Here is a 57,437-nt window from a genome sequence, read left to right on the forward strand (position 1 = left end):
AGACGTCTGATCGGGAGCGACACGTGACATCCATAGCCCTCGGACCGGGGTACCGCGAGAAGGTCCTGGACGACCTCGGCGGGACGGAGTTCGACGTCCTGGTGATCGGCGGCGGCATCGTCGGCGTCGGCACCGCGCTGGACGCCGTCTCGCGGGGCCTGTCGGTCGCGCTGGTGGAGGCCCGCGACTGGGCGTCGGGCACGTCCAGCCGGTCCAGCAAGCTCATCCACGGCGGCCTGCGCTACCTGGAGCAGCGCGACTTCGGGCTGGTGCGCGAGGCGCTGCGCGAACGCGGCCTGCTGCTCAGCCGCCTCGCCCCGCACCTGGTGCGCCCGGTGCGGTTCCTGTACCCGCTGCGCAACCGCATCTGGGAACGCGCCTACGTCGGCGCGGGGGTGACCCTGTACGACACGATGGGCGGCGCGCGCATACTGCCCTGGCACAGGCAGCTGTCGCGGCGCGCGGCACTGCGCCAGGCCCCCGCGCTACGGCACGACGCGCTGGTCGGGGCCGTGCAGTACTACGACGCCCAGGTCGACGACGCCCGCTACACGATGATGGTGGCCCGCACCGCGGCCCTGTACGGCGCGCGTGTGGCCACCCGTACCGAGGTGACGGGCTTCCTGCGCGAGGGCGTACGTGTCACCGGGGCCGCCGTCCGCGATCTGGAGAGCGGCCGGGAGATCGCCGTACGCGCCCGCAGGGTCGTCAACACCACCGGGGTGTGGACGGACGGCGCGCAGAAGATGACCGGCGCGCGCGCCGCGTTCACCGTGCAGGCGTCCAAGGGCGTGCACATCGTCGTGCCCCGCGACCGCATCCCCATGGACACGGGCCTCATCACCCGCACGGAGAAGAGCGTCCTGTTCGTCATCCCCTGGGGACGGCACTGGATCGTCGGCACCACCGACACGCCCTGGGAGAAGGGCCCGGACGAGCCCGTCGCCGACCGCGCCGACGTCGACTACCTCCTGGAGCAGGCCAACACCTGGCTGCGCGTCCCGCTGACGCACGACGACATCGAGGGCGTGTACGCGGGGCTGCGGCCGCTGCTGTCGGGCGACACCGACGACACGACCCGGCTGTCGCGCGAGCACACCGTGGCCGAGCCGGTGCCCGGCCTGGTGGTGGTCGCGGGCGGCAAGTTCACCACCTACCGGGTGATGGCCGAGGACGCGGTGGACGCGGCCGTGCGTGGCCTGGAGGAGAACGTGCCCGCGTCGGTCACCGAACGCCTGCCGATCATGGGCGCCGAGGGGTTCGAGGTGCTGTGGAACGACCGCCGCAGGCTCGCCGCCGCGTCCGGGCTGCACGTGGCGCGCGTCGAGCACCTGCTGCGGCGGTACGGGTCGTGCGTGCGGGAGGTCCTCGACCTGGTCGCGGCGGACCCCGCGCTCGGCGAGCCGATCCCGGGCGCGGCCGACTACCTCAAGGCCGAGGCGGTCTACGCGGTGTCGCACGAGGGCGCGCTGCACCTGGAGGACGTGCTGGCCCGCCGCACCCGCATCTCGATCGAGGAGTGGGACGGCGGGGAGGCGGCGGCGCGTCCCGTCGCCGAGCTGATCGCGCCGTTCCTCGGGTGGAGCGAGGACGACGTCGCCGACGAGGTCGACCGTCACGTGCGGCGGGTCCGCGCGGAGAGAGGCGAGACGGCGGCCCCGCTGCCGCAGCCCAGCCCCTCCCGTCCGTCCCCGGCCTCGGCCGCCTGAACCGGAGCGACGGCGCGCGTCGCGGCCACGGTGAGCACACCCCGCCGCGACGCGCGCCGTCCTCTCGGCGCGGTCACCGCAGCGTCACGGTGAACCGCTTGGGCGAACCGTAGTTGCCCGCCGCGTCGATCGCCCGGTACTCGATGGTGTGCCTGCCGCGCGGCAGTTTCCCGTAGACGAGGTGGTCGATCGTCGTGCCGTCCGGCGTGAACAGGAACGGCGCGTTGGAGTCGGTCGGCCATCCGAAATAGGTGAACCAGCCGTCCCTGTCGACCCGGAACTCGCCCACGACATAACCGTCCTGGTCGTCCTTCGGGGTCAGCCGCAACGTGAAACGGTCGTCGAAGGTGTAGTGCTCGCCCCGCTTGGCGGCGGGCCGGGAGACCTCGTAGCCGGTGACGGGCGGCGTGGCGTCGACGGTCCACGTGCGCGTCGTCTCACCGGCCGTGGCCGTCACCCGGTGCGTGCCGGGACGCAGCCGGAACCGCTTGAGGTCCAGGTCGCGGTCGGCGCGCACGGGACGGCCGTCGACCGTCCAGCGGACCTTCACCGGACGCTTGGCCGGGTGCGTGGTCTCGGCGTAGACGACGCTCCGCGCGCCGACCGGCACGTTCGCCGGGGTGCTGTCGGCGAGGCCGTCGGGCGTGCCGTCCGGCGGCGTGGTGAGCGAGGTGTCCACCGTCCACGTGCGGGTGCGCGTCAGCGAGTCGCGCACCGCCGGGTCGCGGACGAACCCGGTGGGGTCGGAGACCGTCACCGTCACCGAGTGCGTGCCGGGACGCAGGCGCAGGCGGCGAAGGTCCAGGTCGTGGCCGCCCTCCCGCACCGTGCGGCCGTCGACCGTCCACGTCACGCGCAGGGCGTGGCTCACCGGGTGCATGGTCTCCACCCACAGCACCCGGTCGGCGCCCACGGGACGGTCGGCGGGCGTGGCGTCCTGCAGCAGGCTGACCTTCTGCGAGACGGCCTGCGTCATCCGCTCGCGGCCCACCTGGTCGAAGTAGTAGCCCAGCGTCTTCATGATCGAGTGCTCGCTGGGCCGCCACACGCCCCTGGTGAAGTACAGCCCGCCCTCGTACCGGCCGATCGTGCCGCCCGACTCGCTGCGCTCGCCCAGCCAGCGCCACCACTTGGCGCGCCGCGTCCGCATCTGCTCCTCGGTCAGCAGCGTGTGGTGCAGCGAGGCCGGCTCCGCGCCGGTGTAGGTGCCGCCGGGCTCGCCGCGCTGGTAGTAGTCGTACTCGTCCTGCAGCCCGCCCAGCGAGTGCCCGAGCTCATGCGGGCTGATCAGCGCGGACATGGCGTTGCCGCCGGACGCGGTGGCGTACGCGCCGCCCGCCCCGCCGTAGGTGCGGCTGTTGCCCAGCGCCAGGATCTGCCGGTTGGACGAGCCCGTCCCGGCGACCATGTCCGCGTACCGGGTGGCCGCCGCCTGGTCGAGGGTGAGCAGCCGCTGCGGCCCCTGTGGCCGGCACCCGCCCCAGAACGCCATCCTCAGCGGCGTCTCCCTGCGCGGGGACGCCAGGTCGGGATCGCAGCTCACGCCCGACTCGCCGGAGGGGATCTCGACCCGGTACACGTTGACGTAGCTGCGGTAGGACTTGAACGGCTCGATGCTCCACAGCACGTTCAGATGCTTGTCGACGTCGGCGCGGAACGTCGCCATGTCCGCCTCGGTGTAGCCGTCCCCGAGGACGATCAGGTTGAACCGCTTTCCGGGCTCACCGGTGACCTGCACCGGCACGACGGTCGCGGCACCCGGCGCCGCGGCGGCCGCCGCCCATCCGGGCACGGCGACCCCCGACAGCGACACGGCCGACGACAGGACGAGGGCACGCAGGGGTGTGATTCGCACCCGAAGACAGTGACATCCCGCCCACGGCCGTGGACAGGCCCATCTTTGCCGAAAAACCGGGCGTCAGGTGCCCGCGACCGCCGACGGGTCGGGCTGCTCCACCCCGCGGCTGCTGATCAGGAACCGCACCAGCGAGGTCAGCACCTGCTTGGCCGAGTCGCGGCTGCGCGCGTCGCAGAGCAGCACCGGGATGCGCGGCGACAGGTCCAGCGCGTCGCGGATCTCCTCCACGGTGTAGTCGTAGCCGTCGTCGAACCGGTTGACCGCGATGATGAACGGCAGCCCGCGCTGTTCGAAGTAGTCCACCGCCGGGAAGCTGTCGGCCAGCCGACGGGTGTCGGCCAGCACCACCGCGCCCAGCGCGCCGTGCGACAGCTCGTCCCACATGAACCAGAACCGGTCCTGCCCGGGCGTGCCGAAGATGTAGAGGATCAGCCCGTCGCGCAGGGTGATGCGGCCGAAGTCCATGGCGACCGTGGTGGTCGTCTTCCGGTCCACGCCGCTGGTGTCGTCGACGCCGACACTGCGCTCGGTGAGCAGTTCCTCGGTCTGCAGCGGCCGGATCTCGCTGACGGCGCCGACGAACGTTGTCTTGCCGACCCCGAACCCCCCGGCGACCAGGATCTTGACCGCGAGGGGCATGTCGGCGGCGGCGTCAGAGCGCCTCGAGTCCATGGAGTACTTCCCTGAGCAGTTCCTCGGTGACGGTCTGGTGCTCCTGCTGGGGGCGCCGGACCACGATGAAGCGATGGCTGAGCAGGTCGCCGAGCAGCACCCGCACCACGACCAGGGGCAGCCCGAGCTGCCCGGAGATCTCGGCGACCGAGCGCGGCCGCACGCACAGTTCCAGGATGGACATGTGCTCCGGGCCCAGCCCCGGCGTGGCGTAGGCGGGGGTCGAGACGGTCGCGATGATCGCGATCATCTCGAAGTCCTCGCCCTGGGTGGTGGGCCGCGCCCGCCCGCGGGTCAGCGCGTAGGCCCGCACCAGAGGACCCGCCTCCTCGTCGAGCCACTCGGTGCTTTCGTGATCGTCCCGCCCGATCATCGTCCGTCACGACTCCTCACCGGGGCCCGCGGTCTCCGACCGGCCGCGTCTGGTGCCCCGCTGGATCGCCGACATCATGGCACGGGCGGCCTCGGGGGACCGCTCCGGACGGACGCGCCCCTGGTCGGGGGGCGGCGCGGCCGGCGGCGCCGTCTCCTCGCGCAACTGCGGCGCGAGGTTGGCCTGCCGGACCCGCTTGGGCAGGGAGGGCCTGCCGCCCTTGGCGCGCCGCCGCGGCGGCGGCTCCTTCCGCGGCTCCTTCCGCGGTTCCTTCTGCGCCTCGGGCCGCGTCTCGGGCGGCAGTTCCGGCCACGCGTCCGGCGGCGGCGCCGCCGGGGACTGCGGCTCCGGCGCGGGAGCGGCCGGTGCCCCGACCGTGGGCAGCGGCCCGGTCAGCGGGTCGTTCAGCGGATCCTCGAACGGAGCCGGAGGCGCCCCGGGAGCCCCTGGAGCCCCGGGAGCCACGGGAGCGGGCGGGACGGTGCGCGCGTGCCGCGGCGGCTGCTCGCGCCCGGGGACGTCCCGCGGCGGCTGCGCGTTGTCGGGCGTGGGCCGCGGCGGCGGCCCGTCCAGGCTCGGCTGCTCGCCGCCGAGGGGGCCGACGCCCCCGACCGCGCCGACGGCGCCGCCCGCCGTGAGCGCCGGGCGCTCCCGGTGGCCGCGCACGACGCCCGCGGTGACCAGGGCGTCCTCGGCGCGGCGGGTCAGCGCGAACGGCGCGTCGCCCGCCGGGGTGCCCTGGCCCTCGTGCACGACGATCTCCTCGGGCAGCAGCACGATCGCGGTCATGCCGCCGAACGGGGAGGTGCGCAGCGTCACCTTGATGCCGTGCCGCTGGGCCAGCCGCCCGACCACGAACAGGCCGAGCTGGGTGCTGTTGGACAGGTCGAACTCCGGCGGGTTGGCCAGCCGCTCGTTGGCCTCGGCCAGCTCCGGGGGCTTCATGCTCAGCCCGCGGTCCTCGATCTCCAGCGAGAACCCGTGCGCCACCACCTGCCCGGTCACGCTGACCGTGGTGTGCGGCGGGGAGAAGATCGTGGCGTTCTCGATCAGCTCGGCCAGCAGGTGGATGAGGTCGGCCACGGCCGCGCCGGCGACCGACGCGCGCGGCATCGGCGACACCTGGACCCGGGTGTAGTCCTCGACCTCCGACGCGGCGGCGCGGGCCACGTCGATCACCGCGACCGGGTTGCGCCAGCCGCGGCCGGGCGCCTGCCCGGACAGGATGATCAGACCCTCGGCGTGCCGGCGCATGCGGGTGGCCAGGTGGTCGACCCGGAACAGGTCCTCCAGGTCGTCGGGGTCGGAGATGCGCCGCTCCATCGCGTCCAGCAGCTTCAGCTGCCGGTGCAGCAGGCTCTGGCTGCGCCGGGCCAGGTTGACGAAGACCTGGCTGATGCCCTGGCGCAGCCCCGCCTCCTCGACGGCGCCCTGGATCGCGGTGCGCCGTGCGGCGTTGAACGCCTGGCCCACCTGGTCGATCTCGGGGGTGCCGAACGACAGCGGCGGCGCCTCGGCGGCCACGTCGACCTTCTCACCGCGCCGCAGCCGCGCGATCACGCCGGGCAGCCGCTCGTCGGCCAAGTCCTGCGCCTCGCGCCGCAGCCCGGCCAGGTCGCGCAGCACCGAACGCGCCACCCACACGGCCAGCAGGACCGAGGCGACCACCGCGACCAGGCCCAGGGCGCCCGCCAGCGCGACCCGCATCAGGATCGCGTCGGCGATCGGCTCGGCGCGCCGCTCGGCCTCGGCGGTCATCGACAGCTCCAGGCCGCGCAGGCGGGTCAGGTTGGAGTTGGTGGTGATCTTCCACGAGATCGGGGCGTCGGCGGCGCGCAGGCCGCGGATCGAGTCGACGTAGCGGTCCTCGAGCGCCCGGAGCCGGGCGTACTCGGGGGTCGCGGTGACGCGCTGGTAGTAGGTGCGTTCGGACGGCCGCAGCTCCTGGGCGGCCATCTCGTACATGGTGCGCTGGGCGCCGACCAGCTTGACGAACTCGGAGTGTTCGGCCCGGTTCATCCGGCCCGCGGCCAGGGCGCCGGCGAGCAGCGCGTCCTCCTGCGCCAGCACCTCGTGGGCGCGGGCCAGCGCGACCTGGTTACGGGCGTCCAGCGCGACCTCGGGGTTGTCCAGGGTGGACAGCGAGCCGCGCAGCGTCCCGATGCGCTCCAGGATCTGGGTGTACTCGGAGAAGGCGCGGGTGCGGTCGAGGCGCACGTTGTCGATGGCGCCACGGCGGGCGGGCAGGCCGTCCAGGCCGCTGATGATCTCGCGGGCCAGGCGGCGCGCCGTCGCGGGCGCGGCCTGCTGGGCGTCCTGGTCGCCGGCCAGCCGGCGGAACACCTCGGCCTGCCGGTCGGTGATGAGCCGCACGCCTTCCATCGCGGCACGGTCGGACGGCGTCCTGCTGCCCAGGAACACCAGGGTGGCGCGGCGCTCGGCCTGCAGCGCACTGCCCAGGGCGCCCGACGGGTACTCGAAGTGGTCCTGAACACTCTCGATCTTGCGAAGGTTCAGGCCCTCGCCCAGGGTGACGCTGGCGGCGAAAGTCCACAGCGCTCCCAGCGACACCAGCGACACCAGCACCAGCAGGACGACCTTGAAGCGGACCGTCCGGAAACGTCCGGTTCCTGCTCTGCGCCGCCGGTGGCCGGTGGACGACGGTTCCGCTCGACGGTCGGATTCACGCACGACGAAGCTCTCGGTTAGGGGACGGCCACTGATCGCAGCAGAGGGTACTACCGCGAAGCGTGATTTGGGGCCAGAAGTGACATGAACTATGAATCCGCCGGAATCCCCCTTGTGAGACGGTCCGAGACCCCTAGAATCACCCGATCGTGATCTATGTGAGCCCGCCTCCGGGTCCCCAGGCAAGGCGTCCGGCGTCCCCCGCGCCCTCGCTCCAGCCCCGTGACCAGGCCGAACGTCCGACCGCTGCGCGGGCGAGGCATGGGGCGCGGGTGAGACGGCCGCTACGGCGGCTGGCGGCCGTGGCGACGGCCGCCGTGCTGACCGCCGCAACCGCCGGCGCGTGCAGCGGCTCGTCCGGCGACGAGCGGTCCGGCGGACTGCCGCAGGTGCAGATGCAGCAGGCGATCGGCGCCACCGAGGGCCGCGTCAACCTGGTGGTGTGGGCCGGGTACGCCGAGGACGGCTCCAGCGACCCGCGCGTCGACTGGGTCACGCCGTTCACCAGGGCCACCGGCTGCAAGGTCAACGCGAAGGTGGCCGACACCTCCGACGCGATGGTCGCGCTGATGAAGACCGGCCAGTACGACGGGGTGTCGGCGTCCGGCGACGCGAGCCTGCGCCTGGTGTACGGCGGCGACGTCGCGCCGGTCAACACCGGGCTGCTCACCAACTGGGACGACATCGCCCCGTACCTGAAGAATCAGCCGTACAACTCGGTGAACGGGCAGATGTACGGCGTGCCGCACGGCTACGGTGCCAACGTGCTGATGTACCGCACCGACAAGTTCTCCGAGCCGCCCACCTCGTGGGGGGTGGTGTGGGAGGACAACTCCCCGGCGGGCACCAACCTCACCGCCTACGACTCGCCGATCTACATCGCCGACGCCGCGCTGTACCTCAAGGCCAAGCGGCCCGACCTGAAGATCACCGATCCGTACGAGCTGGACGAGAAGCAGTTCAACGCCGCGGTGGAGCTGCTGCGCAAGCAGCGCTCCAAGGTCAGCAGCTACTGGCACAGCTACATGGACCTGGTCCAGTCGTACCGGGTCGGCGACACCCACGCGGGCACCGCCTGGCAGGTGATCGCCAACCTGGCCCGCGACCAGAGGGTGCCGGTCGGCACCACCATCCCCGCCGAGGGCTCCACCGGCTGGTCGGACACCTGGATGATCTCGTCCAAGGCGCAGCACCCGAACTGCATGTACCGGTGGATGAACTGGATCACCACGGCCAAGGTGCAGGCCCAGGTCGGCCAGTGGTTCGGACAGGCCCCGGCCAACCCCAAGGCGTGCCGCTACACCGCCAAGGGCTTCTGCAACGACTACCGCGTCGGCGACGCCGAGTTCTACCGCAAGATCGCGTTCTGGAAGACCCCCGTCGCCAACTGCGGCGACGGACGAGAGTGCGTCGACTACGACCGCTGGGCGCAGGCCTGGACCGAGATCAAGGGCTAGGTACCGCCTGACGAACCCCCCGAACCATCGAACCCCCGCTCACAGTCCCTTCCCCGAGAAGACATCGAAGGAGATGCTTCGCTCGTGAAGTTCAGCTACGCCATGCTCCCCGACTACCCGCTGAACGAGTCCCTCGCCTCCATCAAGCTGGCGGACGAGCTGGGCTTCTACGCCTGCTACGCCGCCGACGAGCCCTGGCACAAGGACCTGTGGCTGCTGTTCGCGGCCGCCGCCGCCCAGACCTCGCAGATCCGCATGGGCCCGTCGGTGTCGGCCGTCACCCTGCGCGAGCCCACCCTCATCGCCCAGGCCGCCGCCACCCTCGACGAGCTGACCGGCGGCCGCGCCGAGGTCGTGCTGGGCAGCGGCAACTTCGGCGTGCTGGCCCAGTACAAGATCGACTGGACCCGGACCAAGCCGCTCACCCGGGTCAAGGAGGCCGTGCAGGTCGTCCGCACCCTGCTGGACGAGGGCACGATCACCCGCGACGGGGAGTTCTACTCCTACGACGGCCTGTTCACCTTCGCCCGTCCCGTCCAGGAACACCTGCCGGTGAAGATCGGCGCGATGCGCGGGCCCAAGTCGTTCGAGGCGGCCGGTGAGCTGTCCGACGGCGTGCACCACGCGCTCAGCTACTCGCGCGAGGCGTACGAGTACGCGGTCAAGCACTTCCGGATCGGCGCCGAGCGCGCCGGCAAGGACGCCTCAACCCTGGACATCGGCGCCTGGGTGGTGTTCGCCGTCGGCCGCGACTCCGAGGCCGCCAAGCAGGCCGCGCGCAGCATGGTCGGCCTGTACGCCTCGGCCATGCCCGCCGAGCAGCTGGAGCGCAACGGCGTCAGCCCCGCCGACGTGGCCCCGATCATCGAGGCGATCGGCGCGGGCGACCTGGCCAAGGGCATCGAGCTGACCACCCCGGAGATCACCGAGAAGCTGTCCATCGCGGGCACCCCGGAGGAGGTGCTGGAGAAGATCCAGCGCGACATCGCCCCGACCGGCGTCAACCACATGATCTGCGCCATCACCGACTCGGCGCTGGTCAAGTCGTTCACCGGCCGCGACGTCGAGAACGTCGCCGACGTGGACACCCAGCTGCGGCTGATCGCCGACGAGATCATGCCCGCGTTCAAGTGACGCGCTGACAACGGGCCGGGCACCCTCACCAGGGGTGCCCGGCCCTACGCGTGCCCGCACCCGCCGGCGGCCGGCCAGGTCGTCGGCGGGTGCGGCCCATATAGCAGGCAAATCATGCGAAAGGGGATTCGGGTATTAAATAACAGGCTAAACGTGACGTTAGTCATAAAGGCGGTCAATTCGGAAGGTAAAGCGAGTCCCATGCCGTTCTCCAGTCCTTGGTGTCCCCGACCAAGGAGCGAACGACGTGGACATGCCGGCGATGCTGCGCTCACTGCGCCATCACAACTACCGGCTCTGGGCCGTCGCGGACCTCATCTCCGTCACCGGGACGTGGATGCAGGTGCTCGCGCTGAACTGGCTGATCCTGACCCTCACCCACTCGGCGACCAGCGTCGGCATGGGACTGGTCCTGCAGGCCCTGCCGACCATGCTGCTCGGGCCGTGGGGCGGCGTCATCGCCGACCGGCTGCCCGCCCGCCGCGTCGTGCTGGCCGGGCAGATCGCCCAGGCGGGCCTGTCCACCCTGCTGGCCGTGCTGGCGGCCGGGCCGCCGGGCGCCATCTCCGGCCTGTACGCGATCTCGTTCGTCTCCGGCATGGTCACCGCGCTGACCAGCCCGGCGCTGGGCCGCTTCGGCGGTGAGGTGGTCGGCCCGGACGACCTGTCCAACGGCCTGGCCCTGGGCTCGCTGCTCAGCTCGGGCGCCCGCATCCTCGGCATGAGCCTGGCCGGGGTCGTCATCCCGCTGGCGGGCGTGCCCGGCGCGTTCGCCGCCAACGCCGCCAGCTTCGGCGCCGTGATCGTCGCGCTGCTGCTGATGCGCACCCGCGAGCTGCACGTCCTGCCGCCCGGCGCGCCGTCCGAACGCGGCGTCGCCGCGGGATTTCGGCACGTCCTGCGCACCCCGTGGATGCTGGTGACGCTGTTCCTGGCGTTCATGCTGGGCAGCCTCGGCCGCAACTACCAGGTGACCATGGCCGCCATGAGCCAGGGCCCGCTGCACGGCGGCGCCGCCGGGTACGGGGCGCTGTCGGTGGCGTTCGCGGTCGGCACCGTCCTCGGCGGCGCGTACGCGGCGGCCCGTGCCCGCCTGCCGCTGCGCCTGCTGCTGGTGACGGCGTTCCTGTGCTCGATCGGCCAGCTGCTCAGCGGCGCCGCGCCCAACCTGGCGACCTTCGGCGCGCTGATGCTGCCCGTCGCCGCCTCCGCCGTGCTGATCGACACCACCGTCAGCACCCGCGTCCAGCTGGACAACCCGGGCCACCTGCGCGGCCGCGTCATCGCCGCCCAGGGCATGGTCGGCGCCGCGTCCGGCGCGGTCGGCGGCCCGCTGCTCGGCTACCTGTGCGACACGCTCGGCCCCCGCGCCGCCCTCATGCTCGCCGGGACCGCCTGCGCCCTGGCCACCGTCGCCGCCGCCTGGGCCCTGGCCCGCCTGCGCGCCGGCCGCGGGCTGCTGCCGCGTCTCGCCGCCGTCCCCGCGCCGGAGTCCGCGGCCCCCTGACCTGGTCCGCCGCCGAAATCAGGGGCGGGTGGCCAGGGTCTGCCAGTGGGCGCGGGCTGGGTGCTGCCAGGTGGTGTGGCGGTCGTCGAACAGATGGCGGGCGCGGCGGCCGATCCAGCCGGGGGGCAGCAGCTCGTCGGGGAGCTGGGGGTCCAGGAAGGGGAAGCGGCGCCACTCGTGGACGAGCCGGACCTGGGCGAACAGCGTCTCGCCGCCCGGCTCGGGGCGCAGGCCGGAGAACTCGTCCAGGAACGCGGCGTAGCGGGAGTCGACCTCGGCCAGGTCCCAGGCGCGTTCGACCAGCTCGGCCTCGGAGCCGATGCCCGCGAACGGGCCGGTGAACGAGAACGCCGACGCCTCCAGGCCGAGGTCGCCGACGATCTGCTTGACCTCGGCCTCCCGTTCGGGGTGCGGGCTGACCCACAGCCCCGCGGTGGGGTTGCCGAAACCCGCCCAGGCGAGCCGGGTGTGCAGCTGGTGGCGCAGCCGCCGGCGCGTCTCGGGGACCGAGACCATGACGATCAGCCAGCGGCCGTCCCAGGCGCGGCGGTCGGCGCCGAAGGAGTAGATGCGCTGCGCGCCCTCGGTGAGCAGGCGGCGGCCGGGCGGGGTGAGGTCCCAGCGCACGCGGCGGCCGTCGCGTGCCGAGACGATCCAGCCGTCGGCGGCGGTGCGGTTGACGGCCTGCCGCGCCGACTTCTCCTCCACGCCCAGGCCCGCCAGGACGCGCAGCAGCGTCGAGGTCCACACCGGCTCGCCGGACGGCAGCACGAACTCGCCGAGCACGGTGAGCAGCAGCGAGCGCGCACTGGTCCCGCCGACGTTGTGCCGGCGGGACAGCACCGGCTCCGTCGTGGCCATCCAGCCTCCCTCGATCGGGTGCGGGGTCGGGTGCGGCCCCAAGTATCCCAGCCCCCAACGTGCTACACAGTATTGACGTAACTGCAGAATTACGTCAAAGATGAGAGTGAGGGAGAACACACTCGAAGGAGGCGCCGACATGTCCGTCACCGCGGCGGCCGAGCCGGGCACCGAACACGACCCGCCGCGGGTCTCGTTCGACGCCCACCCCGCCGGCTACCGGCACCTGGCCCTGGAGATCGACGGGGAGATCGCCCGGATCGTGCTGCGCGTCGACGAGCACGGCGGCCTGGTCCCCGGCTACGAGCTCAAGCTGAACTCCTACGACCTGGGCGTGGACATCGAGCTGTACGACGCCGTCCAGCGGCTGCGCTTCGAGCATCCCGAGGTGCGCGCCGTGGTGCTCACCGGGGGGCTGGAGAAGGTGTTCTGCGCGGGCGCCAACATCCGGATGCTCGCCCGCTCCGGCCACCCGTGGAAGGTCAACTTCTGCAAGTTCACCAACGAGACCCGCAACGGCATCGAGGACGCCACGGCCAACTCCGGCCAGACCTACATCGCGGCCGTCAACGGCACGGCGGCGGGCGGCGGGTACGAGCTGGCGCTGGCCTGCGACCGCATCATCCTGGTCGACGACGGGTCCACGGCGGTGTCCCTGCCGGAGGTTCCGCTGCTGGCCGTGCTGCCCGGCACCGGCGGGCTGACCCGGGTGGTCGACAAGCGCGGCGTCCGCCGCGACCTGGCCGACGTGTTCGCCACCCGGGCCGAGGGCGTGCGCGGGGCCACCGCCGTCGACTGGGGGCTGGTGGACGAGGCCGTCCCGCGCAGCCGGTTCGAGGAGACGGTGCGGCGACGCGCCGAGGAGGCGGCGGCCCGCTCGTCCCGGCCCGGGGACGCCGAAGGCATCACCCTGACCCCGCTGGAACGCACGGAGACCGCCGACGCGATCACCTACCGGTACGTGACGGCCGAACTCGACCGCGCCGCCGGGCTGGCCACCCTCACCGTGCGCGGCCCGGACACCGGACCGCCCGCCGGCCTCGCCGGGATCCACGCGCAGGGCGCCGCCTTCTGGCCGCTGGCGTTCACCCGGGAACTGGATGACCTCATCCTGCGGCTGCGCACCAACGAGCTGGAGATCGGCACCTGGGTGATCAAGACCGTGGGCGACGCCGACCGCGTCCTCGCCCACGACGCGCTGCTGGCCGAGCACGCCGGCGACTGGCTGGTCAACGAGATCCGCCACTACACCAAGCGCACCTTCAAGCGCCTGGACGTCACCAGCCGCAGCCTGATCGCGCTGATCGAGCCCGGGAGCTGCTTCGCCGGGACGCTGCTGGAGCTGGCCCTGGCCTGCGACCGCTCCTACATGCTCGACGGCGTCTTCGAGGATGAGGACCCCGACGCCGACCCCGCCGTGATCGTCCTCGGCGACGCCAACTTCGGCGCCTACCCCATGGGCAACGGCCTGACCCGCCTCCAGTCGCGTTTCCACGGCACCCCGGGAAAGGCCGAGAGCCTGCGCGGCGAGGCGGGCGCGCGCGTCGACGCGGTGAAAGCGGCCGCCCTGGGGCTTGTGACCTTCGCCTTCGACGACATCGACTGGGAGGACGAGGTCCGTATCGCCCTGGAGGAACGCGCGTCGCTCAGCCCCGACGCGCTGACCGGAATGGAGGCCAACCACCGGTTCGCCGGTCCCGAGACCCTGGAGACCAAGATCTTCGGCCGGCTGTCGGCCTGGCAGAACTGGATCTTCCAGCGCCCCAACGCCGCCGGACCCGACGGTGCGCTGCGCAGCTACGGAACCGGCCGCAAGGCCGTCCTCGACCGGAAGCGGGTGTGACCCATGAGCACGAGCGTCGACTACACCGAGCGGATCCCCAACAACGTCGACCTGTCCGGCGACCGGCGGCTCCAGCGGGCGCTGGAGTCCTGGCAGCCCAAGTTCCTGCGCTGGTGGGGCGAGATGGGTCCGGCGCTGCCGACCAGGGACGTCTACCTGCGCACCGCCGTGTCCGTCGGCCGCGAGGGCTGGGCCCACTTCGGGCACGTCCCGCTGCCGGAGTACCGGTGGGGGATCTTCCTGGCCGAACGCGACCCCGACCGGCGCATCGCCTTCGGCGAGCACAAGGGCGAGCCGGTCTGGCAGCAGGTGCCCGGCGAGTACCGCGCGGACCTGCAGCGGCTGATCGTCGTGCAGGGCGACACCGAGCCCGCGTCCGTCGAGCAGCAGCGGCACCTGGGCATGACCGCGCCCAGCCTGTACGACCTGCGCAACCTGTTCCAGGTGAACGTGGAGGAGGGCCGTCACCTGTGGGCGATGGTCTACCTGCTGCACGCCTACTTCGGCCGCACCGGGCGGGAGGAGGCCGAGGCGCTGCTGCGGCGCAACTCCGGCAGCGACGACTCCCCGCGCATCCTCGGCGCGTTCAACGAGGAGACGCCCGACTGGCTGGCGTTCTACATGTTCACCTACTTCACCGACCGGGACGGCAAGTACCAGCTCGGCACGCTCAAGGAGAGCGCGTTCGACCCGCTGTCGCGCACCTGCGCGTTCATGCTCAAGGAGGAGGCCCACCACATGTTCGTGGGCACCACCGGCGTGGACCGGGTGGTGGAGCGCACCGCGCAGCTCATGCGCGAGCACGACACCGACGACGTGCGCCCGTACGGCGGCATCCCGCTCGAGATCGTCCAGAAGTACGTCAACTTCCACTACAGCGTCTCGCTGGACCTGTTCGGCTCGGAGACCTCCACCAACGTCGCCAACTACTTCACCGGCGGGCTCAAGGGACGCTGGCAGGAGGAGCGCCGCAAGGACGACCACCTGCTGACCGAGGACGTCGCGGCCGTCGCCCAGGTCCGCGACGGACGCGTCGTGGAGGTCGAGACGCCCGCGCTGGTCGCGCTCAACCACGACCTGCGCTGCGAGTACGTCGCCGACTGCCAGAGCGGCATGAACCGGTGGAACCGCATCCTGGAGAACGCGGGCGTCGACCTGCGGCTACGCCTGCCGCACGTCGGGTTCAACCGGCACGTCGGCGCGTTCGCCGGGCACCACCTCTCCCCGGACGGGCGGCTGATGAGCGCCGAGGACTGGGCGGCCCGGCGGGACGACTGGCTGCCCACCGAGGAGGACAAGGCGTACGTGCGGTCGCTGATGCGTCCCGTGTACGAACCCGGCAAGATCGCGAGCTGGGTCGCACCGCCCCGCTCCGGCATCAACGGACAGCCCTTCGAGTACGAGTACGTCCACCTCTCCTGACCGCGCGGACGCTGGAGCCGACCATGCCCGAGTCCATGCCCCGAACCGGTCCCGCACCCTTCAACGCCTGCCGCTACCTGGTGGACCGGCAGGTCGAGCTCGGCCACGGCGACCGGATCGCCGTCGCCGGGCCGGGCGGCGCCCTCACCTACGCCCGGCTCGCCGCCCTCGTCCGGCGCGCCGCCGCCGGGCTGCGCGCCGCCGGGGTCCGGCCCGAGGAACGGCTGGTGCTGTTCGCCGCCGACGGCCCCGAACTGCTCGTCGCGCTGCTGGCGGGGATGCGGATCGGCGCCGTCCCCGTGCCCGTGTCGACCATGTACCACGGGGACGAGCTGGCCGCGCTGCTGCGCGACTCGCGCGCCCGCACGCTGCTGGTGTCGCCGCAGTTCGCCGACGCCGCCGCCGAGGCCCTGCCGATGGCGCCCGAGGTGACGTCCGTGGTGCTGACCGACGGCGCGAAGCCGGACGTTCCGCCCGGCGTGCGGCCCATCGACTGGGACGAGCTGCTCGCCGGCGGCGAAGGCCACGACACCGCCCCCTACGACACCTGGGACGAGTCCCCGGCGTTCTGGCTCTACACCTCCGGCACCACCGGCACGCCCAAGGCGGCCATGCACCGGCACGCGAGCGTGCGGCACGTCGCCGAGACCTACGCCGCCCAGGTGCTGGGCATCACCCCCGACGACCGCTGCTTCTCCGTCGCCAAGCTGTTCTTCGCCTACGGGCTGGGCAACTCGGGTTTCTTCCCGTTGTCGGCGGGGGCCACGACCATCCTCGACCCGGCCCGTCCCACACCGGCCTCCGTGGCCGAGCGGGTGCGCGAGAACGAGCCCACGCTGTTCTTCGCCGTCCCCACCTTCTACGCCGCGCTGCTCGCCTCCGACCTGCCGTCCGACACGTTCGCCTCGGTACGGCTGGCGGTGTCGGCGGGGGAGGCGCTCCCGGCCGACCTGTACCGGCGGTTCACCGAACGGTTCGGCGTGGAGATCCTCGACGGCATCGGCTCGACCGAGGCGCTGCACATCTTCCTGTCCAACCGTCCCGGCCGGGTACGGCCCGGCACGTCCGGCATGCCCGTCCCCGGCTACGAGGTGCGGGTCGTCGACGAGCACGGCGCCGACGTGCCGCCCGGCGTGCCCGGCGACCTGCTGGTGCGCGGCCCCTCCCTCACCACCGGCTACTGGTGCCGCACCGGCGTCACCCGCCGCGCCTTCCACGGCGAGTGGCTGCGCACCGGCGACAAGTACGTGGTGGACGACGACGGCTACCACACCTGCCTCGGCCGCTCCAACGACATGATCAAGGCGGGCGGGATCTGGGTGTCGCCCGCCGAGGTCGAGCAGGTGCTCGCCCGGCACCCGTCGGTCGCCGAGGTCGTGGTGGTGGCGGTGCCCGACGAGAACGGCCTGGACAAGCCCGTGGCCTGCGTCGTCCCGGCCCCCGGCGCCACGGTGGACCCGGACGAGCTGATCGCCCTGTGCCGGGAGCGGCTGGCGGCGTTCAAACGCCCCCGCCACGTGCTGCTGGTCGACGTTATCCCCAAGACCGCCACCGGCAAGCTGCGCCGCTTCGCCGTCCGCGAGACGGCCCGCGAACGCCTCGCGGGCGCCTCCGCCGCGCCGCGGCCCGCCGACGTTGTACCCGCCGCCGACGAGGGAATAGTCGCCACCTAGCCTACGGATACGGCCCACCTACAGGAGGACGGATGCTGGACGGCCGGCTGCTCGTCGACGCGCATGTGCACGCCGCGCGCCTGCCCACGCTGAGCCCCGCGTGGCGGCGTTGGGCCGAGGAGTTCGGCCGCGCCAACCCCTGGCCCGACCTCTACGACGACGACGGAACCCCCATCCCGGAACGGTTCGACGCGCACTTCGCAGCCGAGGGCGTGGACGCGGCGCTGCTGTTCAGCGAGTACAGCCCCAAGGCCACCGGCACCCAGCCGATCGAGGACGTGCTGCCGCTGGTCAAGCACAACCCGCGCCGCTTCCGCGCCGTCGCCAACGTCAACCCGCACCTGCACTACCCGATCGACGCGGAGCTGTCCCGGCAACTGGACCTGGGCGCGATCGCCTTGAAGCTGCACCCGGTGCACGGCGGTTTCAGCCCGTCCGACAACGCCCTCTACCCGGCGTACCACGTGTGCCGCGAGGCGGGCATCCCCGTCATCGTGCACTGCGGGACGAGCACGTTCCTGGGCGCGTCCAACAAGTTCGCCGACCCGATATTGCTGGACGACGTGCTCCGCGACTTCCCCGACCTGACCATCGTCCTGGCTCACGGCGGCCGCGGCTGGTGGTACGACGCCGCCGCGTTCCTGGCCCTGTCCCGCGACAACGTCTGGATCGAGCTGTCCGGCCTGCCGCCGCGCAGGCTCCCCGAGTACTACGCCCGCCACGACCTGTCCCGCCTGGCCCGCAAGTTCATCTTCGGCACCGACTGGCCCGGCATGCCCGGCGTCGCCCGCAACGCCCGCGCCATCGCCGCCCTCAACCTGGACGACGAGACCATCTCCCTCATCCACGGCCGCAACGCCGTGAACGTCTACCCGGCCCTACGCAACCTCCTGGCCTGAGTTGGCGGAGTTGCTTCCGTTCGCGGCAAACCGGATGAACATGATCTGCGTCCTATTGGCAGCCATTTCAGGCTGATCATCGGCGTGGGCCGGGACGGACGGAGAGATCATGGCAGGGTCGAAGACTGGGGGCGGGCGGCGGATGTCGCGGGGTGGGGCGATCGCGCTGGCGGTCGTGCTGGCCGTGGTCGGGCTTCCGCTGCTGAAGGGGCTGCTCGGCAGCTTCGAGCGCACCGGCGGCGGTGAGGTCGCCGTCGTCCGCAACGGCGGGTTCTTCGACGACAACAAGATCCGCCAGGTCGTGGACCCCGCGTCCAGCCGGACCTGGACCGGCTGGTGGTCGAAGATCCACCGGTACCCGGCGCAGCAGCGGTTCTACACCATCACCGCCAAGGCCGGCGACAGCGACCAGCGCAACGTCGACGTCGTCACCGTGCCCAGCAGCGACGGCGTCAACATGGGCATCGAGGGCGTGCTGTACTTCACCCTCAACCTCGACCACGACGCGCTGCGCAAGTTCGACGACAAGTTCGGCACCCGCAAGTTCCGCGGCCCCGACGGCAAGAGCCACTTCGCCTGGGAAGGCGACGAGGGCTGGTCGGCGTTCCTGCACCAGATCGTCCGGCCGGTCATCGACAACGACCTGCGCACGCAGATCAACAGCTTCCGGTGCGCCGAGCTGGTGTCGTCCTGCGCGCTCGTGCAGAACACCGGTACGACCGCCGCCAAGCGGCCGAACGCGGGCCTGCCGCAGGCGCAGAGCAACAACGCCAACATCGCCAAGGTGCAGACCGCGATCAACACCAGCCTGGCCACCGACCTGGAGAACACCCTCGGCGGCAAGTTCCTCACCAACCTGCACTTCAACCTGGTCCGGGTGACGCTGCCCGCCCGCGTGCAGGAGGCGGTGGACCGCGCGCAGGCGGCGTTCGCGCAGGTCAGCGAGGCGCAGGCCAAGGTGGCGTCGGCGCAGGCCGAGGCGCAGGCCAACAAGGCCCGGCAGGACGGGTACAACAAGTGCCCGACGTGCGCGCGGATCGAGGAGCTCAAGGCGCTGCCGCAGGGCATCACCGTGTACGCGCCGGGCAACCCCAACGGCTCCCTGTACGGGACGGGCCGCCGCTGATCGACGTCACCGGGAGGCGACCGTGCGGATTCTGCTCATCCTGGGCGCGCTGGTGCTGCTCGCGGCCATCGTGCTGCTGCTCTGGTACGGCGTGACGGGCGGGCGGCCCAGGGCGGCGACGCCGCCGCGGTGGGAGCCCCACACCGAGACCGACGGCGGCGTCACCGTCGTCGTGGTGCGCAGGGTGTCCCGCTCCGGGGACCAGGTCACCGAACTGGGACGCCAGGTCGTCGCGGAGATCCCCGACGCGGATCCGGACTGGGAGAGCCGCTACCACGAGGCGATGGCGACGGCGCGGTCCCGGGTGGCCGCGTTGGAGATCGAGTCGGACTGACCGCCCGGCCCCGGCCGTCGCGCAGGAGTGACGGCCGGCGCCGGACGGGTTCGGCACATTCCACCGTTGCCGGGGCGACCGGACGGTTTCGACAATGGCCGTCGATCTTCCAGGGAGGGTGCGCGATGCGCGTGGCGTGGGTCTCGGCGGTCGTCGTCGCTGCGGTGACGTGGGCGGGGGCCGTCCCGGCCCACGGTGAGACGGCGACGGTCGAGGAGCAGCGGCTCGCCAGGGCGGTGCCGCAGGAGATCCTCCGGCTCAGCGGATTCGACGACGTGACGGCGAAGTTCACCCGTGCGCTGCGCGACGTCCGCACCTACGGCGAGGCCGAACGGGTCGTCGCCCGCCATGGGGAGCGGTTGTGGCGGCGCGCGGTCGACCGGGCGCAGGGCCGCGGGCCCGCCGACGGCCTCGCCCGCGAGGACGACCGGCCCCTGTACTGGGCGCGGCTGGGCATGACGCGCGAGCTGCGGAACTGGCAGCCGTCCTTCGCGTTGCCCGGCAACGCCCGGAACCGGCTGATCGACCGGCTGGAGACCGCGTCCCGCGGCGAGGACTCGATCCGCTTCCCCAAGGGCGTGCGGAAGATCCTGGTCACGGGGTTCGACCCGTTCACGCTCGACCGCGACACCCGCATCGGCAACCCCTCGGGGGCGTCCGCGCTGGCGTTGGACGGCACGCTGATCCGGACGGCGGCGGGCCCCGCGCGGATCGAGACTGCGGTGTTCCCGGTGCGGTGGCGGGACTTCGCCGACGGCACGGTCGAGCGGACGCTGCGTCCCCACCTGCCGCGCGTCGACATGTTCACGACCGTCAGCCAGGGCCGCGTCGGGCGTTTCGACGTCGAACGCTACAACGGCGCCTGGCGCGGCGGATCGCCGGACAACGAGAACGTCTCCAAGCTGGAGATGATCCCCGTCAAGGGGACGCAGCCGCAGTGGACGACCACGACGCTGCCGTACAAGGCCATCACCGCGGCCCGGACGGGACGTTTCCCGGTCTACGACAACACGCAGGTGACCGAGATCCCGGCCGGCGGCACCACACCCGTCGTGCGGCCCGACGGCCCCACCGAAGGGTCCACCGCACGGGCCGGAGGCGGCGGCAACTACCTGTCCAACGAGATCGCCTACCGCGCCACGCTGCTGCGCGACCGTCTCGGCCTCGACACTCCGGGCGGGCATCTGCACACGCCGGTGCTGGAGTTCGGGCAGAACGAGGCCGTGACCGACCCGACGTTCGAGCAGAACCGCCGCGACATCATCACCCAGGTCCGCACGGTGCTTCGCGTGGCCGCCGACGCGTCCTTCTGATTAATCCGTTGCCGGGTGGTCGTCCGCGGCGACTTCGCCACGGGCGCGGCGGAGGCGGGCGGACCCCTCACCCCGCACGAACGCGACATCGCGCGCCGGGCCGATCCAATGCGTGTCAACCGGCGACGCCCAAAGCGGTCATCATCAGCGGCCAGTACCGGTGCATCTCCGACTGCCAGGTCGCCCAGTCGTGCCAGCCGTTGCCGTAGATGTGCGACGTCACCGGGATGCCGAGGGCGCGCAGACGGTCGATGAAGTCCCGGGACGTCACCCCGGTGAGCACCTCCTGGGACTGGACGATGAGCCGCTCCCATGGAGCCGGGTCGTCGTACTCGCCGGGCAGCCCCGTGGTGCCGGACGACACGTACAGCCCGGTGCCGCGCAGATTCGCCGCGAGTTCGTACGGGTCGTGCGCCCGCCAGTTGGCGTCGTCGATCCCGGGGACGCCCCACACGCGCAGCGGGTCGCCGGTGTCGGTGAAGAACGCCTGGGTGAACATGACCGCCGTGGGAACGCCGGGCCTGGTCATGTGCTGGATGCCGCTGGAGGCCGCCGCGTAGCGGAACATGCCCGGATGGCGGGCCGCGTAGGTCGTCGCGCCCGTCGCGCCGGACGAGATGCCCATCGCCGCGCGCGTCGTGCCGGCCCGGTAGTTGCGTTCCATGAGCTGGAGGACCTCCTGGGTGTGGAAGGTCTCCCATCTGGGCGTGCCGCCCCTGCCGTAGTTCCACCAGTCGGTGAACGCCCCGTCCGCGCACTCGGGCATGACCACCATCACGTCATGGCGCGCCGACAGTTCTTCGATGTCGGTGCTGCGCGTCCAGGACACGTAGGTGTCGCGGCCGCCGTGGTAGGCGTAGACGACCGGCCAGGTGCGCGCGGCGTCCCGCGACCACCCGTCCGGGACGAGCACCCGCACCTTGACCGACTGGCCCAGGGCGGGCGACGACACGGTCAGGTCGTAGGTGCGTTCGTCCAGCTGTTCCTCGGCGGTGACGGTGGCGCCGTCGTCCGCCGGAACGGCCGCGGGCGCCCCGGCGGGAGCGGCGGCGGACGCGGGCGGTGCCGGGGCGGCCGCCACGGTCGTGGCCGTGCCGACCGTCACGGCCGAGACCGCCGTGAGGAGAAGGAACCGGGCAGTGCGCATGCTGGTCTCCGGAAGCCGTGGAACTGGCGGTGCGACCCTAGGACGGATCGGCGCGGCTGCCATCGCCCGCGGATGACAACGTCGGCGCGGGTTCTTGTCAGCGGGCCGACTGGCGGCGGTCGCGTCGCACATGCCTCCCGCCGGTACGCGGACGGCGCCCGTCCGGACACTCACCCAACTGAGGAGCCGGCGCGCGGAGTTTGACATCGGCCGTATTACGGCCCGGTAACCACAGGCGGATGATCTGCACAGCCGAGCTGGTCTCGCATCGGGGCGGACGCGCCTCCGGCTCCGCCCCGAGCCCCCGCGAAAGGGACCGACATGCGACTGCGATCGATCATGCTGCTGACCGCGGCCGGGTTCACGGCGGACGCGCTGTGGCGACGGTCGAGGGCCTCGAAGCTGACACCGTTGACACCGCCGCCGGCCGTGCCGTCCGGTGACGAGGCCCCCTCCGACGTTTCCGACGGCCACCGCTTCGTCACGGCCGAGGGGGTGCGCCTGGACGACGCCATCCGCCGGGCCGCCGCCGCCCACGCCCGGAGCCGCGGGCTGCGGGTGCTCGACCTCGTGCCGTCCGGGCTGGACAGCCTCCGCGCGCTGGAGCTGGCACGGCGCGTCGATCCCGCCACCTACCGGTGGTCGCGCCTGGCGGTCGGCGGGGGAGGCGCGCACGCCGTGCTCGTCGACTCCGACGTGGCGGAGCGGGCCGGGATCTCCCGTTTCGAGGGGCTGAGCCCCGCGGAGATGGACGAGCTGATCGCCCGCCTCAAGTGCTACGCCCCCACCGCGACCGACCTGTGCGTGGTCCCCGGCATCACGCCGGCCGGCTGCCCGGCCGCCGACCGCCGCCGGATCCTGCGCCGCCGCTGGCCCAGCGACCTGCCCGTCTACCTCACCGGCAACATCCTCGGGCTCGGCGCGCTGGGCGCCGCGCTGGCGCGCTGCCTGACGGGACGCGGCGACTCCGCGAGGTGGGACGCGGCGGCCGCGCTCGTGGTGCTCGCCGCGGCGTGCGCCCAGCCGTACCTGGCGACCGCCGGAACCCCGCTGCGCCCCCACGACCGGCGTCGTTTCGCGCTGTCCCGTCCGGTCGCCGCGCCCTTCCGGTGGCTGCGCGTCGCCGCTCAACGCGAGGACCCCGACTCGCAGCTGCCCGCCCTGCGTGCCGAGTACGCCGCCGACCTGGCGCAGGGCGTCGACCGGTTCTTCGAGGAGCGCCGCGCCGACTGCCCCTGGTGCGGTGGCGGCGACCTGCGTCACCTGCTGACCAGCGGCGACCGTCAGCACCACCGGCCGGGCAGGTTCGTCCTGGAGCGCTGCGGGACCTGCGGGCACGTCTTCCAGAACCCCCGGCTCAACGTCACCGGCCTGGACTTCTACTACCGGGACTTCTACGACGGCTCCGGCGGCCCGGAGGTCGAACGCGGGTTCCGCCTGGCGGGCCCGCACTACCGGGACCGCGCCAGGATGCTGCGCGGCCACGCCGAACCCAGGGCGTGGCTGGACGTCGGCGCGGGGCACGGCCACTTCTGCAACGCCGCCCGCGACGTCTGGCCGGACACCCGCTTCGACGGGCTCGACATGGGCGTGTCCATCCAGGAGGCCGAGCGGCGCGGCTGGGTCGACCACGCCTACCTGGGCCTGTTCCCCGACCTGGCCGACAAGCTCGCCGGCGAGTACGACGTGGTGAGCATGCACCACTACCTGGAGCACACCGTCGACCCGCACGCGGAGCTGGACGCGGCCGCCCGGGTGCTGGCGCCCGGCGGGCACCTGCTGATCGAGGTCCCCGACCCCGAGTGGCCCCTGGGACGGCTGGCGGGCAGCTGGTGGCACGCCTGGTTCCAGCCCCAGCACCTGCACTTCGTCACGGTCGGCAATCTCGTCCGGGGCCTGGAGGAGCGCGGCTTCCGGGCGGTCGCCGTCGAACGCGGCCCCGCGCACCAGCCGGTCGAGCTGCTGATGATCGTGATGCTGCTGGCGCACCGGATCGTCCCGGACCCAGGCAAGCCCTGGCGCGACCCGCGCGCCCGGCGGCTGCGCGGGGCGGCGCGGACCGCCGTGTACGTGGCGGCGGGCCCGCTGATGTTCGCCGCCGCCGTGACCGACCAGTTGCTGCTGCCCGTCATCCGGCGCGGAAACCGGTCGAACGCCTACAGGGTGCTCGCCCGGCGAGTGGCCGACGACGCCCGGCCGGAGTGAAGGCGCGGCCGTCCCCGCACCGTGGCGGGGAGGGCCGCCGTGCCCTGTGTCAGTCCGTGGTCGCCGGGCGCCAGGGGGACTTGGGGTCCGTGGGGCGGGGGGAGGCGCTGACGCGCAACGCGTAGCCGGGGGTGCCGGGCCTGTCGGGAAGCGGGCCGAGGTAGGTGTGACCGGTCAGGTGGCACCAGGCGGCCAGGTCCACGGGCGCGGCCGGGTCGGACGCCAGCAGGTGCACGATCGTCCCCGCCGGAAGGGCGGCGAGCCGGCCGCGCAGCTGGAGCAGCAGCCGGGTGCACGACTGGTCGCCGCCGTCGATCACCACGGGCTCGGACGCGGGGGGCTCGAAGGTGCCGGGCTCGGGGGTGGACGTGCTCATGGCGCCGGCCGCACCCGGGCGATGCCGGTGTCCTCGGGCATCGGGAGGCCCTCCCGTCATGGCGTTGGACCGTTCTGCCCCGACTGTAGCCGCGTCACGCCCCGTGATCATGTCTTTTCGGTCACATCAGGCGTTTGGGGTGCCGCTCGGCGGGGACTCCGACGCCATGACCGAGACCGGCGAGCGCCCCCGCGTGGGTTTCTTCACCGACACGTCGGTGTGCATCGGGTGCAAGGCGTGCGAGGTCGCGTGCAAGGAGTGGAACGCCGTCCCCGAGGACGGGCTGCTGCTGACGGGGATGTCGTACGACAACACCCAGGGCCTGGGGGCCGACACGTGGCGGCACGTGGCGTTCATCGAGCAGCGCAAGCCGGTGGACGTGTTCGAGGCGGCGGGGCAGGCGGACGCGGGGTCCGAGCTGCAGGTCGAGGCGGGGTCCGAGTTGCAGGCCGGCGCGGGGACCGGGATGCGCTGGCTCATGGCGTCGGACGTGTGCAAGCACTGCACGCACGCGGCATGCCTGGACGTGTGCCCCACCGGGTCGTTGTTCCGTACGGAGTTCGGCACGGTCGTCGTCCAGGAGGACATCTGCAACGGCTGCGGCTACTGCATCCCCGCCTGCCCCTACGGGGTCATCGACCAGCGCAAGGGCGACGGACGCGCCTGGAAGTGCACGATGTGCTACGACCGCCTGGGCGTCGGCATGGAACCGGCCTGCGCCAAGGCGTGCCCCACCGACTCCATCCAGTTCGGCCCGCTGGACGAGCTGCGTGAACGCGCCGAGTCCAGGGTGCAGGCCCTGCACGACGCCGGCCAGCCCGAGGCCCGCCTGTACGGGGAGGACCCGGACGACGGCGTCGGCGGTGCCGGCGCGTTCTTCCTGCTCATGGACGAGCCCGAGGTGTACGGGCTGCCGCCCGACCCGGTGGTGACCACCCGGGACCTGCCGTCGATGTGGCGGCACGCCGCCGTGGCGGCGGTGGCGATGGCGGCGGGAGTGGCAGCCTGCTTCGTGCGGGCGGGCCGGAGGTCGCGATGACGCAGGCGGAAGGCACGGAACGCAGGGGACGCAGGCGCGGCAAAAGGCGGCGCGGCGAACAGGCCATGGTGCCGGAGGCGCACTTCACCTCCTACTACGGCATGCCGGTGCTGAACAAGCCCGTGTGGAAGCCGCTCGACATCGCCGGATACCTGTTCCTCGGCGGCCTGGCCGGGGGCTCCTCGCTGCTCGCCGCAGGCGCCCACGCCACAGGGCAGCGCGCGCTTGCCCGCACGGCCAAGGTGGGGGCGCTCGGCGCCATCTCCCTGTCGCTGGTCGCGCTCATCCACGACCTGGGGCGGCCCGCGCGTTTCCTCAACATGCTGCGCGTGGCCAAGCCGACCTCCCCGATGAGCATGGGGTCGTGGCTGCTGTTCGGCTACGGGCCGCTGGCCGGGGCGGCCGCCGTGACGGAGGTGACGGGACGGTTCCCGCGCCTGGGCTCGCTGGCCACGGCGGGCGCGGCCGTCCTGGGCCCCGGCGTCACCACCTACACGGCGGTGCTCGTGTGCGACACCGCCGTGCCGTCGTGGCACGAGGGGTACCGGCAGATGCCGTTCCTGTTCGCCGGGTCCGGCGCCGCGGCCGCGGCGGGCCTCGGCCTGATCTTCGCCCCCGCCGAGCCCGCACGGCGCGCCGGCGTCCTCGGCGCCGCCGCGGAACTCGGGGTGACGCAGGTGATGAAGCGGCGCATGGGGCTGGCGGCCGAGCCCCTGGAGCAGGGCAGGGCGGGGCGACTCATGCGCGCCTCCGAGGCGCTGACGGCGGCGGGCGCGGGGCTGGCCGTGCTGTCGGGCGCCGTCAGGTCCAGGGCGTTGTCGGCGGCGGCGGGCGCCGCGCTGATCGCCGGATCGGCGACGCTGCGCTTCGGCGTCTTCCACGCGGGCGTCGCGTCCGCGCAGGACCCCAAGTACACCGTCGTCCCGCAACGGGAACGCCTGGAAAGCCGGGGGTTTTCGTCCGCCCGGCAGGGGTAACAGGCAGCAGACCGACGAAAGGACGGAAAAGGGCTGACATGGGCGTCCGCACATGGATCGAGTCCTGGCCGGTCTACCGGCAGCTCACCGGCGACGACCCGCTGGGACGCGGCGCAGCGGCCAAGAGCCGCCGCAGCGAACGGCTCGACCCCCGCGTGAACACCGCCGACCGCGTGGTCAAGTCGGTGTGCCCGTACTGCGCGGTCGGCTGCGGGCAGAACGTCTACGTCCAGGACGACAAGGTCACCCAGATCGAGGGCGACCCCGACTCGCCGGTCTCACGCGGCCGCCTGTGCCCCAAGGGCTCGGCCAGCCTCCAGCTCACCACCGGCTCGGCCCGCGAGCACAAGGTGCTGTACCGGCGCCCCTACGGCACCGACTGGGAGCACCTGGACCTCGACACCGCCATGGACATGATCGCCGACCGGGTGATCGAGGCGCGCCGCGCCGGCTGGCAGTGGGAGGTCGACGGCAAGCGGGTGCGGCGGACGCTGGGCGTGGCCAGCCTCGGCGGCGCCACGCTCGACAACGAGGAGAACTACCTCATCAAGAAGCTGTTCACCGCCCTGGGCGCGATACAGATCGAGAACCAGGCGCGCGTTTGACACTCCTCCACCGTTCCCAGTCTGGGAACCTCGTTCGGACGCGGCGGCGCCACCACATTCCAGCAGGACCTGGCGAACGCCGACTGCATCGTCATCCAGGGCTCGAACATGGCCGAGTGCCATCCGGTCGGGTTCCAGTGGGTGATGGAGGCCAAGGCGCGCGGCGCCAAGGTCGTCCACATCGACCCGCGGTTCACCCGCACCAGCGCCATGGCCGACGTGCACGTGCCGCTGCGCGCGGGCAGCGACATCGCCTTCCTCGGCGGCATCATCAACCACGTCCTGCGGAACGACGCGTACTTCCGTGACTACGTCGTCGCCTACACCAACGCGTCGGTCATCCTGCGCGAGGACTTCCGCGACACCGAGGACCTGGACGGCCTGTTCTCCGGCTTCGACCCCGACAGCCGCAGCTACGACAACGCCACCTGGCAGTACGAGGGCCTGGAGATGCAGGCGGCCGCGGGGCAGCGCGACCAGGAGTACGACAGGCGCACGCAGGGCGGAGTCAAGCCCGAGGTCGCCGAGGCGGCGCGCGGCGAGGCGGCCGGATCCGGCGGCCCCTCCATCGCCGAGGGCCACCCCGAACGGGACCCGACGCTGCGGCATCCCCGCTGCGTCTTCCAGCTGCTCAAGCGGCACTACGCCCGCTACACCCCCGAGATGGTCGAGCGCGTGTGCGGCGTCCCGCAGGACGTCTTCCGCACCGTCTGCGACCTGATCATCAGCAACTCCGGCCGCGACCGCACCACCGCGTTCGCCTACGCGGTCGGGTGGACGCAGCACACGGTCGGCGTCCAGTACATCCGGGCGGCGGCGATCCTGCAGCTCCTGCTCGGCAACATCGGACGCCCCGGCGGCGGCATCCTGGCGCTGCGCGGGCACGCCTCCATCCAGGGCTCCACCGACATCCCCACCCTGTTCAACCTGCTGCCCGGCTACATCCCCATGCCGCACGCGCATGCGCACGAGGACCTCGACACCTACGTGCAGGCGGAGGCGGCGCGGAAGGGCTTCTGGGGCAACATGCGCGCCTACCTGGTCAGCCTGCTCAAGGCGTACTGGGGGGACGCGGCGACCGCCGACAACGACTACTGCTTCGACTACCTGCCCCGCCTGACCGGCTCCCACAGCACCTACGAAACGGTCATGGCCCAGCTCGACGGCGTCTGCAAGGGCTATTTCCTCATGGGGGAGAACCCCGCCGTCGGATCCGCCAACGCCAAGATGCAGCGGCTGGGCATGGCCAACCTCGACTGGCTGGTCGTGCGCGACTTCTCACTGATCGAGTCGGCCACCTGGTGGAAGGACGGCCCGGAGATCGAGACCGGCGAGCTGCGCACCGAGGACATCGCCACCGAGGTGTTCTTCCTGCCCGCCGCCGCGCACACCGAGAAGGACGGCAGCTTCACCAACACCCAGCGCATGCTGCAGTGGCACCACGCCGCCGTCGAACCGCCGGGCGAGACGCGCAGCGACCTGTGGTTCACCTACCACCTCGGCCGCCTCATCCGGGCCAAGCTCGCCGGGTCCACCGACGAGATGGACCGTCCCGTCCTCGACCTGACCTGGGACTACCCGGTCAAGGGGGAGATCGCCGAACCCGACGCCGAGGCCGTCCTCGCCGAGGTCAACGGCCGTGCCGCCGACGGCCGTCCGCTCAGCGCCTACACCCAGCTCAAGGACGACGGCTCCACGTCCTGCGGCTGCTGGATCTACTGCGGCGTCTACGCCGACGGCGTCAACCAGGCCGCCCGCCGCAAGCCCGGCCGCGACCAGAACTGGGTCGCCCCCGAATGGGGCTGGGCGTGGCCGGCCAACCGCCGCATCCTCTACAACCGCGCGTCCGCCGACCCGGACGGCAGGCCGTGGAGCGAACGCAAGGCCCTCGTCTGGTGGGACGCCTCCCAGGGCCGCTGGACGGGCCACGACGTGCCCGACTTCGTCCCCGACAAGGCCCCCGACTACAAGCCCCCGGAGGACGCGCGCGCCGCCGACGCGCTCGCGGGCAACGACCCGTTCATCATGCAGGCCGACGGTAAGGCGTGGCTGTACGTCCCCAGCGGACTCGTGGACGGCCCCCTGCCCGCCCACTACGAACCCCAGGACTCGCCGTTCACCAACCCGTTCTACGGGCAGCAGCGCAACCCCGTACGGCACCTGCCGCCCCCGCACCCCGACAACCGCTACCAGCCCGTCGGGTCGGAGGTGTATCCGTACGTGGCCACCACGTACCGGCTCACCGAACACCACACGGCCGGAGGAATGTCGCGCTGGCAGCCGTACCTCGCCGAACTCCAGCCCGAGTTCTTCTGCGAGGTGTCCCCGGAGCTGGCACGGGAACGCGGCCTGGAACACCTGGGCTGGGCCACCATCATCTCCGCCCGCAACGTGATCGAGGCGCGCGTCCTCGTCACCGAACGCATGACGCCGCTGACGGTGAACGGCCGGACCCTGCACCAGATCGGCCTGCCCTACCACTGGGGCCCGAACGGCTACAGCACCGGCGACGCCGCCAACGAACTGATTCACATGGCGCTCGACCCCAACACCCACATCCAGGAGACCAAGGCCATCACCTGCGACATCCGCCCGGGCCGTCGCCCGCGCGGCCCGCAGGCCGTGGCCCTGGTCCGCTCCTACCGAGAACGCGCCGGCATCACCGACACCACCGGCACCGAGGTGTGACGCGCTACCGGATGACCAGCGTGTGCTCCCGCCGGGGGACCAGCTCGCCGATCACGGGCGCGCCGGGGATCTCGCCCGCGACGAGCAGGCCGCCCGACGTCTGCGCGTCCGCCAGCAACAGCCGCGTCTCCTCGTCGATGTTCCCGAAATCGGTGTGCGGGTCGACCCACGCCAGATTGCGCCGCGTGCCACCGCTGACGAACCCGTCCCGCACCGCCTGCCACGCGCCGTCCAGATACGGGACGGCCGCGGTGTCGACGACGGCCGTGACGTTCGACGCCCGCGCCAGCTTGTAGAGGTGCCCCAGCAGCCCGAACCCGGTCACGTCCGTGGCGCACTCGACCCCCGCCTTGAGCGCGGCCTCCGAGGCGTCCCTGTTGAGCGTGACCATCGTCCGCACGGCCTCCGCGAACACCTCACCCGTCGCCTTGTGCCGGTTGTTGAGCACCCCGACGCCGAGCGGCTTGGTCAACGACAGCGGCAGCCCGGCGCGCCCCCGGTCGTTGCGCAGCAGCCGTCCGGGGTCGGCGATGCCCGTGACCGCCATCCCGTACTTGGGTTCGGCGTCGTCCACGCTGTGGCCGCCGCCGACATGGCAGCCGGCCTCCGCCGCGACGTCCAGCCCCCCGCGCAGCACCTCCCGCGCCAGGTCGAACGACAGCACGTCCCGCGGCCACGCCAGCAGGTTCACCGCCACCAGGGGACGCCCGCCCACCGCGTACACGTCCGACAGCGCGTTCGCCGCGGCGATCCGCCCCCAGTCGTAGGGGTCGTCCACCACGGGCGTGAAGAAGTCCGCCGTCGCAACCACGGCCGGGCCGTCGTCCGGAACCCGCACCACGGCCGCGTCGTCGCCGGTCTCCAGGCCGATGAGCACCTCCGCGCCGGACGCGCTGGGCGCGACGGCCAGCCCCGCCACCACGTCCTCCAGTTCGCCGGGCGGGATCTTGCACGCGCACCCGCCGCCCCGCGCGTACTGCGTGAGCCGGATGGTACCTTCGGTCGTCGTCATCGCTCCCTCTTCTCGGTGTGATGGCCGTCAGCCCGGGTATGCGCCGGTGCTGGAGGCGTCTGGGTGCCTGGTGGCCCCCCCGACCTTCAAAGTCGCGGTGTCCGAGGTTCTCGGACAGGCGGGTTCGATTCCCGTCCGCCTCCGCCATGAACCTTTCCCGCACGGGAGACGACCGCACGCGCCGGATCGCGGCGCGACGGATCACCTATGCCCCCTACGGCGCGACGCGACTCCTGCGAAACGACGCGAGCACCGCGTAGTGGACATGAAAGCGCCTTCTGCCGCCCCGCGCCGGGGTACCCCATGATCGGTATCGCCTTCGACCCTATGGGCCGAGGAGCCACCTGCCGTGCGACGGTGTTGTTGACAGATTCGCAGAATCTGTCAAAGTGATAATCGTGGCGGTCAACGAACACGAACGCGAGCGCGCGATCCTCGACGCGGCGGCCGAACTGCTGCTGCGGCTCGGCTACAACAAGCTGACGATGGGCGACGTCGCCGACGCGGCGGCCCTGCACCGCGGCCTGGTCTACGTGCGCTTCAAGAGCAAGGACGAGCTGGTCGAGGCGGTCATGCTGCGCGAGCTGAACCGCTACGCGGACGCCTGGCGCGAGCAGCTGGAGAACGACCCGCGCGGCGGCGACGTCGCCAGCGTCTACCGGGCGATGGCGCACGCGCTCAAGACGCTTCCGCTGGCCGCTGCGATCATCGCCAGGGACCCGGAGGTCTTCGGCAAGTACCTCCGCAAGCCGTCGAACGTCTTCCAGCGGCGGCCGGACACCGGCAGCACCCGCGAGTTCCTGCGGGTCATGCGGGACGCGGGCGCCATCCGCCGCGACGCCGACATCCGGGCCGTGGCGTACATCCTCGACGCCCTCACCCCGGCCCTGCGGCGTACGTTCTCCCGGGCGGTCCCCGTGGACGCCGACGAGCCCTCCACCGACGAACTGGTCGAGGCGCTGGCGGACATGCTCGAACGTGCCCTGCCCCCGGCGGACGGCGGCGACCTGGCGGCGGGCAAGGCGCTCCTGCTCGGCGCGCTGGAACAGGCCCGCTCCGACATCACCACCGAGCCGGCCCCGCAGAAAGGACGGCCATCATGAGCACTCCCGACGACCCCCTCGTCCTGCCCTTGGACGACCCCCGCGCCACCCTGGAGCAGGCCGGAGGCAAGGGCGCGTCCCTGGCGCGCATGGCCGCCAAGGGCCTGCCGGTGCCCCCGGGCTTCCACGTCACGACCGCCGCCTACCGGCGCTTCGTCGCGGTGCACGACCTGCGGGAACGCATTCTCCAGGCCGTCTCGGCGGCCGTCCCCGACCGTCCCGAGACCTGCGACGCCGCCGCCGAGAAGATCGCCGCCCTGTGCGCCGAGCAGCCGGTGCCGGACGACGTGGCGCGGGCGGTCGGCGCCGCCTACGCCCGGCTGGGCGAGGCGGTGGCCGTCCGCTCGTCGGCGACCGCCGAGGACCTGCCGGAGATGTCCTTCGCCGGGCAGCAGGAGACCTACCTCAACATCCGCGGCGAGTCCGCCCTGATCGACGCGGTGAAGCGCTGCTGGGGCTCGCTGTGGACGGCCCGGGCGATCGGTTACCGCGCGCGTCACGGGATCGACCCGGACGATGTCAGCCTGGCCGTCGTCGTGCAGGAACTCGTCCCGGCGGACGCGGCCGGGGTGCTGTTCACGGCGAACCCCCTGACCGGTGCCCGCGACGAGGTGATGGTGAACGCGGCGTGGGGACTGGGCGAGGCGATCGTCAGCGGTCAGGTCACTCCGGACACGCTCGTCGTCAAGAAGGCCGTGGGGTCGATCGTCCAGGAAGACGTCAGTGACAAGCAGGTCATGACGGTCCGGACCGCCGGCGGTACGCACGAGGAGCCGGTGCCCGAGGAGCTGCGCCACCGACCGGTCCTGCGCCCGCAGGACGCGGCCGAGCTGGCGCTGCTCGCGGTCGGCATCGAGGAGCTGTACGGGCAGCCCATGGACATCGAATGGGCTCGTCACGACGACCGCGTGTACATCCTCCAGGCACGTCCGATCACCGCCCTGCCCGAACCCGCGAACGACTGGACGCCGCCCGACCCCGGAGGCAAGTACGTGCGGGGCAGCGTCATGGAACTGCTGCCCGAGCCGCTGTCCCCGCTGTTCGCCACGCTCGGCATTCCCGCGTGGGCGCGGGCCACGCGGGCGTACTACGAGAGCATCCGGCTTCCCAACTTCGACGAGCCGATCGCGGTCATCAACGGCTACGGCTACTACAACGTCAACTACACCCCCGGCCTGCTGGCCCGGATGGCACTGGCCCAGCCGCGGTTCCTCGCCGTCACCCTGCCTCAGGGGCTGCGGACCGCACCGCGGCGCTGGCGGACGGCGCACGCGTCCTACGCCGCCGTCATCGAGCGCCGGCGCGCCGTCGACACGACGTCCGCGTCGGCGGCCGAGCTGCTGGCCGCCGTTCGCGAGATCGTCGACGAGGCGGCGCGCTACTACCTGGCGATCCAGAGCGGCGTGCTGCCCGCGGCGTACATCAGCGAGTCGCTGTTCACCAAGGCCTACAGGCTCGTCGCCCGCCGCGACGACCGGCCCGCGCTGACGTTCCTGCTGGGCTTCGACAGCAAGCCCGTACGCGCCGAGAAGTCCCTGTACGACCTGGCGCGCTGGGCACGCGAACGACACCTCGCGCTGCCGGAGCTCCTCGAGGACGACGAGTTCCAGCGCCGGTTCGCCGCCCACCTCACCGAGTTCGGCGACACCGTCTACGACCTCGACTTCGCCAAACCGCTCCCCGCCGAGGACACGGCTCCCCTCCTGCAGACCCTGCGGTTCTTCCTCACCGACGAGGCCCCCGACCCCCACGCACGCCAGCGCGCGGCCCAGGAGGCACGCGAGAACGCCATGCGTGGTCTCCAGGAACGCCACGGCCTGCGAGCGTCGTTGGCCCGGCGCCTGCTGCGCTGGGCACAGACGGTCGCGCCGCTACGCGAGGACGCCCTGGCCGACGTGGGCATGGGCTGGCCGACGGTTCGACGTGCGTTGCACGAGATCGGCCGCCGCCTCGTCACCGCCGGCGCGCTCGCCGACGAAGACGACGTGTTCTGGCTCCGGAACGACGAACTCCAAGAGGCCGTCGCGGCCCTGGACTCCGGCCGGGCCCCGGCCGACCACCGCACGCACGTCACCGAACGAAGGGCCACCTGGAAGGCGCAGCGCCGGGTGCCGCCACCGCACGCGCTGCCGGTCGAGGGCGGCACGAAGATCCTGGGCATCGACTTCTCCCGGCTCATGCCCGGGCACGGCGACGGGGAGTCCGAGCACGTCATCAAGGGCGTGCCCGGCGGCCCCGGCCGGGTGACCGCGCCCGCGCGCGTCATCCACGGCCCCGACGAGTTCCACCGGATGCGCCAGGGCGACGTCCTGGTCACCAGGATCACCACGCCCGCGTGGACGTCGCTGTTCGCGCTCGCCTCCGCGATCGTCACGGACGTCGGCGGACCGCTCAGCCACAGTTCGATCGTGGCCCGCGAGTACCGCATCCCCGCCATCCTCGGCACCGGCGCGGCGACCGAGCGCCTGCGCGACGGCGAGCCCATCACCGTCGACGGCGACGCCGGAACCGTGACGCTGGAGGTCCGATGATCATTCCGTTGTGGCAGGAACCGCACGAGGCGTCCCACGGCCAGGAGACCGTCGTCCCGGAGATCGGGGGCGCCAAGGACGTCCGGCTGGTCCGCAACGTCACCGTGCCGTCCCTCACCGTCCACGCGCCCGCCCCCTCGACGGCGACCGGCACCGGCGTGATCGTGTGCCCCGGCGGCAGCTTCGCCACCCTCACCCACGGCACGGGCACGGCCGTCGCCACCCGGCTCGCCGAACACGGCCTGACCGCGTTCGTCCTCCGATACCGCCTTCTCCCCACCCCCGAGGACGACGACGAATTCCTGCACAGCTGGTCCACGGCCGTGAGCATGGAGGCCCTGGAAGCACAGTCACGCATCGCCAAGGCCGACGCCCTGGACGCGGTCCGCGTCGTCCGCGAACAGTCGTCCACCTGGGACATCGATCGCATCGGCATCATGGGCTTCTCCGCGGGCGGCCTGCTCACCGTCCACGCCGCAACCGGCTACTCCCCGGAAAGCCGCCCCGATTTCGCCGTCCCCGTCTACGCCGCCGTCTTCGACGACTACACCGTCCCGGCGGACGCCCCTCCTCTGTTCCTCGCGTTCGCCAGCGACGACGAGGGGCCCAACGTCGTCGAGTCCAACCTCTCCCTCTACAGCGCCTGGCGAGCAGCGGGCCGCTCCGTGGAAATGCACGTCTACGCCGAGGGCGGCCACAGCTTCGGCTGGCGACTCCGCGGCCTCCCCTGCGACACCTGGCTCGACCGCTGCCTCGACTGGCTCCACTCCCAACGCCCCGGTCGTCCCACCGCGCCCTGAACGGGCCGGGCGGCTGTCGCAGATGGGCGTCGTGAGCTTCGCGGGCGGCGGCGGGTGACATTCGGCCCTCGGCTTCTCCGCCTGGATCAGACGGATGTGGCCGTCGCGAGCGCGGCGGTCACATCGGCGTGTTCGAAGACGAATCCCGCCTCCTCCAGCCTCCGGGGCAGCACCCGCTGGCTGACCAGCGCCCCCTCGTCCGCGAACTCCCCGAGTGCGAGCCGCAGCGCCGTCTTGGGCACCGCCAGCACCGCCGGCCGCCCCACGGCCCGCGCCAGCGCCCGGGTGAACTCGGCGTTGGTCACCGGCCGCGGCCCCGTCAGGTTGACGGGACCCTCCAGATCGCCGTCCAGGAGGAACCGGAGCCCCGCCACCTCGTCATCGAGCGAGATCCAGCTCATCCACTGCCGCCCGTCGCCGAGCCTGCCGCCCAGGCCCAGCCTGAACAGCGGCAGCATCCTGCCGACCAGCCCGCCCCGTCCCAGCACGACCCCGGTGCGCGCGAACGCGACCCGGACGCCCGCCTCCCGGGCCGGTGCCGCGGCGGCCTCCCAGTCCCGGACCACACCGGCCAGGAATCCGCCGCCCACCGGCGCGGTCTCGTCGACCTCGCGATCACCGGTGTCCCCGTAGAAGCCGATCGCCGTCCCGCACACCAGCACGCGCGGGCGCAACCGCGCCACGGCCTCCGCGACGGTCCGCGTCCCGTGCACCCGGCTCTCGCGGATCTCCCGCTTGTAGGCGGCGCTCCACCGGCGGTCGCCGATTCCGGCCCCGGCCAGGTGGACCACCGCGTCCACACCGGCCAGCGCCTCGATGTCGGCCGTCCCGCCCGGCTCCCACCGGACCTCCCGCGGCCCTGCGGGCTCCCGGCGGACCAGCCGCAGCACCTGGTGCCGATCCGCCTCCAGGCTCCGGACCAGCGCCGTCCCGATCATCCCGGACGCCCCCGTCACCGCAACCTTCATCAACCCACCATAGGCGAGCGGCCCCGCACCCAGGGAGAAGGGTTCGTTCAGCAGGGGGCGCCCCGAGCGCTGAACGTCTCCTTGGCCGACCCATCTCAGTGCTGGATCCGGTCGGTCACGGTTTCCTGCCGAGCCGGTAGTCGGCCCACCGTCGGGCGAGGCGCGCGTGCAGGGCCACCCACTCTGCGGTGTTGGACCGGGCACTGATCCGCCATTTCTCGGCGAACACTTCGGAGAACAGGTCGATGTCCGCGGGCTCCGCGTCGCCCCAGGACGGGAACTGCGCGATCCAGTCGGCGGCCCCGGCGGGTGTGTGGCCGGCCTTGAGCAGCCAGGGGATGAGCAGGCCCAGCTCGACCCACGCGGCGCCACGCGAGACGAACGCCCAGTCGACCAGATGGGCGCGGCCGCCGGAAGTGATGAGGAAGTTGTCTTCGTTGAGGTCGGCGTGCAGCAGCGCGTTCCCGGCCATCGGGGAGACGTCCTCGGCGACCGAGGACCAGCGCCGCTCCACCCGCATCCGGACCACGTCCGGGCAGGGCGTGGCCTGAAGGGCGTGAACGGTCTTGGCCAGGATCTCAAGGTCGGACGACCCGGGGGAGAAGTCGGCGGGGCGTCCGTCGACGTGCTCGAACCCGAGGGCGAGCCACCCCCCGGCCTCGGCCTGCCACAGAAGCCGGGGGGCGAACTCGGTGACATGCGGGTTGACCGCGGCTTCGCGACGCAACGACATGACCTCCGGGCCGTCGCGGTCGGCCGACTTCCGTGCGGCCTTGACGAACATCCGCCCTTTGGCCGTGCGCACCATTGCGGCGATGTCCGCGTGGTTGCCCGCCGGTGCCGGGACGACCCGCGTGATCGGGCCGGTGCCGGCCTCGATCTGGTGCCGGAGCTGCTCGGGCAGGTCGGTCCAGTCGCTGCGCATGAAGCCCTTTCAGGTCAGAAGGAGATGGCGAACGGTCCGTCCGGCAGCAGGTCGCCCCAGCTGCCCAGGGGGTTGGACGTGAAGCCGTCCTGGTCGTTGCACTCGGGCGGGCAGCAGGACGATCCGGCCTCGCCCTCCCAGAATTCGGGGACGACGAAATAGCCGGTCTCGTGGAGCTTGGGGATGGTGCGGGCCAGGGCCGTTCCCGAGCGGATGTCGTCGTCCATCACGGGCCGATGGTGCATGAACGAGCCCGCGAACAGCCAGCTCATCGGAAGGTACACCTCCGTCCGCTGGAGGCTCAGGTGCCACGCCTCGTCGACCGGAGGCGTTGGCACGATCCTGACGTAGGCGGCCGGGTCGCTGCGCGCGTTCCGGCGGATCCGGCCGGCGGCCTTTAGGAAGACCAGGTGCTGTCCGACGACGCGCTCGGTGTAGTCATGGGAGGTGTGGTGCTTCTTACGGAAGTCCTCCACGAGCAGGCCGAACGCCCACGTGGGGATCAGTTCGCGGGGGTCGCGGCCGGTCTGACTGACCGCTTCCATGGTGATGGTCATGCTGGTCTCCGTTTCGTGATTGGTGATGGCGGGTGGAGCTGCTCGTAACCTCCCTCCGGTGCGGTGGCTCGCCAAGGCCACTTCGGGTGACGGGGCGGGACGTCGCGCCATGAAGGCCCGTCCCGCCGTTCGGTGCCGCGCTCGTGGGGTTCGGTGTCCGTTCCCAGAGGGGGCGCGGGTGGTGGGAGTGGCGGCGGCGCGGTGGGAAGGGGCCGCGCCGCCGCCGGCCGGGGCCCCGGCCGGCGCCGTCAGGTCCCGGGGCCCCGGTGTCTAGGTGTCGTTGACCTCCAGCAGCAACCGGCGCAGTTCCTCGGGGGTGTCGGCGTCGAGCGCCGACTCGCCGTTGTTGACCTGCTCGCCGGGCTTGGGGCCGCGCGTGGCCCACCACCGGTGCCGGTCTGTGTGGAGGATCGACCAGCCGGGGAACTCCTCCCGGAGCGCTGCCTTGATCCGCGAGATGTCACCCATCTCAGCCGCGCGCTCCCGGTCTCGTCACCGCGCCCGCCGACCGTTGCCAGGCGCGCATGACCTGGTGGGCGAGCTGCTCGGGCGTCGGCGCATAGAACGTCCGGCCCGCGCGGTCGAAGATGAACCACTCACGGCTGTACTCGCCGTAGCCCGCGATCGCCCCGGGGAAACGCCGCATGAGCTCGCGCTCGATCCTCACGCGGGTCTCTTCCCACGCGCGTGCCTTCTCGGCGGACGAGCCGGACCAGCGTGCGGGGTCCGTGGCGGTCGTGGTCGATGAGATGCACTGCGTCACGCGTCACAGACTCACGGTGATCCCCCCTGAGTACCAGGGACAGGATGTGCGGACGTCACCGTCCGCATCCGGTCACGCTAGGTCACTGCGTCCTACTCAAGGGGACGATGGTCAATGGACTGGAGCGTTAATCGTCGACGCCGAGCGCCTTGGCCAATTCGCGGGTGGCGGGGGTCAGCCGCCTCTCCGTCTCGCGGATGTCTCTCGTCAACGAGCGGGCGATCCGCTGGTGCCGGAACCAGACCGGCGCCACCTCCCGGGCTTCCAGCAGCGTCGCCGCCGCCGCGCTTCGATGCCCGGCATCGAATCTCGCCTGCGCGACGTCCATCAGATGTGCGCCCCAGGAGATGCCCTTCAGGTCGCCCGGATGGTCTTTCGACGGCGGCCGGATCCGCTTGGCGGCCTTCAGAGCCTCACCCGGCTTCTTCAGGACGCTGTAGGCATATGTCGCCTGCATCGCCACGGTGGGCGGGGCGAAGGACGTGTGATAGACGTGCACACGACGCCCCAGCCTCTCGGCACCCGCTCCGGCCAGCCGCAAATACTCGTCGGGCGTGCGCTCCTGGGCGACGGTCGGAGCGACGGCGGTCATCAGCAGATTGCCCCACGCGGCGATTTCCTTCTCGCCGTCCCGGAACGACGGCTCGATTCGAACCGCCATGTCAGCGGCGACTCTCTCCGACTCGGCGTAGCGGCCTTGGTGGAGCAGAACCCACGAGTACTCGGCGTGCATGGTGGCCCACAGCAACTTGTCGTTGCCGGTGTGCGCCACGATGATGGCCCGCTCGGCCGCTACGAGACCGAGGTCCGTTCGTCCGATCTGCGCCATGAGGTTGGACGCCAGCGCGTAGGCGAGTGCCAACGGCTGGACGGCGGGCGCTCCCAGCGCCGAGTGAGTGATGCGGGCCTCGCCGATGAGGCCGGGTAGGGCGGCGAGGACTTCGCCGAAATCGCCCGCCCAGTAGTGGCCCCATGCCCGGGACACCGCTCGTTCCAGTTCGTCCAGCGGTGTCGGCTCGCCGCCGTCGTCGGTGTCCATCCCCGGGAGCAGGGACGGCGACAACAGCACGTCCCGGACCGCCAGGACGCTGCCGCCGTCGCGGTCGGCGCCGAGCCGGTCGCGCCGGTCCACCAGGTGGGAGATCTCGACGTCGAGGGCGTTGGCCAGCTTCGCCAGCGTGGTGATGCGCGCCGATTCGCGGCGTCCCTGTTCGAGCTTGGAGACCAGGTCCACGCTGACACCGGCGGCCTGCGCGAGACCCTCCTGGGTCATGCCGCGCTCGCGCCGGGCGAGCCTGAGACGTTCGCCGATCGTGCCGGACATAGGCGCTGCACCTTTCCTGGACGTCTCGACATTCCTCAGGCTAAGGCGCGGGACCTGAGCGCGTCATGGGTCTTTGTCAGGACAGCGGGTGTCCTCAATCGTTTCGGGCTCGCTTTTCCCTCATTCCGGTCGATTTACGCGGCCCGAATTTGTCGACAGCCGCCTGCGGTCGTCGGTGTCGCTGTGCGCCGCCGATTAGGTGAGCTGCACGAAGTAGCCGCCGGCGCGGGGTTCTCGGCGTGCGCGGCGGCCAGGTGCGCAAAGCTGGACAGTTCAGGTTCTCGGCCATGACGGTTACGGCGGCGCAAGCCTGTGCGAGGGCTTTCAGGGCGACTCCGGGCTGTGGTGGCAGGGCGGAGCTTGATCTGGACGACCATGAGACTCGGTGCGGTCGAAGTGGCGCGCGCCGCACCGCGTCCGGGCGTGCGTTCGTGCGCGTTGACGGGGGTGGGATGACGGTCGAAGGGGTCATTGACAAGATGCGGCGGACGGGGTGAGCCGCCGTGTTCTCCGGGAGGTCGTGATGATCGCAAAAAGTCGTATCGCCCTTGTCGTGCTGGTCATGGTGGGGGCGGCGGCCTGCGGTGGAGGAGACGACAAGACGCCGAGGGCGGAGAGCCGGAAGACCGAGGTGTCCTACAACGGCCCTGTGCTTCCGGGGGTGGAGGGCAAACCGGTGTGGAGTGCGCCGAGCCCAGGGGCCTCGGTGCTGCTCGGTTACGGCAACGCCGTGGCGATGCTCAGCGCTCACCAGGGATATCAGGTGACCGTGCTGGACGCCGCCACAGGGAAGCCCCTTCAACGGCATCAGCTCGACGTGGTCGAGCAGCCCTCCCTGCTCAGTGGCGAACCGGTGCGTCTCCTGCGGGACACCGTTCAGGGACGGCCGGTGGCGGTGGTGCGCTTCATCGAGCGGGTCCCGGCCTCCGGCACCCGGGGGGAACACGAGCAGCTCACCGACCTGGTCCTGGACACCACGGGCAGGCGACTCTGGCGAACTCCTCCCAACGGCGGCGGTGACCGCATCACTCACAGGGACCGGGGGACGTTCGACGGCGGGTACGCCATCTCGCACACCAAGGGGCAGGGCACTCCGGACAGGGAGCCCAGGGGCACGACGCGTTTCCAGCCGATCAGCGGCGGCGGCCCCGTCGACGTTCCTTCGAGTTACGACAACGACGACCTGTACGACGTCGTCGGGGACAAGGCCGTGATGCGCGAGGACAAGGTGCTCGACGACGGAGTCAGAGGCGTCGACCTCGCCCAGGGAGGCAAGGTCGTCTGGCGGGTGCCGAAGGCGGTGCATGTGGCCACCGCCGGAACCAACGTGCTGCTCAGGACGACCGGCGGACGCCTCCGGCAGATCGACGTGGCCACCGGGCGGCGCCGCACCGACGTCCCGCTGTCGGAGGTCAGCGGCGACCAGTACGGGTTCGGGGTCGACCAGGTCCGCGCGTGGGCGTACGACCCGCAGACGCGGGCGCTCATCGGCAGCGGCCGGCGCACCGTCATCATCGACGGTGACACGGGACGGGTTCGCTGGCGGCAGGACGGCCCGAACCCCCGGCCGATGACCCCGGTCGCCTCCGCCGCAGGCGTGACGTTCATGGCGCTCGAACAGCAGCAGGGTTCCGGTCAAGCCCAGCCGGGCCCGGGGGGATTCCTCGCCCTGGACAACCGGACGGGGCGGGTGGTGGCCGACAACATCGCCGTGACGGCCCTCGCGGTCAACGACGGGTTCGCCGTGGTCGAGCACGGCGGCAGCCTCTACGGCTTCCGGCTCAAGCCGACCGGGTGACGGGAAAGGCTCACCGGGGAAGGCAGCGGCGGTGGGTCTCGTCCACGCGGACGGTGTAGCCGCGGCGGTCCAGGTGTTCGAGGAGCGGGACGGCGACGCGGCGCGTCGTGTCGAGGGCCTGGCGGGCCTGGCTGAGCGTGAACGGCTGGGGCAGGCGGGCCAGGATCGCCGCGGCGCGGGCCTCGCAGTCGGGCAGCAGGACGATCTCGTTCGAGATCTTCCGCAGGGCGCCCGCGGCGGCCGCGGCCGTGAGCAGCTTCGGGGTGAGGCCGAGTTCGGCGAGGCGGCCCGCCTCCGGGGCGCGGAACGGGGATTCTGCGAGGTCGCGGCGTACGGCGTCGACGGCGCGCTGGACGTGCGGGGGCAACTGGGGGCGCGTCGTCGCGCCGTAGAGCCTGCCGTCGCGTCGCTGGAGGTCGTCCCCGGCCAACGCTTCGACGAGGGCGCGGTCGGGGAGGCCGAGGGCGCGGCGGGCCGCCTCGGTGGGCAGGCCCGGGTCGGTGGGGTGGCGGGCCGCGTGCTCGTCCACGGCCTTCACCAGGCGGCGCCACAGGTCGGCCCAGTGGCCGGGGTCGGCGAGCCAGTCGCCGGCGACGGGGGCCGAGGGGGGTGTGAGGCCCATGGCCAGCAGGTCCCCGCGGCGGATCAGGCCGCGGCGGCGCAGTTCCGAGGCGCCGTCGGGGACGCCGGGCAGGGCGGCCAGCTCGCGGGCGCGGGCGGCGGCGGCGCCGCGCCGGGTGAAACGGGGCGGGCGCACGTCCAGCACGGTGATCCCGGCCGGGACGCGATGCGACCCCGGGTCGCGCAGCAGCGCGATGTCGCCGACGCGCAGCGTGAGCGGACGCGAAAGCGCCAGCCGGGCGGTGTCGTCGCCGAGCGGACGGACGGTGACCGGGACGGCCGCCGAACCCGCGTGCAGGGTCAGGTGCCGGGGGAGGTCGGGGGCCGCGTCCCCGCGCAGGCGGACGTCGACCAGGTCGGTGGTGAGCCAGCGGCCGGGTGTCAGCAGCACGTCGCCCCGGCGCAGCGTCTCGGGGGCGCCGCGCAGGTTCACCGCGACGCGGGCCACCGCGCCGACCTGCGTGCGCGTCTGTTTCAGCGCCTGCAGGCCGCGCACTTTGACGGGCGTGCCGTCCGCGAGCGCCAGTTCGTCGCCGACGTTGACGATTCCGGCGCGCAGGGTGCCGGTGACGACGGTGCCCCGGCCCTGGATGGTGAAGGCCCGGTCGATCCACAGGCGGACGTCGGCGTCCAGGTCGGGGGAGGGGAGCGCGCGGGTCAGGTCGGCCAGCGCGGTGCGCAGCCCGTCCAGGCCCTCGCCCGTCGCGCCGCTCACGGTGACGGCCGCGACCTTGCCCAGGGACGTGGCGGCGATGCGCGTCAGGGCGTCGTCGCGGACGGCGGCGACGGTGGCGGGGTCGGTGAGGTCGCAGCGGGTGACGGCGAGCAGGCCGTGCCGCACGTCCAGGGCGTCCAGCACCGCCAGGTGTTCCTCCGACTGCTGCTGCCAGCCCTGGTCGGCCGCGACGACGAACATCACGGCGGGAACGGGACCGACCCCCGCGAGCATGTTGGCGACCAGGCGTTCGTGTCCGGGGACGTCGACGAACGCCACGTCGGCGCCGTCGGGCAGGCGCGTCCAGGCGAACCCGAGGTCGAGGGTCAGGCCGCGGCGGCGTTCCTCCTCCCAGCGGTCCGGTTCCATGCCCGTCAGGGCCCGGACGAGCGTGGACTTGCCGTGGTCGACGTGCCCGGCGGTGGCGACGACGTGCATCACGCCACCCCCACGGCCTGGACGGCGGCGGTGAGCGCGGCGTCCTCGTCCTCCGGGACGGCGCGAAGGTCGAGCAGGCAGCGGCCGTTCTCGACGCGTCCCATCACCGCGGGCGAGCCGAGACGCAACGCCACCGCGTAGCGTTCCGGCAGCGAGATCGCGGCGCTCGGCAGGGTGACCCCCGGGGCGCCCCCGCCGCCGACCGTCGCGGAGCTGTCCACGGCGCGGGCGTCCACGCCTTCGGCGTGGAGTTTCTGCGCGATGTGCTCGGCTCGTTCACGCAGCCCCTCAAGCTCCGCGTGCAGGGCCACGAACGTGGGCGTCTCGGGGCCGCGCAGGGTGGCCTCCAGAGCGGCCAACGTCAGCTTGTCGACGCGCAGGGCGCGGGCCAGCGGATGCCGCGCGAGCCGTTCGACCAAGCGGGCTTCGCCCAGGACAAGGCCGCACTGGGGGCCGCCCAGCAGTTTGTCGCCGCTGGCGGTCACGAGCGACGCCCCGGCCTGGAGCCGGCTCGTCGCGTCCGGCTCGTCCGGGAGCAGCGGGTCGGGGGCGAGCAGCCCGGAGCCGATGTCGGCGACGACCGGCACGCCCAGCCCGGCCAGCTCGCCCACGTCGACGGAGCTGGTGAAGCCGGTCATCAGGAAGTTGGACGGGTGGACCTTCAGCACGAACCCGGTGCCGGGCCCGACGGCCGCCGCGTAGTCGGCCGGGGACGTCCGGTTGGTGGTGCCGACCTCGCGCAGCCGGGCACCGGTCGACACCAGCAGGTCGGGGATGCGGAAACCGTCGCCGATCTCCACCATCTCGCCCCGGCTGAGCACGATCTCCTTACCGGCGGCCAGCGCCGTCGCGGCCAGCACCAGGGCGGCGGCGCCGTTGTTGACCACGTGCGCCGCCTCGGCGGCGGGCACCCGCCGCAGCAGCGCCTCCAGCGTCGAGCGGCCGCGCCGGGAGCGGGCGCCGGTGGCCAGGTCGAGTTCCACGTCGGTCGCGCCGCACGCCGCGAGCACCGCCTCCCGGGCGGCCCGGGACAGCGGCGCCCGGCCGAGGTTGGTGTGCAGCAGGACGCCGGTCGCGTTGATCACCGGGCGCAGGCCCCCGGCGGTGCCGGGGAGGGCGGCGACGGCCGCGTCCGCGACCGACTCGGGCGCGATCTCGCCGTGCCGGGCGCGGTCCTGCGCCGCGACGATCACCGACTTCACCAGGTCGCGGCCGAGCCGCCGCGCCGCCGCCGCGAGCCGGGGCTCGGCCAGCAGCGCGTCCGTGCGCGGGATGCGGCGGACGACCTCGTGATCCATCAAGCGACCTCCTGGCCACGCGCTACCCTTCGGCTCCCCGGGCAAACGAGGGGCCCGCGCACCGGGCGGTGCGCGGGCCCCAACGTACTCAGGTCAGCCGGTCACCGGAAGATCACCGGCGACGGGCCTGGGGGCGGGGGCCTTCGCCACCGACCGCGGGTGCGCCACCGACCTCGGGTGCGCGGCCGAGCCCGGCTGTGCCGCTCCGCCCGGGTGCGCGACCGACCCGGGGTGCGCGACCGACCCCGGGTGGACCGCCGACCCGCGGTGGGCCGCCGACCCCGGACGCGAGGGCTCCGAGCCGGTGGCGGGCGGCGCGCCCTGCTGCTGGTCGCGCGGCGTGCCGGGCGCGGCCGCGGGCGGGGCGCACCGCACCGACGCGATGCTGAGCTTCTCGGTCCGGCCCCGGCCGAGCGGCACGGTCGCCTCCAGCGCGGTCACGTTCAGCCGGCCGCGCGCGTCCCGGGTCTGCTTGTTGAGCACCACCCGGGCGGTGCCGAGCCCGGACACCGGGACCGACACCGCGCTGTTGGGCTTCGCCTGGGCCGCGAGGGAGCGGCCGGCCAGCCTGGCGTCCGTCAGGCGCGAGACGCCCCTGCCGTCAACGCACCGGGCGGTGACCGCGCGCGCGGTCAGGCCGAGCTTCTCCGACTTCACGTCGGCGGCCGAGGCGCTTCCCTGCCCCGGCCGGGCGGCCGCGTTCAGCCCCGACGCCCTGATCAGCGAGTTGCCCGGCAGCCGGACGAGACTCTCGCGGACGGGCTGTCCGTCGATGGAGGTCACCGACGGGATCGCCGGGACGGCGACCGGCCCGACGGCGCGGACACCGTACGCCGAGCCGGGCGCCTCGGTGTCCGCCTGGGCGGACGCGGTCGGCGCGGCGAGCACCGCGGCGACCGCCCCGGTGCCGACGGCGAACCTGGTGAAGTGCTGCAATCGCACAGTTTTCTCCTCTGGAAATGGTTGTGTGAAGGAATGTCAGGGTTGCGGGATGGAATGTCAGGCCGTGACGATGACGGGGCTGCCGAGCGGCACCTTCGCCAGCCGGGCCAGCGCGTCCTTGGGGACCCGGACGCAGCCGTGAGTGACCGCCCTGCCGAACACCGAGGCGTCCGGCCAGCCGTGGAACGCGACCGTGCCGGGCCCGCCGCCGAACGTGTCGAGCGTGTCGGAGTGCGCGCCGACCGGCAGGATCAGCGGGCTGAACGTGGGCTTGGCGGGCGCCAGCGAGGCGAGCATGAACGTGCGGCCGGTGGGCGTCGGCGTCCTGGCCGCGCCCACCGCCACCGTCCACGCGCCGACCCTGCGGCCCGTGTCCTCGATCGTGAGCCTCCGGTCGCCGACGTCGACCTTGACGACGTGGGTGCTGCGGGCGGTGTCCAGCGAGCCCGGGGTGTCGGGGATCCAGCCGGTCACGTGGTTGGGACGGCTCGGCAGCAGCACCCGGCGCCAGCCCGGCCTGCTCTCCACGACGGGCACCCAGGTGGGGCCGCCGAGCTGTGTGTCGGGCAGCGTCGCGACGGGCTCGCCGCCCGGTTCGGCCGACACCGGGACGGGCTTTCTGGGGTGCACCACGGTCCCGTCGCTCGTGGCGAACGGGGCGGTGTCCCGGGGCAGGCCGGTGACCGTGGTGGCGGTCGTGGCCTGCGGCAGTTTCGCGGCTGGGGCGGCCGGGCGGCCGCCGGCCGGCCCGGCGCCCGTGCGCTGCCCGCCGCCGCACCCGCCGGCGAGCAGCGCGGCGGCCATGGCGGCCGCCCCGGCGACGAGCCCGCGCGGCACCGTGCGGCGGTCGTGCTCGGATGGTTGCTTCACTGAGGCTCCAAGGGATCGTGCCACCGGAAGGACGTGGGATCCGCACTTCGGCGGACCTACTCTGTCCTTCGTTTACGCGTGTGTCGCGCCGGTGGGCGCACGCTTTCCGAAGCCTTCGAACGGCATTGGGTTTGGCTTGGCCGGTAGGTTCGGCCGTTATGGGCTGGACCGCGCAGATCGCGACCGCCCCGGCGACGTTCGCCGGGACCGCCCTCGGCTGATCCGGACGCCGCTCGCGGTCGATCCGGAGGCCGTCCCACGCTCGCACCGACGAATTCGGCATCGCGGAATTCGGTTTATGAGGTATTGCGCAGTGTGGAAGGCGCACATAGGTTCGCAGCACCCGGTCCGCCCCGCCCCACCAGGCGGAACCGGGACGAGGGGAGGACCCGTGACCTATGTCGCCTGGCTCCGCCCGTCCGCCGTCCGGCGGCGCGGGCCGTCCGCGGGCCGCGGCGCCGATCTCGGACTCAAGGCCGCGGGTGTGGCGGCCGTGCTGGTGCTGGCGGAACTGTGCACGCGCGGCGGGCTGCTGCCCGCCCGCTGGTTCCCCAACGCCAGCGACATCTACGTCGAGTTCCTCAGGCTGGCCGGCGGTCGTCCGCTGTGGACGGAGATCGGCCGGTCGCTGCTCGGCTGGGCCGCCGGGCTCGGCCTCGGCGCGCTGCTGGCGGTGCCCACCGGGATGGCGCTGGGAGCCAGCCCGACCGCCTACCGGCTGGCCCGCGTCGTCATCGAGTTCTGCCGCCCGGTGCCGCCGGTCGCGCTGATCCCGCTGGCCGTGCTGGTGTACGGGACGGGCACGCAGACCAAGGTGTTCCTGGTGGCGTTCGCGGTGTTCTGGCCGCTGCTGTTCCAGACCGTCTACGGCGTGCGGGACGTGGACCCGGTGGCGTCCGACACCGCCCGCTCCTACGGCCTGGGCACACTGGCCCGCTTCCGGACGGTCGTGCTGCCCAGCGCGACCCCCTACATCGCGACCGGGCTGCGCATCGCCTCGTCGATCGCGCTGATCCTCACCGTCACCGAGGAGCTGGTCGTCGGCACGCCGGGCCTCGGCCGGGCCATCATCGTCGCGCAGTCGGCCGACAACGCCACCCGCATGTACGCGCTCATCATCGCGACCGGGCTGCTGGGCTGGGCGCTGAACGCGGCCTTCCAGACGCTGGAGCGGCGCGTGCTGCGCTGGCATCCGGCCCAGCGCAAGGGCGGGGAGGCGGCACGATGATCGCCAGATTGCGGGTGCTCGGACTGCACCTGGTCGTCCCGGTCGGCGCGCTGCTGGCGTTCTGGGCGTGGTCGGAACGCGCGGACAGCTTCTTCTTCCCGCCCGCCTCCGAGATCGCCCGTTTCTTCGCCGACCTGTGGCTGTTCGACCGCGTCCCCGGTGATCTGCTGCCCAGCCTGGGACGGATGTTCACCGGGTACGCGATCGCGGTGGCCGCCGGGGTCGCCGCCGGCACGGCGCTCGGCCTGTCGCGGACGCTGCGCACCGCCGCCGACCCGGTGGTGCAGTTCCTGCGGGCGCTGCCGCCGCCCGCGCTGATCCCGTTCGCGCTGCTGCTGTTCGGCGCGGGCGACGCGTCCAAGGTGTTCATCATCGCGCTCGGCACGGTGTGGCCGATCCTGCTCAACACCATCGACGGCGTGCGCGGCGTCGAGCGCGGGCAGCTCGACGCGGCCCGCTCCTACCAGGTGCCCGTCCGGGCGCGGCTGACCCGGATCATCCTGCCGGCGGCGAGCCCGCGCATCGTGGCGGGCATGCGGACGAGCCTGTCCATCGCGATCATCCTCATGGTCGTGTCGGAGATGGTGGCCAGCGACAACGGCGTCGGCTACTTCGTGCTGGAGTCGCAGCGCTCGTTCGCCATCCCGGAGATGTGGACCGGGATCGTGCTGCTCGGCCTGCTCGGCTTCCTGCTCAACTGGCTGTTCCAGCTCGTGGAGGCGCGGGTGCTGTTCTGGCACCGCGGACTGAAGGGGACCAATGACGATGCTTGAGGTGGACCGGCTCCGCAAGGTGTACGGGCCCGACCCGTCCGCCCGTCCCGCCGTCGCCGACCTGTCGTTCGAGGTCGGGCCGCGCGAGTTCGTCTGCATCCTCGGCTCGTCGGGATGCGGCAAGACGACGATGCTGCGCTGCCTGGCCGGGCTGGAGCAGCCCACGTCGGGCCAGGTGCGGCTGCACGGCACGCCCGTGACCGGCCCGCCGCCGGACATGGCCCTGGTGTTCCAGGACTACAGCCGGTCGCTGTTCCCCTGGATGACGGTGGAGCGCAACGTGTCCTTCCCGCTGCGCTACAAGGGCGTGCCGAAGAAGCAGGCGCGCGAGGCCACCGAGGAGGCGCTGGAGGCGGTCGGCCTGGGCGGCAAGGGCAAGGCCTACCCGTGGCAGCTGTCGGGCGGCATGCAGCAGCGCGTGGCGATCTCCCGGGCGCTGGCGTACCGGCCGCAGGTCCTGCTCATGGACGAGCCGTTCGCCTCCGTCGACGCCCAGACCCGCGCCGAGCTGGAGGACCTGCTGCTGGACGTCTGGCGCCGCTACGAGACCACCGTCCTGTTCGTCACGCACGACATCGACGAGGCCGTCTACCTGGCCGACCGGGTGCTGGTGCTGCGCCCGCCCGCGCACGTCGGCCTGGAGGTGAAGGTCGACCTGCCGCGTCCCCGTGACCAGCTCACCACCAAGGGCCATCCGGACTTCGGGCGGCTGCGCAGCGAGCTGTTCGCGGCCCTGCAGGACACCCCGGTGAAGGCGTCGTGATGCGCCGGACGATCCTGGCCGTCCTGCTGGCCGCGGCCTCGCTCGCCGCCTCGGCCTGCACGAACTACGGCGGCGACCTGTCGGGCGGCGCCGGGCCGGCCGCCGGACGCGGCTCCGCCGACGGCCTGCGGCAGATCAAGGTGATGGACACCGCGGGCATGCCGTCGGCGTTCCTCACCTACGGCGTGCAGCGCGGCTACTTCCGCGCCGAGGGCCTGGACGTGCGGATGCAGACGTCGGCGGGCGGCGCGGCGGCCATTCCCGCGCTGGTCAACGGCGGGCTGGACGTCGCCGGGTCCAACGTGGTGTCCGCGGTGATCGCCATGAACCGGGGCCTGCCGGTCCGGATGGTCGGGTCGGGCACCAGCACGTCCACCGACCCCGAGCGCGACTTCTCCGGTCTCGTCGTCCCGGCCGGCAGCCCGATCCGCAGCGCCGCCGACCTCGTCGGGAAGAAGGTCGCGGTCAACACGCTGCGCAACATCAACGACATCGTCATCGACGCGTCCATGCGCAAGGCGGGTGTGGCGGCGCCGAACGCCCGGTACGTGGAGATGGGCTTCCCCGACATGGCGCCCGCCCTGGAACGCGGCGACGTGGACGCGGCGATGCTGATCGAGCCGTTCCTGACCACGGCCGTGGGCAAGGGCATGCGGGTGGTGGGCCGCCCCTACTCCGACACCCGGCACGGCCTGCAGATCGGCACGTTCCTCATGGCGGCCGCCAAGGCGCGCGAGCAGCCGGAGCTGGTGTCGGCGTTCCAGGCGGGGGTGCGGCGCACCGCCGAATCCATCGCGCGGGACCCGGACGCCTTCCGCGCCGCCCTGCCCAAGATCGCCGGGTTCGCGCCCGCCCTCGCCGCGAAGATCAACCTGCCGGGCTGGAACGGCACCACCGACCGCGCCTCGGTCGAGCTGATCGCGTCCTCCATGCGGCGCCTCGGCCTGACCGACGAGCCCTTCGACTACGACAAGGGCGTGCTCAAGTAGCCCGCGGGCTAGAGGCGGGCGCGCAGCAACTGCTGCACCGACTCGGCGGCGCGTTGGAGATGGGGGACGAACTCGCGGCGCACGTCCGCCTGGACCGTGCGCGCCGCCGGGAGCACGACCGCCAGGGCGGCGAGGGGGGCGTCGGTCAGGTCGCGCACCGCGACGGCCACGGCGCAGATGCCCTCTTCGCCCTCCTCCTCGTTGAGCGCGTAGCCGTGCGCGCGGATCAGGCGCAGCTCGGTCTCCAGCCGGTCCCAGGTGGTGATCGAGCTGGCCGTGCGGCCGGACAGCACGCGGTCGCGGTAGCGGCGCTCCAGCTCGAACGCCGGCAGCGCCGCCAGGATCGCCTTGCCCGCCGCCGTGCAGTGCGCGGGCATCACCACCCCCGTGCGGTCGCCGACGCGCACCGTGCGGGGGCTCTCCACGCAGTCGACGAAGCGGACGTTGCGTCCCTCCAGCAGCGTGAGGCTGACGGTCTCCTGCGTCTGCTCGGTCAGCTCCTCCAGGACGGGACGCGCCACGGTCCGGATGTCGATGCGCCCGATCGCGGCCAGCCCGATCTCGTTGAGGACGGGACCGGGCCGGTACACCCCGTTCGGCTTGTCCTGGAGCACGAAGCCGCGCCGCCGCAGCGCGCTGAGCAGGCGGTGCGCGGTGGAGCGGGCGACGCCCAGCAGGTCCGCCGCCTCCGACACGCGCAGCGTCTGCTGCTCCCCGATGAGTTCCAGCAGGCGCAGGGCGTTGTCCACGGAACGGGACCCGCCGTCTGAGTTCGGCATAGCGGAACTTTAACAGCAAATCTTTCGCTATGGCGGAATGTCATGGCAGCGTTGCGTTCATGACCCGCACCCCCATCTCGCAGGACCCCTCGGACCGGCCGGTGATCGTCGTGGGCGCCGGGCCGGTCGGCACCACGGCGGCGGCGCGGCTGGCCGCCGACGGCGTCCCCGTCGTCCTGGTGGAGGCCGAGCCCGAGCCCCGGGCGGACTGGCGCGCCTCGACGTTCCACGCCGCGACGCTGGAGCTGCTGGAGGGCATCGGCGTCACCGCCCGGATGCACGAGGAGGGCCTGGTCGTGCCCGTCTACCACTTCCGGGACCGCCGGGACGGCCTGGTCGCCGAGTTCGACTTCCGCCTGCTGGCCGACGAGACGCGCTACCCGTACCGGCTCCAGCTCAACCAGCAGCACCTCGTCCGCATGGTGTACGAGCGGCTGCGCGGCGCCGACGGCGTGGAGCTGCTGTTCGGCTCCACGGTGACCGGCGTGGCCAACGACGGCGACGGCGTGACCGCGACCGTCGAGACCCCGGACGGCACCCGCGTCCTGCGCGGCTCGCACCTGATCGGCGCGGACGGACCGCGCTCCACCGTGCGCCGCTCCCTCGGCATCGACTTCGAGGGCTACACCTACCCCGAGCGGTTCCTCATCGTCAGCACCACCACCGACCTGAGCGAGCTCATCCCCGGGCTGGCGCACGTCAACTACGTCGCCGACCCGCACCAGTGGCTGTTCGTGCTGCGCACGCCCGAGTCGTGGCGCGTCGTCTACCCGGTGTCGCCGGACGAGCCCGTCGAGGAGGCCACCGCGCCCGACCGGCTGCAGCGGCACCTGCAGGGCGTGGCGCCCAACCCGGCCGGCTACCCGATCGTCGACCACCAGGCGTACAACGTGCACCAGCGCGTGGCGTCCACCTTCCGCGTCGGCAACATCCTCATCGCCGGGGACGCCGCCCACATCAACTCCCCGATCGGCGGCGTCGGCCTCAACAGCGGCATCCACGACGTGATGGACGCGGCCGCGCGCATCGTGCGCATCCGGGCGGGCGACGGCGACCCCGAGGCGGAGCTGGCCGCCTACGACACGGTGCGCCGCCGCGTCGCCGTCGAGTACGTGCAGGCCGACACCCAGCGCAACACCGAACGGCTCAAGGAGATCGAGGAGTCGCGCAGGCGCGCCGCCCAGGACGAGATGCGCGCCACCGCCGCCGACCCCGAGCGTGCCCGCGCCTACATGCGGCGGGTGTCGCTGCTGGAGAGCGTCCGGCGCTTCGGCATCGGCACGCCCCCCGCGCACCTGGAGGGAGCGGCCGTATGACCGAACCGGACATGAGCGATCTGGACATGAGCGATCTGGAGAAGCTGTACGCGCGGGTGGACGCGGCGGGGCTGCGGCCCCTGTGGACGATCACCGAGCAGTTGCTCACCCCGGCGCCGCGTCCCAAGGCGGTGCCGTGGCTGTGGCCCGCGGCGACGATGCGCCCGCTGGCGGAGGAGGCGATCCGGCTGGTGCCGGTGGAGCGGGGCGGCGAACGGCGCGTGCTGTCGCTGGCCAACCCGGGCCTGGGCGGCAGGCCGTACGCGGCCGGGACGCTGTGGGGCGCGCTGCAGGCCCTCGGCCCGCACGAGTCGGCCCCGGCGCACCGGCACTCGCCAGGGGCGATCCGGTTCGTCCTCGAAGGCGAGGGCGTGTGGACGACCGTGGACGGCGACGCCTGCGACATGGCCCCCGGCGACCTGGTGCTCACCCCCGCGTGGGCCTGGCACGACCACACCAACGGCGGCGACGCCCCCATGTTCTGGTTCGACGGACTCGACCTGCCGATGATCGAGGCGCTGGACGGGGTGTTCTTCGAGCCGTACCCCGAGCAGCGGCAGCCCGTGGACGGCCCGCACAACGCGTCCGAAGGCACCCACCGCCCCGCCTACGCGCGGGGAGGCGCCGTCACGACACTCGATCCCGCGCCGTCGCCGCTGCTGGTCTACCGGTGGGCCGACACCGACGCCGAGCTGTCCCGGCTCGCCGGGACCTGCGACGACGCCGTGGTCGAGCTGGAGTACACCAACCCCGAGTCGGGCGCGAGCGTGCTGCCCACGCTGAGCTGCGGCATGCTGCGCGTGCTGCCCAGCCGGCGCCCCGCGCGGCCGGTGCGGCGCGGCGGCAACACGGTCTTCGTGGTGTTCCGCGGCGAGGGCCACACCGTCATGGACGGGCGGCGCTTCGACTGGCGGGCCGGTGACATGTTCGTGGCGCCGTCGTGGGTCGCCGTCGAGCACCACGCCGCCGTCCCGTCCGACCTGTTCGCCCTGGGCGACGCGCCCGTACACCGCGCCCTCGGCATCTACCGGGAGGAGACCCTGCCCGGTCCGCAGACCGTCACCGGCACGTTCACCGGCACGTTCACCCCGGAGGAGACGCCATGAAGCTGGCGCTGTTCGACGACGCGCGGCTCGGCGCGAACCGGCTCGGCGTCCTGGTCGAGGACGGCCTCGTGGACGTCACCGCGTCCCTGCCCTGGCCGCACGACCCCGACCCGCTGACCGCCGGATGGTGGCGGCGGCTGTGCCGCGACTTCGCCGACGTGCGCGAGGAGCTGGAGCGGGCGGCGGACAAGGGGCCCGCGCTGGACCCGGCGGAGGTCCGGCTGCGCGCGCCCGTCCTCAACCCGTCCAAGATCGTCGCCTGTGCCAGCAACTACGCCGACCACGTCGCCGAGATGCACGGGGTGCAGGAGCGCACCCTCGGCAAGGTCGAGCACTGGATGATGAACTTCGACGTGTTCCTCAAGGCGCCGTCGTCCATCAGCGGCCCCCAGGACGACATCGTGCTGCCGGACGCGGTGGTGAACGCCGGACAGGAGATCCACCACGAGTCCGAGCTGGTCATCGTCATCGGCACGGGAGGCCGCGACATCCCCGAGGCCGACGCGCTCGCCCACGTCCTCGGCTACACGATCGGCCTGGACATCACCGTGCGCAGCGCCGCCGACCGCTCCCGCCGCAAGTCCTACGACACCTTCAGCCCGCTCGGGCCGTGCGTGGTCACCGCCGACGAGGTGGGCGACCCGTCCGACCTGCGCATCCGGCTGACCGTCAACGGGGAGGAACGGCAGCACGTGCACACCGCCACCCTGATCACCAAGGTGCCGGCGATCGTGGCGTACGCGTCGTCGATGATGACGCTGCTGCCCGGCGACGTCATCTTCACCGGCGCGCCGCCCGGCGTCGGCCCGATCGAACGCGGCGACCGCCTGGACACCCACATCACCCGCATCGGCGCCATGCGCCTGAACGTGCGCTGAGACGGCGGCGGCCGGGCGGGGAGCACCCCCGCCCGGCCGCCGCCGTGAGGGTCGGGTCAGTCGGTCGCCGGGAGCGCCACCCTGTCGTAGCGGGTCGGCTCCGACGGGCCGTGGTAGATCGAGTTGACCACCAGCGGCCAGGTCGCCCGCGGCCAGCTCCGGAAGGTGATCTCGCTGGCCGCGACCGTGGCGTGCCCCTTGCCCACGTCGAACGTCGCCACGTTCGCCAGGCCGCCCAGCGCCTCGCTGCCCTTGGCGTAGCCGCTGGCCAGCAGGTCACCGTCCTCGGGATACGCAGACGCGACCTGCGCCTCGCCCCGCACCCGGTACGCGGCGTCGCGGTTGAACCACACCGGCCACGACTTCGGCATGCCCCACGCCGCCGGAACGTCCGGCTTGTACGACGCGCGCAGCAGCGCGCCCGGCACGGAGAACGTCGCCTGGTCGGACGGTGCGGCGTTGTCGATCGGCAGATCGAGCAGCTGGCGGGCGGTCTCGGACGCGCCGCCGATCGCGACCAGGTTGCCGCCGCCGGAGACGAACCCGGCCAGGGCCTTCCAGCCGTCCTCGCCGACGCCGCGCGCCCACGCGAACTGCGGCGGGTTCTTGGCCGGGTCCAGGCCCTTGACGATGGTGTCCTTCGACACGCCGTCGGCCAGCACGATCGTGTCGTAGCGTCCCCTGAGGTCGGCGTAGTCGTCGGCGCCGACGACCCGGTAGTTCACGCCGTACTGGTCGAGCAGCCACATCATCCAGCCGCCGGGCATGTTGTTGGCCCCGCGCACCAGGCCCACCCGTGTGCCGGGCTTGAGGCGGAACCCGTCCACCTTCGGCACCGCGTCCGTGGCGTACACCGGGATGCCCGTCGAGGCCGCGACCTCCTGCAGCACGCGGCGCGCCGCGTCCGACGGCGGCACGACCACCGTGCCGGGCGCGAACTCACGGCCCGCCGCGTCGAACTCCTCGCCCGCGCGGAACACCGGGACGTTGGCCTTCTGCAGCCGCGCCAGCACGTGCGCCACGCCGTAGGAGTCGGGCGCCACCAGGTACGCGCCGCGCGGCGGGGCGGGCATGCGCACCTGCTGCGGGACGACCTGCCGCACCCGCTGCAACGGCGCGGTGAACGCCTCCTTGACCGGCTCGACGTCCACGCCGAGCAGCAGCGCCACGTTGTCGGTGGTCTCGCTGTACGGCATGATCAGCGGGCAGTCCGCGCACTTGCGGGCCGCCTTCTCCGGATACTCGTCGATCTTGAGGAGCTGGTCGACCCAGCGGCCCAGCGGCTGGCGCGTGCGCAGCACGTAGGAGCCCGCCGGGTAGCGCTTGCCGTTCGCCGTGAACGCGGCGGTGGCCTGGTCGATCTCCACCTTGCCGAACTCGAACAGCCGCAGCATCTCCAGCACCGCGTACGGGTCGCGCTGGCCGGCCGGGACGACGTAGGCGTACGGCGTGCCCGGCACCACGTCCGTGAGGTTCGTGCCGTTGCGGGCCACCTGGTACAGGTTGTTGAACAGCCACGACTCCGGGTTGTCGGCGACGTACTTGATGCCCGCGTACGCGGCCGTCTTGGCGTACGCCACGATCTGCTCCAGCGTCCACGTCGCCTTGTCGTACGGCTGAGGCATGCGGATCGTGGTGTTCTGCGGGCCGAGCGGCTTGCCGTCGGTGCTGGTGTACGGGTACGCCAGGTCGCGGGCGCTGGCGATCTCCGTGAGGAACAGCGACGTGCCCAGGAACGTGGAGTAGCCCATCACGTCGGCGTTCCAGAAGATGCCGTAGGCGTCGTCGGTGCCCACGCCCTTCCTGCCCTCGGCGGTCAGCGCGCGCACCGCCTGCGACCCCTGCGTGATCGCCGACTGCAGCGTGATCGGGTCGACGCCGGTGCCGAGCGGCTCGTCGTAGGGCGGCGCCCACAGCCGGGGCCCGCCCGTGCCCGCCTGGTGCATGTAGTGCCCGGCGACCGGCCGGTACGTCTGCTCCAGCCGGGCGCGCGTCCGCGTCTCGCGCTGGGTGAACATGAACCAGTCGCGGTTGTTGTCGTGCCCGACGTACCGGTGGTACAGGTCCGGGTACACGCGGTTGTAGGCCGTGCCCGCCGTCTTGTTGAAGTGGTCGACGACCAGGTGCTGGCCGTCCGGGTTGCCGGACGGGATGACCAGCAGCACCGCGTTGTCCAGCACCCTGGAGGTGTAGTCGGAGGTCTCGGTGGCGAACCGGTGCACGATGTCCATCAGCGCCTGGGTGTTGCCGACCTCGGTGGAGTGCAGCGTCCCCTCGATCAGGTACACCGGCTTGCTGCGCGCCGCCAGCCTGCGCGCCTCCTCCTCGCCGATGCCGCGCGGGTCGGCCAGCCGCTGGTTGTCCCGGACGATCTGGTTCAGGTTGCGCAGGTTCTTGGGCGAGCTGACGAACAGGACGGGGTACTCGTTGCCCATCGTCGTGGTGTCGGCGACCTGGAAGTTCACCCGGTCGGAGCGGTCGGCGACCAGCCGCAGGTAACGCTTGATCGAGTCGAACCCGGCGAGCCTGCCGGTGGTTCCCATGGCGAAGCCGAAGTAGTCCTTCGGCGTTGGAATGCTCTTGTTGACGCGCACGGCCGCGCCGACCGTCCCGGACGCGTCGGCGTGCAAGGGCACGGCGACGAGAGCGAGGACGGTCGACACGGCGGCCAGCGCGCGGGCGGTCCGCCGCGTCGGCATCCGAACTCCTGGGGGTGCGGGGGAGGGGGGTTTCGGCCCGACCGGTCGGCTGGTGTAAGCGTGACCGCGCTCCGACGATCAGTCAATCCTTGATCGTCGGGCCATGAGCTGCTAAGCGATCAACGCGAAAACGACTCTGCGTGACGCACTGGATCCGTAGAGTGGTCATCTGTGCAGGTCAGGCTGTGTGCACACGAAGCGATCGTCGAGGAGAGCCATGTCCGTACGCGTGACCCCCAGAGTCGGCCGACGCCTCGTCCAGGGCGTCGTGGCGCTGGCCGCCGTGCTCGTCGTGCTGGCGCCGATGGCCCCCGGGCCGGTCGTCGCCCTCGCCG

General features: G+C 72.5%; 48 protein-coding genes and 1 tRNA gene (2 of these 49 running past the window's edge). 29 read left to right on the forward strand and 20 right to left on the reverse strand.

All coding sequences use genetic code 11. From position 1 onward, the window contains the following. Position 1: a 1-nt sliver of a glycerol kinase GlpK gene (gene glpK / locus ABZ801_RS17650; protein ID WP_344950923.1), read on the forward strand. It extends 1,514 nt beyond the left edge of the window; a 1-nt sliver of its 1,515-nt coding sequence is all that appears in the window; its start codon lies off the left edge, out of view; only part of the stop codon is in view: it crosses the left edge, with 1 base visible at position 1. A gap of 31 nt (positions 2-32) precedes the next feature. Beyond that, a complete protein-coding gene (locus tag ABZ801_RS17655; RefSeq protein ID WP_360698901.1) occupies positions 33-1,709 on the forward strand; it encodes a glycerol-3-phosphate dehydrogenase/oxidase in 1,677 nt (558 codons plus the stop codon). A 73-nt stretch (positions 1,710-1,782) separates the two neighbouring features. Here the strand turns inward: ABZ801_RS17655 and ABZ801_RS17660 are convergent, their stop codons facing one another. The 4 genes from ABZ801_RS17660 to ABZ801_RS17675 form a co-directional block, all read right to left on the reverse strand. Next, positions 1,783-3,564, reverse strand: coding sequence for a M64 family metallopeptidase (locus tag ABZ801_RS17660; RefSeq protein WP_360698790.1), 1,782 nt, complete (start codon positions 3,562-3,564; stop codon positions 1,783-1,785). 63 nt (positions 3,565-3,627) lie between these two features. Then, positions 3,628-4,239, reverse strand: a complete 612-nt coding sequence (locus ABZ801_RS17665) for an ATP/GTP-binding protein (RefSeq protein ID WP_344950928.1) — start codon at positions 4,237-4,239, stop codon at positions 3,628-3,630. Then, positions 4,220-4,612 (reverse strand): DUF742 domain-containing protein, encoded by a 393-nt coding sequence (locus ABZ801_RS17670; RefSeq protein WP_344950931.1) that lies wholly within the window; start codon positions 4,610-4,612, stop codon positions 4,220-4,222. Before ABZ801_RS17670 ends, ABZ801_RS17665 begins: the two co-directional genes overlap by 20 nt. A 6-nt stretch (positions 4,613-4,618) precedes the next feature. After that, positions 4,619-7,303 (reverse strand): nitrate- and nitrite sensing domain-containing protein, encoded by a 2,685-nt coding sequence (locus ABZ801_RS17675; RefSeq protein WP_360698793.1) that lies wholly within the window; start codon positions 7,301-7,303, stop codon positions 4,619-4,621. 269 nt (positions 7,304-7,572) lie between these two features. Between ABZ801_RS17675 and ABZ801_RS17680 the strand changes: the two genes are divergently transcribed. From ABZ801_RS17680 to ABZ801_RS17690, 3 genes are all read left to right on the forward strand, one after another. Next, positions 7,573-8,757, forward strand: coding sequence for an ABC transporter substrate-binding protein (locus ABZ801_RS17680; RefSeq protein WP_360698795.1), 1,185 nt, complete (start codon positions 7,573-7,575; stop codon positions 8,755-8,757). Positions 8,758-8,841: 84 nt separating this feature from the next. Then, on the forward strand, positions 8,842-9,891 hold the full coding sequence (locus tag ABZ801_RS17685) for an LLM class flavin-dependent oxidoreductase (protein ID WP_360698797.1): 1,050 nt from the start codon (positions 8,842-8,844) through the stop codon (positions 9,889-9,891). 253 nt (positions 9,892-10,144) lie between these two features. Continuing rightward, complete coding sequence (locus ABZ801_RS17690; RefSeq protein WP_360698903.1) at positions 10,145-11,398, forward strand: MFS transporter; 1,254 nt, start codon at positions 10,145-10,147, stop codon at positions 11,396-11,398. 18 nt (positions 11,399-11,416) lie between these two features. Here the strand turns inward: ABZ801_RS17690 and ABZ801_RS17695 are convergent, their stop codons facing one another. After that, positions 11,417-12,259, reverse strand: coding sequence for a PaaX family transcriptional regulator C-terminal domain-containing protein (locus tag ABZ801_RS17695; RefSeq protein WP_360698799.1), 843 nt, complete (start codon positions 12,257-12,259; stop codon positions 11,417-11,419). 139 nt (positions 12,260-12,398) lie between these two features. Between ABZ801_RS17695 and boxC the strand changes: the two genes are divergently transcribed. The 7 genes from boxC (at position 12,399) to ABZ801_RS17730 (ending at position 20,869) form a co-directional block, all read left to right on the forward strand. Further along, on the forward strand, positions 12,399-14,102 hold the full coding sequence (boxC, locus tag ABZ801_RS17700) for a 2,3-epoxybenzoyl-CoA dihydrolase (protein WP_360698801.1): 1,704 nt from the start codon (positions 12,399-12,401) through the stop codon (positions 14,100-14,102). A gap of 3 nt (positions 14,103-14,105) precedes the next feature. Continuing rightward, on the forward strand, positions 14,106-15,524 hold the full coding sequence (gene boxB / locus ABZ801_RS17705) for a benzoyl-CoA 2,3-epoxidase subunit BoxB (protein ID WP_344950948.1): 1,419 nt from the start codon (positions 14,106-14,108) through the stop codon (positions 15,522-15,524). A gap of 35 nt (positions 15,525-15,559) precedes the next feature. Next, complete coding sequence (locus ABZ801_RS17710; protein WP_360698804.1) at positions 15,560-17,197, forward strand: benzoate-CoA ligase family protein; 1,638 nt, start codon at positions 15,560-15,562, stop codon at positions 17,195-17,197. 32 nt (positions 17,198-17,229) lie between these two features. Then, positions 17,230-18,096: an amidohydrolase family protein gene (locus ABZ801_RS17715; RefSeq protein WP_360698806.1), complete on the forward strand. Its 867-nt coding sequence runs from the start codon at positions 17,230-17,232 to the stop codon at positions 18,094-18,096. A 109-nt stretch (positions 18,097-18,205) separates the two neighbouring features. Beyond that, positions 18,206-19,222, forward strand: a complete 1,017-nt coding sequence (locus tag ABZ801_RS17720; protein ID WP_360698808.1) for an SPFH domain-containing protein — start codon at positions 18,206-18,208, stop codon at positions 19,220-19,222. Between the two features lie 22 nt (positions 19,223-19,244). Continuing rightward, a complete protein-coding gene (locus ABZ801_RS17725; protein WP_344950958.1) occupies positions 19,245-19,556 on the forward strand; it encodes a hypothetical protein in 312 nt (103 codons plus the stop codon). Between the two features lie 125 nt (positions 19,557-19,681). Beyond that, positions 19,682-20,869, forward strand: coding sequence for a pyroglutamyl peptidase (locus ABZ801_RS17730; RefSeq protein ID WP_360698810.1), 1,188 nt, complete (start codon positions 19,682-19,684; stop codon positions 20,867-20,869). Between the two features lie 115 nt (positions 20,870-20,984). Here the strand turns inward: ABZ801_RS17730 and ABZ801_RS17735 are convergent, their stop codons facing one another. Continuing rightward, positions 20,985-22,016 carry an alpha/beta hydrolase-fold protein gene (locus tag ABZ801_RS17735; RefSeq protein WP_360698812.1) on the reverse strand — a complete coding sequence of 344 codons (1,032 nt, stop codon included), beginning with the start codon at positions 22,014-22,016 and terminating at the stop codon, positions 20,985-20,987. Between the two features lie 321 nt (positions 22,017-22,337). Here ABZ801_RS17735 and ABZ801_RS17740 point away from each other — a divergent pair, with 321 nt between their 5' ends. After that, on the forward strand, positions 22,338-24,221 hold the full coding sequence (locus ABZ801_RS17740) for a class I SAM-dependent methyltransferase (RefSeq protein ID WP_360698814.1): 1,884 nt from the start codon (positions 22,338-22,340) through the stop codon (positions 24,219-24,221). Positions 24,222-24,270: 49 nt separating this feature from the next. Here ABZ801_RS17740 and ABZ801_RS17745 read toward each other — a convergent pair whose 3' ends face one another. Further along, on the reverse strand, positions 24,271-24,597 hold the full coding sequence (locus ABZ801_RS17745) for a sulfurtransferase TusA family protein (RefSeq protein ID WP_344950970.1): 327 nt from the start codon (positions 24,595-24,597) through the stop codon (positions 24,271-24,273). Positions 24,598-24,763: 166 nt separating this feature from the next. On the opposite strand from ABZ801_RS17745, the gene ABZ801_RS17750 reads away from it, so the two are divergent. The 3 genes from ABZ801_RS17750 to fdh are packed head-to-tail and all read left to right on the forward strand — an operon-like array spanning position 24,764 to position 29,906. Further along, a complete protein-coding gene (locus ABZ801_RS17750; protein WP_360698816.1) occupies positions 24,764-25,636 on the forward strand; it encodes a 4Fe-4S dicluster domain-containing protein in 873 nt (290 codons plus the stop codon). Then, positions 25,633-26,613: an NrfD/PsrC family molybdoenzyme membrane anchor subunit gene (nrfD, locus tag ABZ801_RS17755; RefSeq protein WP_360698818.1), complete on the forward strand. Its 981-nt coding sequence runs from the start codon at positions 25,633-25,635 to the stop codon at positions 26,611-26,613. The genes ABZ801_RS17750 and nrfD overlap by 4 nt, the downstream gene beginning before the upstream one ends. Before the next feature lie 38 nt (positions 26,614-26,651). Continuing rightward, positions 26,652-29,906, forward strand: a complete 3,255-nt coding sequence (gene fdh / locus ABZ801_RS17760; protein WP_360698820.1) for a formate dehydrogenase — start codon at positions 26,652-26,654, stop codon at positions 29,904-29,906. A 4-nt stretch (positions 29,907-29,910) separates the two neighbouring features. Here fdh and selD read toward each other — a convergent pair whose 3' ends face one another. After that, complete coding sequence (gene selD / locus ABZ801_RS17765; RefSeq protein ID WP_360698822.1) at positions 29,911-30,918, reverse strand: selenide, water dikinase SelD; 1,008 nt, start codon at positions 30,916-30,918, stop codon at positions 29,911-29,913. A 51-nt stretch (positions 30,919-30,969) separates the two neighbouring features. On the opposite strand from selD, the gene ABZ801_RS17770 reads away from it, so the two are divergent. The 4 genes from ABZ801_RS17770 (at position 30,970) to ABZ801_RS17785 (ending at position 35,352) form a co-directional block, all read left to right on the forward strand. Continuing rightward, positions 30,970-31,065: transfer RNA gene (locus ABZ801_RS17770), tRNA-Sec, on the forward strand. A 251-nt stretch (positions 31,066-31,316) separates the two neighbouring features. Further along, complete coding sequence (locus tag ABZ801_RS17775; protein WP_360698824.1) at positions 31,317-32,021, forward strand: helix-turn-helix domain-containing protein; 705 nt, start codon at positions 31,317-31,319, stop codon at positions 32,019-32,021. Then, the gene (locus tag ABZ801_RS17780; protein WP_360698826.1) at positions 32,018-34,552 is read left to right on the forward strand and encodes a PEP/pyruvate-binding domain-containing protein; all 2,535 of its coding nucleotides are present in this window, start codon (positions 32,018-32,020) and stop codon (positions 34,550-34,552) included. The genes ABZ801_RS17775 and ABZ801_RS17780 overlap by 4 nt, the downstream gene beginning before the upstream one ends. After that, positions 34,549-35,352 carry an alpha/beta hydrolase gene (locus ABZ801_RS17785; protein ID WP_360698828.1) on the forward strand — a complete coding sequence of 268 codons (804 nt, stop codon included), beginning with the start codon at positions 34,549-34,551 and terminating at the stop codon, positions 35,350-35,352. Before ABZ801_RS17780 ends, ABZ801_RS17785 begins: the two co-directional genes overlap by 4 nt. An 86-nt stretch (positions 35,353-35,438) precedes the next feature. On the opposite strand, the gene ABZ801_RS17790 is transcribed toward ABZ801_RS17785, so the two are convergent. From ABZ801_RS17790 to ABZ801_RS17815, 6 genes are all read right to left on the reverse strand, one after another. Next, on the reverse strand, positions 35,439-36,320 hold the full coding sequence (locus ABZ801_RS17790; RefSeq protein ID WP_360698830.1) for a TIGR01777 family oxidoreductase: 882 nt from the start codon (positions 36,318-36,320) through the stop codon (positions 35,439-35,441). Positions 36,321-36,435: 115 nt separating this feature from the next. Further along, positions 36,436-37,245 carry a hypothetical protein gene (locus tag ABZ801_RS17795; protein ID WP_360698832.1) on the reverse strand — a complete coding sequence of 270 codons (810 nt, stop codon included), beginning with the start codon at positions 37,243-37,245 and terminating at the stop codon, positions 36,436-36,438. 14 nt (positions 37,246-37,259) lie between these two features. Beyond that, positions 37,260-37,802, reverse strand: a complete 543-nt coding sequence (locus ABZ801_RS17800; RefSeq protein WP_360698834.1) for a hypothetical protein — start codon at positions 37,800-37,802, stop codon at positions 37,260-37,262. Between the two features lie 270 nt (positions 37,803-38,072). Continuing rightward, positions 38,073-38,270, reverse strand: coding sequence for a hypothetical protein (locus tag ABZ801_RS17805; protein WP_360698836.1), 198 nt, complete (start codon positions 38,268-38,270; stop codon positions 38,073-38,075). A gap of 1 nt (position 38,271) precedes the next feature. Next, positions 38,272-38,469: a hypothetical protein gene (locus tag ABZ801_RS17810; protein WP_360698838.1), complete on the reverse strand. Its 198-nt coding sequence runs from the start codon at positions 38,467-38,469 to the stop codon at positions 38,272-38,274. A gap of 223 nt (positions 38,470-38,692) precedes the next feature. Then, entirely contained in the window at positions 38,693-39,889 is a 1,197-nt protein-coding gene (locus ABZ801_RS17815) for a helix-turn-helix domain-containing protein (RefSeq protein WP_360698840.1), read from the reverse strand. 523 nt (positions 39,890-40,412) lie between these two features. Here ABZ801_RS17815 and ABZ801_RS17820 point away from each other — a divergent pair. Then, on the forward strand, positions 40,413-41,687 hold the full coding sequence (locus ABZ801_RS17820; RefSeq protein WP_360698842.1) for a PQQ-binding-like beta-propeller repeat protein: 1,275 nt from the start codon (positions 40,413-40,415) through the stop codon (positions 41,685-41,687). 10 nt (positions 41,688-41,697) lie between these two features. Here the strand turns inward: ABZ801_RS17820 and selB are convergent, their stop codons facing one another. From selB to ABZ801_RS17840, 4 genes are all read right to left on the reverse strand, one after another. Further along, positions 41,698-43,461, reverse strand: a complete 1,764-nt coding sequence (gene selB / locus ABZ801_RS17825) for a selenocysteine-specific translation elongation factor (RefSeq protein WP_360698844.1) — start codon at positions 43,459-43,461, stop codon at positions 41,698-41,700. Continuing rightward, entirely contained in the window at positions 43,461-44,759 is a 1,299-nt protein-coding gene (gene selA, locus ABZ801_RS17830) for an L-seryl-tRNA(Sec) selenium transferase (RefSeq protein ID WP_360698846.1), read from the reverse strand. Before selA ends, selB begins: the two co-directional genes overlap by 1 nt. A gap of 93 nt (positions 44,760-44,852) precedes the next feature. After that, positions 44,853-45,701: a choice-of-anchor P family protein gene (locus tag ABZ801_RS17835; protein WP_360698848.1), complete on the reverse strand. Its 849-nt coding sequence runs from the start codon at positions 45,699-45,701 to the stop codon at positions 44,853-44,855. A 57-nt stretch (positions 45,702-45,758) separates the two neighbouring features. Next, positions 45,759-46,571, reverse strand: a complete 813-nt coding sequence (locus tag ABZ801_RS17840) for a L,D-transpeptidase (protein WP_360698850.1) — start codon at positions 46,569-46,571, stop codon at positions 45,759-45,761. Positions 46,572-46,962: 391 nt separating this feature from the next. Between ABZ801_RS17840 and ABZ801_RS17845 the strand changes: the two genes are divergently transcribed. Genes ABZ801_RS17845 through ABZ801_RS17860 form a run of 4 tightly spaced genes read left to right on the forward strand, consistent with a single transcriptional unit; the run spans position 46,963 to position 50,324 of the window. Beyond that, a complete protein-coding gene (locus tag ABZ801_RS17845; RefSeq protein WP_360698852.1) occupies positions 46,963-47,799 on the forward strand; it encodes an ABC transporter permease in 837 nt (278 codons plus the stop codon). After that, on the forward strand, positions 47,796-48,572 hold the full coding sequence (locus ABZ801_RS17850; protein ID WP_360698854.1) for an ABC transporter permease: 777 nt from the start codon (positions 47,796-47,798) through the stop codon (positions 48,570-48,572). The genes ABZ801_RS17845 and ABZ801_RS17850 overlap by 4 nt, the downstream gene beginning before the upstream one ends. Further along, on the forward strand, positions 48,559-49,335 hold the full coding sequence (locus ABZ801_RS17855; RefSeq protein WP_360698857.1) for an ABC transporter ATP-binding protein: 777 nt from the start codon (positions 48,559-48,561) through the stop codon (positions 49,333-49,335). The genes ABZ801_RS17850 and ABZ801_RS17855 overlap by 14 nt, the downstream gene beginning before the upstream one ends. Then, positions 49,335-50,324: an ABC transporter substrate-binding protein gene (locus ABZ801_RS17860; RefSeq protein WP_360698859.1), complete on the forward strand. Its 990-nt coding sequence runs from the start codon at positions 49,335-49,337 to the stop codon at positions 50,322-50,324. The genes ABZ801_RS17855 and ABZ801_RS17860 overlap by 1 nt, the downstream gene beginning before the upstream one ends. Positions 50,325-50,332: 8 nt before the next feature. Here the strand turns inward: ABZ801_RS17860 and ABZ801_RS17865 are convergent, their stop codons facing one another. Beyond that, positions 50,333-51,103: an IclR family transcriptional regulator gene (locus ABZ801_RS17865; RefSeq protein ID WP_344953074.1), complete on the reverse strand. Its 771-nt coding sequence runs from the start codon at positions 51,101-51,103 to the stop codon at positions 50,333-50,335. A 59-nt stretch (positions 51,104-51,162) separates the two neighbouring features. Here ABZ801_RS17865 and ABZ801_RS17870 point away from each other — a divergent pair, with 59 nt between their 5' ends. Genes ABZ801_RS17870 through ABZ801_RS17880 form a run of 3 tightly spaced genes read left to right on the forward strand, consistent with a single transcriptional unit; the run spans position 51,163 to position 54,403 of the window. Continuing rightward, the gene (locus ABZ801_RS17870; protein WP_360698861.1) at positions 51,163-52,419 is read left to right on the forward strand and encodes an FAD-dependent monooxygenase; all 1,257 of its coding nucleotides are present in this window, start codon (positions 51,163-51,165) and stop codon (positions 52,417-52,419) included. Next, positions 52,416-53,525 (forward strand): cupin domain-containing protein, encoded by a 1,110-nt coding sequence (locus ABZ801_RS17875; RefSeq protein WP_360698863.1) that lies wholly within the window; start codon positions 52,416-52,418, stop codon positions 53,523-53,525. Before ABZ801_RS17870 ends, ABZ801_RS17875 begins: the two co-directional genes overlap by 4 nt. Then, positions 53,522-54,403, forward strand: coding sequence for a fumarylacetoacetate hydrolase family protein (locus ABZ801_RS17880; protein WP_360698865.1), 882 nt, complete (start codon positions 53,522-53,524; stop codon positions 54,401-54,403). The genes ABZ801_RS17875 and ABZ801_RS17880 overlap by 4 nt, the downstream gene beginning before the upstream one ends. 56 nt (positions 54,404-54,459) lie before the next feature. Here the strand turns inward: ABZ801_RS17880 and ABZ801_RS17885 are convergent, their stop codons facing one another. After that, positions 54,460-57,102, reverse strand: a complete 2,643-nt coding sequence (locus ABZ801_RS17885; protein ID WP_360698867.1) for a M14 family zinc carboxypeptidase — start codon at positions 57,100-57,102, stop codon at positions 54,460-54,462. 217 nt (positions 57,103-57,319) lie between these two features. On the opposite strand from ABZ801_RS17885, the gene ABZ801_RS17890 reads away from it, so the two are divergent. Then, positions 57,320-57,437 carry the beginning of a hypothetical protein gene (locus tag ABZ801_RS17890; RefSeq protein WP_360698869.1) on the forward strand. Its footprint extends 206 nt past the window's final position, so only the first 118 of its 324 coding nucleotides appear in the window; its start codon is at positions 57,320-57,322; the stop codon falls past the right edge of the window.

The organism is Actinomadura sp. NPDC047616 (assembly GCF_040642915.1).
GTDB lineage: Bacteria > Actinomycetota > Actinomycetes > Streptosporangiales > Streptosporangiaceae > Spirillospora > Spirillospora miaoliensis.

Bases quoted from the DNA above. Each gene is read 5' to 3' on its own strand.
- ABZ801_RS17745 (WP_344950970.1), bottom strand. From the start codon at position 24,597: ATGAGCACGTCCACCCCCGAGCCCGGCACCTTCGAGCCCCCCGCGTCC.
- ABZ801_RS17735 (WP_360698812.1), bottom strand. From the start codon at position 22,016: ATGCGCACTGCCCGGTTCCTTCTCCTCACGGCGGTCTCGGCCGTGACG.
- ABZ801_RS17730 (WP_360698810.1), top strand. From the start codon at position 19,682: ATGCGCGTGGCGTGGGTCTCGGCGGTCGTCGTCGCTGCGGTGACGTGG.
- ABZ801_RS17710 (WP_360698804.1), top strand. From the start codon at position 15,560: ATGCCCCGAACCGGTCCCGCACCCTTCAACGCCTGCCGCTACCTGGTG.
- ABZ801_RS17850 (WP_360698854.1), top strand. From the start codon at position 47,796: ATGATCGCCAGATTGCGGGTGCTCGGACTGCACCTGGTCGTCCCGGTC.
- boxB (WP_344950948.1), top strand. From the start codon at position 14,106: ATGAGCACGAGCGTCGACTACACCGAGCGGATCCCCAACAACGTCGAC.
- ABZ801_RS17785 (WP_360698828.1), top strand. From the start codon at position 34,549: ATGATCATTCCGTTGTGGCAGGAACCGCACGAGGCGTCCCACGGCCAG.
- ABZ801_RS17740 (WP_360698814.1), top strand. From the start codon at position 22,338: ATGCGACTGCGATCGATCATGCTGCTGACCGCGGCCGGGTTCACGGCG.
- ABZ801_RS17880 (WP_360698865.1), top strand. From the start codon at position 53,522: ATGAAGCTGGCGCTGTTCGACGACGCGCGGCTCGGCGCGAACCGGCTC.
- ABZ801_RS17805 (WP_360698836.1), bottom strand. From the start codon at position 38,270: ATGGGTGACATCTCGCGGATCAAGGCAGCGCTCCGGGAGGAGTTCCCC.
- selA (WP_360698846.1), bottom strand. From the start codon at position 44,759: ATGGATCACGAGGTCGTCCGCCGCATCCCGCGCACGGACGCGCTGCTG.
- ABZ801_RS17720 (WP_360698808.1), top strand. From the start codon at position 18,206: ATGGCAGGGTCGAAGACTGGGGGCGGGCGGCGGATGTCGCGGGGTGGG.
- ABZ801_RS17695 (WP_360698799.1), bottom strand. From the start codon at position 12,259: ATGGCCACGACGGAGCCGGTGCTGTCCCGCCGGCACAACGTCGGCGGG.
- ABZ801_RS17820 (WP_360698842.1), top strand. From the start codon at position 40,413: ATGATCGCAAAAAGTCGTATCGCCCTTGTCGTGCTGGTCATGGTGGGG.
- selB (WP_360698844.1), bottom strand. From the start codon at position 43,461: ATGCACGTCGTCGCCACCGCCGGGCACGTCGACCACGGCAAGTCCACG.
- ABZ801_RS17865 (WP_344953074.1), bottom strand. From the start codon at position 51,103: ATGCCGAACTCAGACGGCGGGTCCCGTTCCGTGGACAACGCCCTGCGC.
- ABZ801_RS17715 (WP_360698806.1), top strand. From the start codon at position 17,230: ATGCTGGACGGCCGGCTGCTCGTCGACGCGCATGTGCACGCCGCGCGC.
- ABZ801_RS17690 (WP_360698903.1), top strand. From the start codon at position 10,145: ATGCCGGCGATGCTGCGCTCACTGCGCCATCACAACTACCGGCTCTGG.
- ABZ801_RS17750 (WP_360698816.1), top strand. From the start codon at position 24,764: ATGACCGAGACCGGCGAGCGCCCCCGCGTGGGTTTCTTCACCGACACG.
- ABZ801_RS17815 (WP_360698840.1), bottom strand. From the start codon at position 39,889: ATGTCCGGCACGATCGGCGAACGTCTCAGGCTCGCCCGGCGCGAGCGC.
- ABZ801_RS17795 (WP_360698832.1), bottom strand. From the start codon at position 37,245: ATGCGCAGCGACTGGACCGACCTGCCCGAGCAGCTCCGGCACCAGATC.
- ABZ801_RS17870 (WP_360698861.1), top strand. From the start codon at position 51,163: ATGACCCGCACCCCCATCTCGCAGGACCCCTCGGACCGGCCGGTGATC.
- ABZ801_RS17780 (WP_360698826.1), top strand. From the start codon at position 32,018: ATGAGCACTCCCGACGACCCCCTCGTCCTGCCCTTGGACGACCCCCGC.
- nrfD (WP_360698818.1), top strand. From the start codon at position 25,633: ATGACGCAGGCGGAAGGCACGGAACGCAGGGGACGCAGGCGCGGCAAA.
- ABZ801_RS17790 (WP_360698830.1), bottom strand. From the start codon at position 36,320: ATGAAGGTTGCGGTGACGGGGGCGTCCGGGATGATCGGGACGGCGCTG.
- ABZ801_RS17885 (WP_360698867.1), bottom strand. From the start codon at position 57,102: ATGCCGACGCGGCGGACCGCCCGCGCGCTGGCCGCCGTGTCGACCGTC.
- ABZ801_RS17800 (WP_360698834.1), bottom strand. From the start codon at position 37,802: ATGACCATCACCATGGAAGCGGTCAGTCAGACCGGCCGCGACCCCCGC.
- ABZ801_RS17665 (WP_344950928.1), bottom strand. From the start codon at position 4,239: ATGGACTCGAGGCGCTCTGACGCCGCCGCCGACATGCCCCTCGCGGTC.
- ABZ801_RS17875 (WP_360698863.1), top strand. From the start codon at position 52,416: ATGACCGAACCGGACATGAGCGATCTGGACATGAGCGATCTGGAGAAG.
- selD (WP_360698822.1), bottom strand. From the start codon at position 30,918: ATGACGACGACCGAAGGTACCATCCGGCTCACGCAGTACGCGCGGGGC.
- ABZ801_RS17670 (WP_344950931.1), bottom strand. From the start codon at position 4,612: ATGATCGGGCGGGACGATCACGAAAGCACCGAGTGGCTCGACGAGGAG.
- ABZ801_RS17855 (WP_360698857.1), top strand. From the start codon at position 48,559: ATGACGATGCTTGAGGTGGACCGGCTCCGCAAGGTGTACGGGCCCGAC.
- boxC (WP_360698801.1), top strand. From the start codon at position 12,399: ATGTCCGTCACCGCGGCGGCCGAGCCGGGCACCGAACACGACCCGCCG.
- ABZ801_RS17860 (WP_360698859.1), top strand. From the start codon at position 49,335: ATGCGCCGGACGATCCTGGCCGTCCTGCTGGCCGCGGCCTCGCTCGCC.